Raw genomic sequence first — 57671 nt, forward strand, 5'->3', positions numbered from 1 at the left:
TTCTAATGTCATATCACGCTATGGCAAACACTTCTCTAATCATAACGTACTCTGATCCTTTCCTTCAGGGCACTACCAGTAAATGGAACTGCTATTTTTATGTGACAGATGGCTGGAAAGTTTACCCAATTTTTGTTCCGGAGGGAGACCAAATTATTAGCAAAACTTATATGACAAGAGTTGAGGGTGAAAATACAAGACTCAGACATTACTTGGCTCGGCTAAAAAGAAAAACTCTTTGTTATTCTAAGTCGTCACAAATGCTAGGACATTCAATTAAATTACTAATTCATTATCTGAAATTTGGAGATATTCCAATTCCCCATCAAAATCCCAGAAATCATTTTCGGCTCCAATCTCGCATTTTTTCTCGTCTCATACCCTGATTCAGCAACGCCAATATAAAATATAAAATCTAAAATCTAAAATTAACTGACGAATACTGCATCAAGCAGTCTCGGACTTACTCTATCGACGAGAAACCCGGTTTCTTCCTAGACTTTTGGTTGCCCTGCTGCTTGTTTGGGGTAGAAAGCGGCTTGATGAGCGCAAGTCGGAGATTTGATCGAGCCGCATACTTTTGATAACTTTTCCAGCGGTAGCAGATCGCAAATTGCCAGCAAAAACTGCACCCCGTTTGGAGCCAGGGCAAGCGGATCTAAACTAAGCAGTCCGCGCAGGCGATCGCTTTTAGTGACGTTGTTGGATGTAATTTTGCGACAGCGGAGTCCGTACCGCCGGCAGTAACTCTTCCGGTTTCGTGCTTCGGTGGTGCGAGTAGCGCCATCCAAAAAAGCCAGCACTCAAAGCAACGGGCAACAAGCAAAGCATCAGGGCCACAGATTTTTTCAATCCCGGTTTTTTTAACGGTTTCTGAGTCCCTGCTGCGGTGCGATTTGCTTGGATCGCCGAACACTCAGGATTCGGTGAGTTCGATGAATTAGCACCGTCGGGTCGATCGTTCTGATGAACCCAATCCCTGCGATCTTTGAATTGGTCGGGAAAGTATTCCCAGACTTGGCCGTCAGAACTGTCTGACTTGTGAGATCGATTGGCGGGCATTGGCGGGTATTGGGCGATCGCCGAAAGCGAAGACGGTGCCTTCCATTCTGTACCCGCGACCGCCGGCTGCGTTCCCGACCCGATTATTTGCACCATAGAACCGGATGCCGCGCTGTGGGCTGGCGCGCCGGTCAGATAGCCGTCAAAGTCCGGGTGCTGGTAAAGAATAGGCAAAGCCCAGTATAACTGGTGAGAACCGTAGGCAGAAATTAGTCCGGCTCTGGCCCGGCTCAGGCTGAGATCGACTGGATAGCCTTGATTGAGGTTGCGGTAAAACAGCCGCGTCAGAGTCAGGGCTACATCGTCGGGGATGCTTTCTGCCATTGCTAGCACTGCCGGAATTCCCCGCTTGACTAAAGCTTCGGTTAAGTTGCGTTCCGGGCTGTCGTCCGCGAGGTCTGAGGGGTCGCCGTAGGCGCCGCGGCAGGAGTTGAACACGGCCATCTGAATACCGTTGTTAACGAGCAATCCAGCTAAGTCGTCGCCACTCAAGGTTTCGGTTAAGCCGGTGCGGCTGCTGACTAGGTAGAGTTCGCCACCTCTGGAACCTAAGTTGCTGTGACCTGCGTAGTGCAGGACTTGGTACTGTCCTTGTTCTAGGGCTTGGGTAAGCTGTTCTCGATCGGGCTGTTCGAGAATAGTCAGTTGAATTTCCGAGTGGGGGCTGTTTTTGAGGGGGTTAGCGGTGCGGTTTTGCAGTTCTTGTTGCAGGTGGAACACTTCTCGCTTGAGCTGCAAGCTGTCTCGATCGCCCGGAGAGGCGATCGCCATTAAAATTTTTAGCGGCCCGCTGCTGGGCAGTATCCGGGTTTGTTTGAACAAACTTGTACCTGGTTGGTAGCGGGAAAACACGACATCCGTGCCGGTTGCCAAAGGGCGATCGCCCGCGTGCAGAACTTCCCAGGGGAGCCGCGGCAAGCGCCGGCCTTTGAGTCCGAGCCGCAGTTGCAACACTTCTCGGCGGTGCTGGGCGATGCCTTGAGCGCAAGTCCAGCTATCGCGCAAGTTTCCTTGAAACAGCCCGCTGTATAATTGTTGCCCGAGGGCTACTAAATTCGGCGCACTGTTGTTTCCCGAACGGGAGAGGCCGCGACCGGCCAAACTGGTTCCCTGTAATACTTTTCCTTGGAGCAAGCCCACCAGCGGGTCGTTCATCAGTTGAGCAGACAGTGCCAGCCATTCGTCGATCGGCCAGCGGACTTGTTCTTCTGCTAGGGGTACACCGGGTGCAACCCTTTCTGTCCGCACTAGATATTCATCGTCCCCAACTGGGGTGACTGAGAGTTGAAATTCCTGGCTCACCGATTTAGCGCCCTCCCGCCTTAATTCTGAACTTGCCTGCGTTTTTGCCGCTAGCAATAGCGACCGGCAAACTAATTTTTACTCTTTCAATCAAAGTTTTTGAATGCGCTTCCCCCGATCGGGCGATTCCTGGGGTCAAATATATTTGTTCAAACACTTTGAGGCTATAAAACTTGTACTTTAATAACAGTTTATTAGTTTTGATTGCCCTGTGGCTCAGTGAAAGCCGAATTTTCTGCAATCTTGCTATCTTTAACATTTTGCACCTCTACCGCAGACCCCTTTAGATTCGTCGCGAACTTGAGTTTCTCATTGCTGAGTAAAGTTAAATTGGAGGCACTTTACCAGGCGGATCTCTAGTTCTTATTAAAATTACTTCGGCTCTCGCCAACCGGTTTCAGGGCAATATCGCAGGGAAAGTTGAGTATTTTATTTTTTTTGGCGATGGGTCGATCGGTCTTAACCGCTTATCCTGTACCACCAACCCCCCATGTGAAATCTTGATTTTGTGTCAATTAATGAATTGGTCAGCCCTGGGTACTCATCCGTAAGGTCTCCGCCCCGATCCGTAAGACCTCAGCGGCGATCGGTAATCGATAGTTGACCAGCGATAATTGCTAATAACTTATTGCTAATTTCCCGCTTTTATGATATGGAAAACTTTTAATTTAACTCTCTTAATCTAGTTAAAGTTAAGCAGCAAAAATAAACGTAAGCAGCCAAGAACTCTCAACAATACAACGGGAATCAAATTATTCCGGTACTCTCGAGCAACCATCATTTTTGGCATCTAGAGGATTACGCCTCATCAGGCCGGTTTCTCGGAGAATTATTGGATTTGGTAGCGAAGCTTCTACAAAGCAACTGGGTTTCGCAGCCTCGCCGTGGGCCATTCCGGCTCAAAATGCCGATCGAGCTTGCAACTGTTACCACAAACAACTCCTGCTTTTATTCCTGTTCGTTGCGAAATTTTACCATCTGTCTTGAGATAGGTGTTTGCATACTGTTTTTTTACTCTAAAAACATAATTTTCTCGGTTCGATCGGCTCGGTCGAAGCGAGAGAAAATTGTGCCACTGAAAATTAAAACAAATATTTGCCCGGGCGAACTATCTAAATTTCTAATTAATCATCAGGAACTAAAATTAGGAGGGTGCAGTCGTTTAGTAAAGAAATTCAAATCCTAAGTCAGGGAAGGATTTGTCAGACCTGGGAGTGTTACAAAAATTCAATGCACCCAGGCTCGCTCGCAAAAAAAGCAAGGGTAAAATTTTGGGGATAAAGGTTTTGGGGAGTTATTTGGGAGTTGTCAGTTGCGAGTTTAAATTCAGCTAATTCACTGTAGAAATTACGTATAACATCTACAAATCGGCGCAAATCGGCGCAGCTTACTGTAGAAATTACGGAGAACATCTCAAAAGATATGCGCTTGGGCGCAGCACTTACAGTGTATGTGGCGGAGCAATTAATTTGAGAGTGGAATTGCCGAAAATAAAACTCGCAACCGAGCGAAAAAAAACCTTGCAGTTTAAGTGGCATCTATAATAGTAAAGATCGGGACACCAGCTCCTAAAACAGGCGAAAGTATGAAGTTAGATTTTTTTTGTTCTGCTGTCTCCTGTTTGCTGATAAATTGATTGTAAGAAGCTTACCATTTTTTGGGAAATATCAACGATGGGCGAAGAAATGTTGGTAGAAAAAAATGTATCGGGAACACTTTTTTCCGATCGAGATGAAACAGAAAATTCTGACATGACTTTCAGCAACAACATCCCTGAAAATTCCGATGACGAGTTAAAGGAATTAATTAAGGTAGCGATCTCCGAAAACACAGGTAACGGGAAAGTTCCGGATCTGTCAAACGGCGCATCCGAAACAGGTGCTGCCGATAACAGCACAATTGCTGAATTTAAAGGCGTACCCGAAGAAGGTGCGGGCGACAAAGATGACGGTGACTTAGACAATGATGATGGCAACGGCCTCGACGATCGCCGCCGAACCGTCGTCGGTACCGATGACGATGACTTAATTGTCGCCACCGGCGAGCAGGATGATATATTCGGCAAGAAAGGCAAGGACAAAATCAAAGGAAACCGCGGCAAAAAAAATAAAATCTACGGCGGTAAAGATGACGATGATTGCGAGGGCGGCGATGACGACGACGAAATAAGAGGCGATCGTGGCAACGATACCGTCATGGGCGGCAAAGGCAAGGACACCCTTAACGGCGGTAAAGACAACGATACCGTGATGGGCGGCAGCGACGACGACATCTGCGAAGGCGATGACGGCGATGACTGGGTGCACGGCAACGAAGGAGATGATGAGGTTGACGGCGGCGCCGGCAGCGATAGCGTCTACGGCGGCAAAGGCGACGACGATTGCGAGGGCGGCGAAGGCAACGATACCGTCAGGGGCGACACAGGCAACGACAACGTTAGCGGTGGCGACGGCGACGACCAAGTTAACGGCGGCAAAGATAACGATACCGTGATCGGCGGTGCCGGCAGCGACAACTGTGCCGGGGACGACGGTGACGATACCGTCAGCGGCGGCGACGGCGACGATACCGTCAGCGGCGGTGCAGGCAGCGACAACTGTGTCGGCGACGACGGCGACGACAGCGTTAGCGGCGGCATTGGCGACGATACCGTCAGCGGCGGTGCAGGCAGCGACAACGTGACCGGCGACGACGGCGACGACAGCGTTAGCGGCGGCGACGACGACGATACGGTGATCGGCGGTGCTGGCAATGACAACTGTGCTGGCGACGACGGCGACGACAGCGTTAGCGGCGGCGACGGTGACGATACGGTGATGGGCGGTGGAGGCACCGATACCCTCGTTACTGGCAACGGCAATGACATGGCAGACGGTGGCGACGGCGACGACAGCGTGATGGGCGGTGGCGACGGCGACGATACGCTGATGGGCGGCGACGGCAACGATACGCTGATGGGCGGTACTGGCAACCATACCTGTGTCGGCGGTGCTGGAAATGACGTTTATGTCGTGAGTAACAGTACCTCTGGGGCAAGTGCAGTCATCACTGACTACACCGACGACAGCGACAAGTTTCTGCTGTTTGGCGACTTGAACTTTAGCAGCTTGACCTTTATACAAGTCGGTGTCAATACCGAAATTCGGGTCAATAACTTTGCGCTGGCGCTATTGTTGAATGTCAACGCAAGCATTCTCAATGCTGGCGACTTTTTGGGAGTTAATGTTTCGGGCAACAACAATGTTTCCACTCCAACTCCAACTCCAGGTTCGAGGGTGATTATTCCTCCGCCATTCAATCAAACTGTCTTTAATTTTTCTGGCAATACAGTTGCTCAAGTTATTGTCGGTTCCGCGACGCTGGCTAACGACATTACAGGCGGCGATGCGGGCGATGACATTACAGGCGGTAATGCCGCAGACACAATTAAAGGTGCCAAAGGCAAGGACACAATTAAAGGCGGCGAAGGCGATGACGATATCGACGGCGGCGATGACGATGACGAGATCGAAGGCGGTAAAGGCAAAAACAAAATAAAAGGAGGTTTAGGCAAGGACAAAATTAAAGGCGACGATGATGATGACGATATCGACGGTGGCGATGACGATGACGAGATCGACGCTGGTAAAGGTAAAAACAAAATAATTGGAGGCAAAGGCAAGGACAAAATTAAAGCCGGCGATGATGATGACGATATCGACGGCGGCGATGACGATGACGAGATCGAAGGCGGTAAAGGCAAAAACAAAATAAAAGGAGGCTTGGGCAAGGACAAAATTAAAGGCGGCGATGATGATGACGATATCGACGGCGGCGATGACGATGACGAGATCGACGGCGGTAAAGGCAAAAACAACATCATCGGCGGCAAAGGCAATGACAAATTAACCGGAAATGAGGGCGAGGACTCGCTCGAAGGTGGCGAAGGAACCAATACTCTAATTGGGGGTGCTGGAAGGGATCGCTTTATTTACCGCACTTCCCGCCAAGAGATTAAAACAGTTGCACAAGCTGACTTAATTACTGACTTTAATGTCGATGACGATCTTTTAGAGTTTTCAGCGGCAGCTTTTGCGAATCTCAGCGTTTCTAGCTTGACCCGACTGGTGATTACTGCTACTTCTGCTGTTGGGTCGATCGGCAGCGCTAATTTGCTCGACTTCACCGACGATATCAGCGTTACTAGCATCGCCACTTTGCAAGCGCGGTTTGCAGCTTTGGGCGGCAACCCAGACGCGCCTACTTTCTGTCAGTTTACAGATGCCGAGACAGGCCGTTCCGTCCTGGTATTTGGTTTTGGGACGCGCTTTGAAGTTGTGGCTAGTTTCTCGTTGAAAATTCGCCTGCAAGTCACTAACTTTGTCTTTACCGGCCCGCCACTAACTGTTCCTGTGGGTACTGCCGGCCCTGACAATGTGAATTTCAGCAATTCTCCGACCGCAGTCAATTTCGATGGTTTAGCAGGCGATGACAACATTGTCGGCAGCAATTTTAACGATACCCTCAAGGGCGGCGACGGCAACGATACCATCACCGGCAACCTCGGTGCCGATGTCCTAAGCGGTGGCACTGGTGCTGATCTCTTTGTTTACAGGACAACTAAAGAAGGCGGCGATCAAATTACCGACTTTAAGGCGGGAACTGATAAATTCCAGTTTGTAGCCAGCGAATTCGGCAATTTGACTACGACTAACTTTGACGGTGTTACCGGTTCAACTCCTGACATTACTGGCAAAGAGTTAGTGATTTTCACAGGCGGCAGTTATGCCTCTTTGGAAGCTGCACAAGCTAAGGCCCTGGGCAATTCTACAACTGCTGGTTTCTTCGCCTTTACGAATGCGTCGAACGAAACAGTGTTGTATTTTGACTCCAACGGTACCTCCATCGGTGGTTCTACCTTGATTGCGAACTTGGGTACGGCTGCTAGCAATCTGGGAACGGCGGACTTTGTATTTACAGATGCGATCGCATCTTCTCCCACTACCACTAACTTAGGCAGCATTGTCGATTTAACTGCTGCTGGCAACACTTTCCCGATCGCATCTAACAATTTCGGTTCAGGTGCTGGCGGTTACAACTTCACCACTCCTGTGTTGTTTACCGGCAATGACAGTGCTAACAGCGTCACCGGTACTGAATTTGCAGACATCATCAACGGTGGTGGCGGTGCAGACATTATCAACGGCGGCAGCGGTGCAGACATTATCAACGGCGGCAGCGGTGCAGATATTCTGACTGGCGGTGCTGGTGCGGATATCTTTGTTTACAAAGCAGCAGGCGAAGGCCCGGATACGATTACTGACTTTGCCTTTGGGGTTGACAAATTGCAGTTTAGCGCGAGCGCTTTTGGCAATTTGACTACGACCAACTTTGACGGTGTAAGCGGGGTTTCTCCTGACATTACTGGCAAAGAGTTAGTGATTTTCACAGGCGGAACCTATGCCACTGTGGAAGCTGCACAAGCTAAGGCCCTGGGCAATTCTACAACTGCTGGTTTCTTCGCCTTTACGAATGCGTCGAACGAAACAGTGCTGTATTTTGACTCGAACGGTACCGTAGCCGATGGTTCTACCTTGATTGCTAATTTGGGTACTGCTGCTGGAACTTTGGGAACGGCGGACTTTGTATTCACAGGTTCGGTCGCAACTTCTCCCGCAGGTACTTCTACTAATTCTGGTAGCGTTGCCGATTTAACTGCTGCTGGCAACACTTTCCCGATCGGATCTAACAATTTCGGTTCAGGTGCTGGCGGTTACAACTTCACCACTCCTGTGTTGTTTACTGGCAATGACAGTGCTAACAGCGTCACTGGTACTCAGTTTGCTGACATCCTCACTGGCGGTAGCGGTGCAGATATTCTCACAGGCGGTGCTGGTGCGGATATCTTTGTTTACAAAGCAGCAGGCGAAGGCCCGGATACGATTACTGACTTTGCCTTTGGGGTTGACAAATTGCAGTTTAGCGCGAGCGCTTTTGGCAATTTGACTACGACCAACTTTGACGGTGTAAGCGGGGTTTCTCCTGACATTACTGGCAAAGAGTTAGTGATTTTCACAGGCGGAACCTATGCCTCTTTGGAAGCTGCACAAGCTAAGGCCCTGGGCAATTCTACAACTGCTGGTTTCTTCGCCTTTACGAATGCGTCGAACGAAACAGTGCTGTATTTTGACTCGAACGGTACGACAGCGGGCGGTTCTACCTTGATTGCTAATTTGGGTACTGCTGCTGGAACTTTGGGAACGGCGGACTTTGTATTCACAGGTTCGATCGCATCTTCTGGGTCTGGTACTTCTACCAACTCAGGCAGCGTGGCCGATTTAACTGCTGCTGGGAACACTTTCCCGATCGCATTTAACAATTTCGGTTCAGGTGCTGGCGGTTACAACTTCACCACTCCTGTGTTGTTTACCGGAGATGCTGCTGCTAACAGCGTCACTGGTACTCAGTTTGCTGACATCCTCACTGGCGGTAGCGGTGCAGATATTCTGACTGGCGGTGCTGGTGCGGATGTCTTTGTTTACAAAGCAGCAGGCGAAGGCCCGGATACGATTACTGACTTTGCCTTTGGGGTTGACAAATTGCAGTTTAGCGCGAGCGCTTTTGGCAATTTGACTACGACCAACTTTGACGGTGTAAGCGGGGTTTCTCCTGACATTACTGGCAAAGAGTTAGTGATTTTCACAGGCGGAACCTATGCCACTGTGGAAGCTGCACAAGCTAAAGCCCTGGGCAATTCTACAACTGCTGGTTTCTTCGCCTTTACGAATGCGTCGAACGAAACTGTGTTGTATTTTGACTCGAACGGTACGACAGCGGGCGGTTCTACCTTGATTGCTAATTTGGGTAATGCTGCTAGCAATCTGGGAACGGCGGACTTTGTATTCACAGGTACGATCGCAGCTTCTGCGGCTGGTACTTCTACTAATACTGGTAGCGTTGCCGATTTAACGGCTGCTGGGAACACTTTCCCCGTAGCCTTTAACAATTTCGGTTCAGGTGCCGGCGGTTACAACTTCACCACTCCTGTCTTGTTTATCGGAGATGCGGCTGATAACAACGTCACTGGTACTGAGTTTGCTGACATCTTCAGCGGCGGATTGGGTGTTGATCTTTTCAACGGCGGTGCAGGTAACGACAGCATCTCCGGTGGCGCTGGTAACGACAGTCTCTTCGGCAACGCGGGTAGCGATACTCTCAACGGTGACGAGGGGAATGACACTTTAATCGGTGGTTTGGGAACCAATGTTCTCAACGGTGGTGCTGGTGCGGATCAGTTTACGTTCCTCGGAACTACTGCTGGCGGCGGGGATGTAATTACCGATTACAGCATTGCTGACGATCAAATTAGCATCTCCAACACTGGCTTTAAAATCGGAACCGGAGCTGCATTTGTGACTGCGAGTTTCTACGCTTACAGCAGCACAGTGTCTGATGTAACTGTGTTTGAAGCAACTTTAACCCAGCCGTCGTTCATTGCTCTCTACGACGGTTTGTCTACTAAACTGTATTACGATAGCAACGGTTCTACGGTTGGCGGTAACAGTTTGTTTGCAACTGTCAATAATGTCGATTTAGGAATTTCCGGTAGTTCTGAATTGTTCTTGTTCTAAACGGCAAGAATCCTAATCGGGATATCGGCGGTACGGGGGACAGGGCATAGCCCTGTCCCTACAAAACAAAACAAGGACAGGGCTATACCCTGTCCTTGTTTTGTTTCTAAACCTGTCCTTATTTTGTTTCTAGCCGCTGCCGCCATTTGCTGCTAATAACATCTATCACTGTGACTACAACTAACAGCACTAACATCATGGTTGTTGCCTTATTGTATTCAAAAGACCTGATATAATTGACCAATTCAAAGCCAATTCCACCTGCGCCGACCACTCCCAACACCGAAGCCGCCCGAATGTTATACTCAAACATCCACAGCGTATAACCCAATGCTAGCGGCAATACTTGCGGGAAAATGCCGTATTGGGCAACTTGCAGCCAAGATGCACCTACGACTTTTAAAGATTCGACCGATCGCGCTTCTACTGATTCGATCGCCTCCTGATAAAATTTAGCCAGATAGCCGATCGTATAAATTGCCAGGGCTAAAGTACCCGCCGGCGCGCCCAAACCCGTCGCCGATACAAACAGCAACCCCAGCACAATTGAAGGAACAGAACGCACCGCATTTTGCACCAAATTTGCCAGCCATTGCAGCCACCTTGGTGCTATGTTGTGGGCGCTGCAAATAGCAACTGGCACGGAAATAACTGCCCCGATTGTCGTTCCCCAAAGCGACATTTGAACTGTCTCGATCAAAGCTTTAATTGCTACGTCAATAATTTCGAGATTCGGCGGCCACAAGCGCGAGATAAAATCGGTCATGTAAGGCCAACTGCCGGCCAGGGTTGCTGCATCAATTTCTAGTCCTCGCAGGGCCCAACCGTAAATTACAATTAAGCCTGCTGCTATACCCAGATTTTTGATCCAGCCGTAGTTTTTTGAGAAATTATCTAATTTTTTTTCGGTCATCTGCGTTTATTTTGAGATTTAGGTACAGCGATTTTTTTTGTTTGGTGAAGGGGCTTTTTTTAATGAACCGCAGAGGGCGCAGAGGGCACAGAGGAAGAGTGGAGAAGAGAGGAGTTCACACTTCTACTTTGGGAGGTGTTAATTTGCTAAATTTGTCGGAGAGGTTGTGGCATTTGCCATCATAAACTATCTGACCGGCATCGAGGACGATCGCCCTTTCTGGATAAGTGCTGGCCATTCCTAAATCGTGCAATACTACAACTACTGTCATTCCTTGTTCTCGGTGCAGTTGAGCGAGGATTTCGATTACTTGCTGGGCTGCGATTACGTCTAATCCGGCAGTGGGTTCGTCAGCTAATAAAATTTGAGGAGATTGGATTAAAGCGCGGGCGATGGCGACTTTTTGCTGCTGTCCGCCGCTGAGCTGTCCGGTTTTTTGATAGGCTAGGTCTTTGAGTCCGAAATTTGCCAGCAATTCAAAAGCTCGATCGCGCTGTTTCTTCGGAAAACCCCACAGCGTCTCCCAAGTATTCAAACCTCCCAAGCAACCGCACAGCACGTTGTCGATCGCGGGTAGCTGTTTTACCAACCCGCCGCCTTGAAAAATTAAGCCGATATCGCGCCGAATTCGCCTCAACGTGCGCGGAGTGATGAGTGTATCGTTAATCCGAATTTCTCCGGTTTTGACGGGAATTAACCCGACAAAAGAACGCAAAAGCGTGGATTTTCCCGCACCGTTCAAACCCAGCAGCGCCACAAATTCGCCTTGTTTAATTTTGCAATCAATTCCATTCAAAATCGGGCGATTTAGCGATGGTGAATAAGCTGTTTCTAATTGGTTGCATTCGATAGTCATGGCGAATATTTATGAACAAATTTGGTTGGTAATTAATTTAATGAACCAGATGGCTGGTTGGAGATTTATATTGCGGTAGGGACACGGCACTGCCGTGTCCCTACGAATTTTAGGTGCAATCTATACGTAACTGTAATTTGCAGAATTGCTATCAGATTACGGTTCGAGTTTGGCGCGCTGCAAAGCTTGGCGCAATGTTGCTAAATGGCTGGTGTGATCGACTTTCACCAAGCGCTGGGAATTGTACAAACTGCGGAACAATTGATTGTTTGCAGGTTCGTTCAGTTTCATGAAAGCATTAACCAGCTTTTCCCGCATGGGTGCAGGAACGCTATCGTCAATCACAATTCCGTGGGCTGGAACTCCGGAGACTTTTTGCAGCACTCGCAACTGCTTGCCTTCTGCTGCTGTAATCCAAGGCGGCAGCAAAGCGTATTCCGAGACGGTTGCGACTTCTGCTTGACCTTTTAAAACTGCTTGCAAAGCGCTGCTGTAACCGTCGCCGTAGGTGACATTTCCGAAGAACGTTTCCAGTCTATCCGGCCCTGAAACTAATCCTTGACCGACCAATTCTCCAACTGGGAAAATAAATCCCGAACCGGAAGTTCGAGATGTAAAAGCCATTTTTTTGCCTTTTAATTGTTCGAGAGTTTGCTTTGCCGAACCTTTCGGGCGTAGGGGACTGTCTTGGCGCACTACAAACACTGAATCGTAGGTATTTCCGCCGGAATAATCGCTGCGAACTTCGGCTAAATACATCCGCGCTTTGGCTAATTGTTCTGCTTTTAATGCCGCGCGGCCTGCTACAAATGCCACATCTGCTCTGTCCGCTCTCAAAGCTTCTACAGCGGCGGTTTCGTCGCCGATGACTGCTTCTACGGGCATTCCGATTTGTTTGGAAAGTATTTGCGCTACTTGATTGGCTTTATTTTGCAAATCTGTAGCATCTCTGCGGTTGGCAAATACGATTCTAATGCGATTTATAGGAGCTTGTGCTCTCAAATCTCGATCGCCCTTCGGGGTTGTCTCGGCGATCTGCCGTTGTCCCAGTCCGATTGCATTCGCCGTCAAACCCGCTAGCAGCAGGAATCCCGCGCTAGCACCTGCTACCACTTTTAACTTTAAATTCATTAATCGCTCTCCTATGGAAGTACAAACGCAACTTTACTTTTTGATAGTAAGTTGCAATAAGTTTGATTTTAGTCTAAAGCTTTTTGAACAATTAAGCGCCACAGCTAATGATAAGAATTTTTAATAGTAATATAATAAAAACTTATAATCTAAGGGTAGGAGTGAAGCGGGCAATGCCCACCCTACAAATAGAGTCCTCGATCGTCCCCATCTATCTAAAATCTATGAGTGCCCACTTCTGTGCCCAAAATCCCTTGCAAGTCTGTTTCGCCGATGTGGAGGCGGCGGCAAAGCGCTTGCATGGCAAAGCTTTCAAGACGCCGGTGCTGACTTCGGAAACTTTCAACAAACAGACGAATTCTCAGGTATTTTTCAAGTGCGAAAACTTTCAGCGGACGGGTTCGTTTAAATTTCGGGGTGCTTGCAATGCTTTGATGCAGCTATCTGAAGCCGAAAAACACCGGGGAGTGCTGACTTTTTCTTCGGGAAATCACGCGCAGGCGATCGCCCTGGCGGGACAGTTGTTGGGAATTTCTACTACTGTGGTGATGCCGGCAGATGCGCCAAAAGTCAAGCAAGAGGCGACTCGCGGCTACGGTGCAGAGATTATTTTGTACGATCGCACTCAAGTTTCCCGGGAAGAGCTCACCGCCAAAATTGCCGAGGAACGACACTTGACAATAATTCCTCCTTATGAAGATGCGTGGGTGATTGCGGGACAAGGTACGGCGGCGCTGGAATTAATCGCAGAAGTTGGGAAGTTGGATTTGCTGTTAGTTTGTTGCGGTGGCGGGGGTTTGCTGTCGGGATGCGCGATCGCGGCAAAAACTTTGTCTCCGCAGTGTAAAGTAATAGGAGTAGAACCGGAACAAGCAGACGATGCGGCGCGATCGTTCCGCACAAAAACGCTGCAAACTGTTACTAACCCGGATACGATTGCTGACGGTGCGCGCACGCCATCTTTGGGGAAATTAACCTTTCCTTTGGTGCTGCATTATGTGGACGATATGGCAACTGTTTCTGAAGACGCAATTCGCCAGACAATGTTTTTTATGTGGGAACGCATGAAGATAGTTGTGGAACCGACGGGAGTGCTGGGGGCGGCGGCTTTGCTTTCAGGTGTTGTGAAAGCGGAAAATGCGAGAGTTGGGGTAATTGTCAGCGGGGGAAATGTCGATTTTAGTCATTAGTTATTGGATATCGGAATGATTTAACCGCAGAGAACGCAGAGAACACAGAGGGAGATAAGAGAGAGATGAATAATTCCGATGAAGTGCGGAATTGATATTATTAGTTAAGGAGCTTTGAGATGCTGCCATTAATCTTTGATACCTGCGTGCCCAGAGATGAGATTTTATCGGGAGATTTGTCTCTAGATTTATTTGCAGCAAAATTGCGGCTGGTAGTCGAAGGAAATGCACCTCAAGTTTATCAAGATGCTAATAAATTCTTTGCCAATACCTTCGCAACTGATGGCCTCAAAACCCTAATCCGGGAAGTTTTCAGCCGCTTGATGAAGCAAAGCGCCGGGGCTGGGGTGGTTCGTTTGGAAACGAGTTTTGGGGGCGGCAAAACTCACGATGAAATTGCACTCTGGCATATCTGCAAGCAAGGGCGACAAATTCACGGGTTGGAACGCTTTACAGATATTAGCGTGATTCCCGATCGCCCTTTACAAGTTGCAGCGATCGACGGTCGAGATTTAGACCCAGAACAAGGAGTTTATCACTCGGACAGCGGCTTGACAACCTACACTCTGTGGGGCGAAATTGCTTACCAAATTGGCGGGATTTCAGGCTATCAGTTACTGCAAGGCAGCGATAAAAGCGGTGTCAGCCCCGGTACTTCGGTGTTAGAACGGTTGACGGGGGGACAGCCGACTGTGATTATTTTAGATGAAATTGCGCGGTATTTGCGATCGGCAAAAGCGAAACAAATTGGCAGAAGCGATTTAGCCAAACAAGTGGTAGCTTTTCTATTTTCCCTGATGGATTTGGCGGCAGCGTGCGATAATTTAGTATTGGTTTATTCCCTCGCCTCGACAGCAGATTCTTTTGCGGAAGAAACGGCAGAATTGCAAGAAACGATGCGCGCTTCTGCAAGACAAGAACGGGTTTTGAGCCCTTCTACAGATATCGAAATTTACAACATCGTCAAACAGCGCGTGTTTGCCAAAGTTAGCGAGGAAGCGGCGCAAAAAGCGGCATCGGAATATTTGGCGGCTTATCGGAATTGCCGGGTTAATTTGCCCGATGGGTGCAAAGATGCGTCATACTCAGAAGCGATCGCCCAAAGTTATCCGTTTCACCCGGAATTGTTCAATATTCTTACTAAAAAAATTGCTTCTATTCCCGAATTCCAGAAGACGCGGGGGGCTTTGCGATTGTTCGCGCAAGTGGTGCGGCATTTGTGGGAAAATCGCGATGGTTGGGTGCCGATGATTCACACGCATCATATTCCGGTGGGGATGGATGCCGAAATTACTAACGATCTGACTTCTCGGTTGCAGCGATCGCCCCTGCGGAATGCGATCGGCGCTGATATCTACAATCCCGATGGTAGGCCGGCTTACGCACAATTGCAAGATGGGGAATGGATAGCAGCCGGAAAACCGCCGTTTTCTACTTGGGTAGCCCGATCGATCTTTCTGCATTCTTTGACTCAGGGAAATTCTTCGGGAATTCGGCTGGCTGAGTTGAATTTGTCGCTGCTGACTCCGGGGGTTGACAGCGGTTTTGTCGATCGCGTTTTGGAAAGACTAACTAAGGTAGCCTGGTATTTAGACTTCGATCCGATCGCATCTTTAGCCCGGTTTAAAGAAGAACCTTCGATTAATAAAATCATTACCGAAGAGAAAGAACAAGTCGCTATATTGGCGGCGAAAGAAGATTTGCGGATTCGCCGGGATAGTATTTTTGCCAAAAAATTCTTTACCTTAGTTTCTAATATCGACAGTCCCGGAAATGTAGACGACAACCCGGATGATGTGGCGCTGTGCGCGATCGACTTTGACGATGCCGCGGTGAATGCTTCTACTGACGCAGCGCCGGAATTAATCGAGAGAATTTTCAACAATAGCGGCGAATCGGGGAAGTTTCGTACCTACCGCAATCGGTTGTTATTTTTGGTGGCAAATCGGCGAGAATTAGAAAGGGCGATCGACAATACCAGAGAATACAAAGCAATTCAAAATATTCTCAAGAGTCAGAACCGGATGGAAGATTTATCGGGAAGCCAGCAAAAGGAATTGAAGGAACGGGAAGGCAGGAAAGATATGGATGTGAGAGTATCTTTGACTAATGCTTACCGCCATTTATTTTATCCGTCAAATGACCAAGTAAAAGCACCGAAAGGATTGATGCACTACACTCTTTCCGCGCAGGATGCGAGTATGGTGAAAGGCAAAAATAACCAGCAAGATGTGATTCTCAAAGCCCTCAAAGATTGCGGCAAGATTCGCGCTGAAGAAGCTAAACCTTTCGCCCCGGCTTTTATCTTGCAAAAAGTTTGGCCTGCGGGGTTGGATAGTTGGACGACGAAGGCGCTGCGCGATGCTTTTGCTAAGGATTTGAGTTTGAATATTCTCCTCGATGCGGAAGTTTCGATGCTGCGGGACACGGTTCGCGAAGGTTTGAAAATGGGCAATTGGGATATGAAAGTCGGGGAGAGACTGTTTATCAAAACTGATGATAGCGTGTTGGCGCTGCCGGAGACGATCGAATTTAGCGATCGCGCCTCCCTCTACAGACGCGGCATTCTCGAACCTCCAGCGCCCAAAGAAGTGGAACTCAGCGCCCAATTGATGCCCAGTACAGAAGCGGCAAAACCCGTGCGTGTCAGGTGGAAAGCCAAAGGAGCACTGACGGTTAGTTTGTATCAAGATAATATTTTAGTGCCGGGAAATTTCCGCCCTTCCGATGAGTGTGAAATCACCGTTGTTAATAACACTATTTTTCGTGTGGTGGCCGATTATGGTAACGGGGAAACAGCAGAAAAAGCAGCCAATGTCAATCTAAATCTTCAAGTTTCTAGCGCGCGAGATGGTAGCAATTCTGCTTATGTTGTGGAAGGGCTACAGGGGACTTTGTGGGAGGCGAAACCGCAGATTATCGAAAGTGACGGCACGATTAATAAGGTGTTTGCGGAATTGGGCGATCGCATTAGCGACTACAAAGTGCAAGGCATCGAAGTGCTAGAATTGTCTGTGAATCAAGTCATGGATTATCGCAAATTAGGAACAGCAATTGCCCTATTGCAGCGGTGGCAACCGCAAATCGACCAAACCGCAACCATTCAAACCAGCGACCAATTTGTGCGGCTGGAATATCAAGGGGCATTTCGGGGATTTCAGAGCTTTTTCTCGACTATCAACAGTTTGTTGAACAGCCCCGACGCGCAAGGAGATGTTAGTTTGAAAATCAGCTTAGAATTCAAGCCAGCTTTGTCAGCAAGTGCCTCGGATATTAGCAGTATAAAACAAACGCTAGAACGCAATCCAGTCGAGCGTTTAAATTTAATGGCAAGGGTAGTATATTGAAATCTAGGGGCGGGTTCACCTACAATAATTGCCCCAAATTCACAATCTCAAAAACCCGCCCCCGCCCCACGGTAAATCGCAATCTACCTCTTTTAACATACCAGCACAATACAATTGTCGGGGCGGGTTTTTGAGATGGTTGGTTGATTCCGATTATCGTTGGTGAGGGGAGCCCCTACAGGAATCGCGATCGGACATGATAGGATGTGTAGATAAATAATTGTATAATAATTGAAATGTAGGGGCGGGTTCGCGACAATAATTGGCAAAAATTAACAATCTCAAAAACCCGCCCCCTCCCCACGCTAAATCCTTATGCAAGAATTTCAATTACGAGTTTTACCTTTAGAAAATAACAACTTCGCATTAGAACTCTACCAATGCGCTTACAAAAAAGCGGGTGAAAAAAAGCGTCCAGCAGCCAAAAAATTGGGGCGACTTAAAGGCAATGCGCTGGTTTTGGCGAGACAAAAAATTTATGCCACTCTCAAAGCGAATAATTACGATCCGAAAACTTTATCTCAGCAGCGACAAACGCCTTATATTTTATCAGAAGAATCTGGCGTAAGTTTGGCGATTTTATTTCAATCGCTGCAACCGCTATCGAAAACCGAACGAATTGCTAATATTGCAGAAGGGATTATGGCTATGAGTAATGAAGAAGCACATTATTGGTTTGGTAAAATTGCCAATGGCAATCGTTCAAATGCTTTGAAAGCTTTGCGAATTTTATTGGGAGATTAATTTGATGAAAGTAGCTGATTTGTCAAACGAAACTTTAGCCAAGATTAAAACTGTGCGGTGGGATCGAATTATTGAGAAGCATGAAGGGCCGTTTAGATGGGAGTCTGAGTTTAGATACCGCGAACCGGAATTTATCGAAATTGAGGGGCGGTGGGTGTTATTGCCCGTTGAAGCATCCCGTCACCAAAATATCACGATTTTGCGGACGATTTGGAGTGCGGATGGCAATTCGCTGACTCTGTTTCTTAAGGATACAACTTTTGACGATGATATGTTTGTATCGGGATATATGGCTGTGTGCGATCGCCCAAAAGGACAAGAGTTTTTCTTAGCAGTATTGTACCACGAATGGTTTATTATTGAAAAGACCGAGGTATTTGAAGATTAAAGCAGACTTCAGGATTGAGAATACATGAATTATAATTCATAATCAATATTCTGACTCCTGACAACAAATCTTCTATTGTCCGACAGTTCGATTGTTCGTCATTCCGACAGTCCGTCAGGGGTTGAAACCCCTGCCTCATAGCTAAAGTCGTCTAAAGACGACTAATATTAAATCCCGCTTTAATACAGGATCTATTTTTTATAAAAGCTATCGTAACTCCTGCCATTACGAAGTATAACAACAATGACATACTTATATAAACGCACCCAAATTTGATATAATTAGTTCTTCAGTCGTCTTCAGACGACTTCCGCTATGAGACAGGGGTTTCAACCCCTGGCGGACTGTCTAGCGAAAAATCCGACTATCGAATCATCCGACTGTCGGACTGCGGGAATCTCGAACAGTCTCATTAAATTAACACCAAAAAATCATGCGCCCTCACCTCTTCATCGAGAAAATCATGCCGGTGAATCTGCTAAACCAGCAGGTTTATTACGAACACGGCGGCAATCCATTTAAAGGATTGCATCGCTGGTATTCGCGCAAACCATTATCGTTTTCTCGCGCTTCGGTGTTGGGGTCGATTTTACCCGCTGAGATTTCTTTAGAAGAGTTTGAATATTTGCTGGGGTTGGAACCGGGGAAGGAAATTAAACTCTACAAAACTCCCCCGTCTTCGGTGCGAATTAAAAAGGTTCACGACTATTGCGAGAAAGTGTGGGGGAATCGCACGCCGACGATTTTAGATGCGTTTGCGGGTGGGGGAAGCATTCCGTTTGAGGCGGCGCGGTACGGGTTGAATGTGTTGGCGTCGGATCTCAATCCGGTGGCGGTGGTGACGATGAAGGCGGCGATGGAATATCCGCTGAAATTTGGCCCGGATTTGCAGGAGGATATTGATAAATGGGTGCAATGGGTGGGGGATGAAGCTGAGAAAAGATTGACTGAATTTTTCCCTTCTTTACCGGGGGAAACTGTGCAGAATTATTTGTGGGCTCATACGGTGGTTTGTCCGAGTTGTCAGTCGGTTGTGCCTTTGAGTCCGAATTGGTGGTTGAGTAAGACGAGTAATTATGCAGGTAAGGGAGAAATCCGAAAAGTTACGAGTGATTGGTATGCGGTGAAACCAATTCCTAACTTGGCACAGAAGCGGGTTGATTTTGAGTTGGTGAAGGGGAAGAAAGGTAAGGAATCGACGATTAAAACGGATGCGGCTGAGTACGATCCGAGTGTTTATAACACGATTAGCAGAGGTGTCGGGAAATGCCCGAATTGCGATACTATAATTGAAACTGAATTCATTTATGAAGCAGCCAGACAAAATAATATAGGTCATCAACTTTATGCGGTAGCTTTTCGCCAAGGACAGAGTAGCTTAGGGTTTAGAATTCCTGAAGGCAAAGATTTACAAGGAATTGAAATAGCCGAAGACAGAATCAATTCAAAACTAGGAGACTTAAAAAATATCGCTTTAATTCCTCTAGAAGAAATCCCCCCTGGCTTAAAAACCGAACAAAATTATATTCGGACTTATGCAAAAACATGGGCAGGAATGTTTAACCCACGTCAGTTGCTAACCCTTGTCACTTATGTAGAAATTATCAACGAAGCTAAGGCGCTGCTACAGGCTGAATACGAACCGGAGAAAGTAGAGGCGATCGTAACTTATCTAGCTTTAGTATTAGATAGATGTGTTGATCTGAATAGTCGCTTGACAAGATGGCAAGATGGTGCTTTAGCTGTTAGGGGTGCACAATCTACTCATGCACTTAATTTAATGTGGAATTATCCAGAAGTATCAGGAGATAACAAATTATGGTGCTTATGTTCTGAAGCTGTAGCTATTGATTATGAAAAACTTTGTGCATTATTCGGCACAAAACCCCACTCAACAGGCTTACCCGGTATCGAAAACTACGACCCGAAAACTATCCAAATCAATGCAGCATCAGCCGATAGCCTCTACCACATTCCCGACAATTATGTAGATGCAATTATCACTGATCCGCCTTACTATGGCACCATCCAATATGCCGAACTTTCCGACTTTTTCTACGTCTGGATGAAGCGCACATTAGGCGATATATTCCCCGATTTATTCTACTCAGAACTCACCGACAAAGATAGAGAAGCCGTCGCCAATCCGTCGCGCTTCCGCAACATGGGCACATCCCCCGACGAACTCGCCAAACAAGACTACGAAGCAAAAATGGCGCTAGCTTTTAGCGAATATTACCGAGTTTTGCGCGATGACGGGGTGATGACAGTCCAATTCAACCACAAAGAATCCGGCGCGTGGGACGTACTCACAAAATCCCTCATCGATGCCGGTTTCGAGATTACCGCATCCTGGGCCGTCAGTACCGAAAACCCGCAAAACTTGCACCAAGCGCAGAAAAACTCCGTTTCCAGTACAGTTCTCCTCGTCTGTCGCAAACGCGACACCAACGCAGCCCAAGCTTGGTGGGACGATTTGCGCCCGGAAGTTGCCAATCTCGTCGAACTTCGCGCCCCGGAATTTGAAGCCAACAAAATCACAGGAATCGACCTTTATTTAAGCGCCTTTGGCCCGGCTTTAAATGTGTTCAGCCGTTCCTATCCCATCCTCGACAGCAGCGGCGAAGAAGTGCGCCCGGAAGTTGCATTTGCTGAAGCCAGAAAAGCGATTGCAAACTACCGATTCCGCAAACTCGTACAAACCGATACCGCCGGATTTGACGCCCTGACTCAATGGTATTTCCTCGCGTGGGATGCCTTTGGCGCTGTCGAGTTCCCCTTCGATGAAGCGCGACAACTCGCCCTCGCCGTCGGCGGTTTCGATGTCGTTGATTTAGCAAAAAAATACAAACTAATTGACTCGGTTAGCGGCACTTGCAAACTTTTGACCCCGAAACAGCGGCTGAAAAAATCAGCTTTTTCGGTGAATCCGCAAGATTTTTCCATGACGTATTTAGTGGATGGATTGCACGCGATTATCGCTTTGTATCAAGAGGATGGAGATATTCAAATCGTGCGCGAGTTTATGAAAAAAACCGCTTTGACTGATAACGATAATTTCATGCGGGCGATAGAGGTGGCGCTGAAAGTTATTCCCCGGATTGGGGATGAGAAGAAGCGGATACCGGAGGAGAAGGCTTTGTTGGATTTGTGGTTGGCGATGGATGAGATTAAGGCGAAGGTTGTTTATGAACAGATGGAACTTCAGTTTGAGGGGCAGTTGAGTTTGTTTTAGGTTAGGTCAATTTAAGCTGAAACCCGCAGTCCGGCTTCGGGCAAAACCCGCACTCCGGCAGTCCGGCAGGGAATGAATTCCCTGCCTCAAAGCGAAAGTCCTCTGAAGAGGACTGAAGAATCTCTAGGATTTAATAATTAATATTTAATATATTAATTATTAATTATGTTGTCGGTCGCAAGTGACAAAAGAGGGATAATAGGAATAACTAATCAGTCCTCTTTAGAGGACTTTCGCTATTAGCCAGGGAATTCATTCCCTGGCGGACTGTGGGAAAGCGCATTGTTTATGGATGGGAAATCTGGAACCAAATTACTGGAGGTATCTATGAATCCTGAACAACCCGCCCTCTCACCTCTACATCAAAAAATCGATGCTGGTGTTAAAATGGCGATCGCGCAGGCGATCGAGAAACACCGCAAACTCGGACAATCTATTAGTATTTGGAAAGATGGAAAAGTGGTGACACTTTCGGCTGATGAGATTCCACCTTTGCGTAAGTCTTGATTAAAATAAGTTTGTAGTTGCCCGCGCTACGATCCGGGCGGCGCTGAAGCGCAACTACGAACCTTAAAGAATAACTAATAATATGAATTTAACAGATTATGCTTGGCGGATTAGCTATTCTAGCAACGAAAATAACCCGATCGCCGATTTCTACATTCCTGCATTAGAATGTGCTCTGCAGTACGATCGCAAATCCGGCTTTTTCAACAGCGCTATCCTCAGTAAAGTCGCGCAGGGATTGGGCGCGATGCTGCACAATCAAGGGCGGATGCGGTTAATCATGGGCTGTCAATTCAGCCCGCAAGATTTGCAAGCCATCCAGCAAGGTTACGCCCTCCGAGATGCAGTTACCATCCGCCTCGATACCGATTTACAGCCGCCCAAAACTTTCGCGCAACTCAAACATTTTGAAATCCTCAGTTGGCTGATTCAAAACAGTTATCTGGATATTAAAATTGCCATTCCCCTCAAATCTAACGGCTTACCCGTAGATACTGAAAGTTTACTCGATCGCCAGCATATTTTTCACGAAAAAGTCGGCATTTTTACCGACAGCAAGGGCGCACAATTAGCTTTTAGCGGTTCCAATAACGAATCTCTCAGCGGTTGGGAAAGCAACGTTGAATCTTTCCACGTTTATTGTGCTTGGGAAGGCGGCCGAGATGCTGAACGAGTTTCTGAAGAGATTTTTCGGTTTGAACAGTTGTGGAACAATTTATCGCCGAATGTGCGCGTTTTTGAAGTGCCGGAAGCGGTGAAAAATAAGCTGCTTAGCTATGCGCCTAGCAGTAAACCTGTGTGGAGTCGGGAGTCAGAATTCAGGAGTCAGGAGGGAAGGAGTCAGGAGGGAAGGAGTCAGGAGTCACGAGTCAGAATTCAGGAGTCAGAATTCAGGAGTCAGGAGAGAAGGAGTCACGAGTCAGAAGTCAGGAGGGAAGGAGTCAGAATTCAGGAGTCAGAAGTCAGGAGTCGGGATTTAGGAGGAGTTGGGGATTTTGAATTATCTCAAGATTATGCTAAATTTGAACCGCTTCTCAACTTGTACGCTTCGCCAAGTTGTCTCGATTATTGTTTGAAATCTATTCCGATCGCACCTTGGCCGCATCAGATTAAGATATTGCGTAGGGTGGCGGCAAATTTCCCGAAAAGTTTCTTAATTGCGGATGAGGTTGGATTGGGGAAAACTATCGAAACTGGGTTGATTCTCCGTTACTTGCTTGTCAGCAAAAAAGTCAAGCGCGTGTTAATTTTAGCACCGGCCAGCATTCAGCCGCAATGGCATGAAGAGTTGCGCGAAAAATTTAATTTGCACTTTTGGAGTTACAGCAAAGGTGAGTTAAAAAATCCGTATGGGGAGAAAAGTCAGTCAGGGGAAGAAAATATTTGGAATTCCCAAAATCTGATTTTAGCATCATCTCATTTAGTCCGTCGGAGCGATCGCACACAACAGCTTTTAGACGCGCAACCGTGGGATTTGGTGATTCTGGATGAAGCGCATCACGCCCGCCGCCAAAGCCCGCAAAACCGCAAGGAAACTCCGAATCGGTTGTTACAGTTAATGCAGCAGTTGCGAGAAAAAAGTCGATCGCTCTTATTATTATCCGCCACGCCGATGCAGATTGATGCGATCGAAGTTTTCGATTTATTGCAACTTCTCGGACTCCAAGGGCATTGGTCTTATGGTGAGAATTTCTGCAATTATTTTAGCACGCTGTCGGAAAAGCCCGATCGCCAAACCTTGAATTTTTGGCAGCAGATGTCTGTGGATTACTTCCACCAAGGAGGTTCGCCCTGTTTGCGGTTGCAGGAATATTTACAGAAGGGCGATCGGCTACTATATTATAAGTTGCGCGATGTCTGGGAAAAAAACCAGCGACTCAACCCAAAACAAGTTGCTGAAGACACGGATTTTATCGCCGCTTCCCGCCAATATTTGACAGTGAATACTCCCCTCAAAGATTTGATGTTTCGCCACACCCGCGACACTTTGCGCCAATACTATCAGCGGGGATTGTTGGATCGCGATATTCCCCACCGCGCAGTCAGAGACAATGCGATTACTTTAGAAAATAACCGCGAAGTGCCACTTTATCTCGCTGTCAGCAATTACGTGCGCCACTTTTACAATCTAGCGCAAAAAGACAACCGCAAAGCGTTAGGATTTTTGATGACTCTTTACCGCAAACGCCTGACAAGTTCGTTTTATGCCATCCGCGAATCTTTACAGCGCCGCCTCGAAGGAATTAGCATTACGGAGGATGATTTTCAGGATTTAGATGATGCGGATGATGCGATTTTGGAAGGGATGGAATCTTATTTTGAACCAGCCGATCCTGAAGAAATTAAATATTTAGAAGATTTACTTTATCAGTTCGAGAATACTGGCGAAGATAGCAAGCTGTCGCATTTTATCACAATTTTGCGTCAAGAACTAATCCAGCGCGAAAGTGCGATCGTCTTCACGCAGTACACCGACACAATGGACTATCTCAGAACTGCTTTACAACAATTATATGGTGCTCAGATTGGTTGCTATTCCGGGCGCGGCGGAGAATTGTATCAAAATGGAGAATGGCGAATTTTTCCGAAAGAACAAATCAAAACCCAATTCCGATCAGGAATCATCAAAATTTTACTGTGTACCGAATCCGCATCGGAAGGGCTAAATTTGCAAACTTGCGGTGTTTTAATCAACTACGATATGCCTTGGAATCCCATGCGAGTCGAACAACGCATCGGCAGACTCGATCGCATCGGGCAGATTTATGATACCGTAAGAATACACAATTTTTACTATGACGGAACGGTAGAGGCGAAGGTTTACAAGAAATTGCGCGATCGCATCGATGCTTTTCAAACCGTGGTCGGAAATTTGCAACCGATTCTGGCAACAGTTCCCACTTTCATCGAACAGGCTGTGATGAGTGCAGATCCCGAAGAAGAGGGCGTTTTGTTGGGAGAGTTCGATCGCATTTTAGACGCGCCGCCTCCGGGCCCGGCCCTCGATGAAATGGTAGCGATGGATGTAGAATCAGACTTGCAAGAAATTCGTCAACCTCTGCAGCCGACTTCTCTGTTTCCTGAAACCATCGAAGATTTGTTTGTCAATTCTTTGAGTTTAAAGCAGATTGGCGCTATCTTCGATCGCTCGGAAAATCGCACTTGGCAGCTTAACTATAAAAGTCGCGATTATTATATCACATTTTACCCGGATATCTTTGAGGAAAATGCTTCACTGCAATTGATGAGTTTTGGCAATCCGTTGTTTGAAGAAATGCTAAGTGCGATCGCCCTTGTGGCAAACTGTGCTTAATCGAAGACTGTGGGGCGGAGTGTTTAGGTTGTTTTGAGATGTGCTATAGCAATCCTTGCAGGAGTCGTAAATTTTTGACCCCACCCCAACCCTCCCCTTATCAAGGTCCGGGAGTAAGAAATTCACAAATGATTTAGGATGGCTATAGAGTTTGGTGTTCAACTTTTGCCGTTTTAGGACTAAACTACTTTTAATGACGATCGTCCTTTTTATTTAATTTGCACAATGTCTTCAGAAACAAACTCAGCGGCTCAATCTACAACTGGTGCAGATGCGATCGATGTGGCGATCGCCTCTGGAATCGACTTTGACGGTACTCCGATTCCGCAGGCAAAATTAGACCTCTACCAGCAAGTGATGGGATTAGAAGCCGGCAGACAGCGCAGTGGCGTGTCAAATACAATGCGATCGCGCATTGTCCGAATCGGTGTCAAACACATCGGACAAGAGGAACTCGATAAAATGCTGGTTGCGGCCAACTTTGCACCGCTGAAAGATAAAGAAGTTGCCTTTTATTACGGCGGTAAATAGATCGTATTTATCGCGCTTATATCATGTCCGGTTGCATCCTTCATGTAGGGCGGGGCGGGTTTATGAGATCCTTAGTTTTCAACAATTGTGGTTGGTGAAACCCGCCCCTGATGATCGGGAACAGTCTTAGATGGTAGGGTAACTGTAGAAGGCGGTATTACCCAATGCACGAAAAATACGGCTGGCGACTGCTGCGAAATTTCTCCCAGAGGTGCAGGATTTTTCTCAAAAACCGGTTTTTTTGCGTAAGTCCTACTTTTGTCATCCCAAATATCGATCGACCTCCCAATCCCTGCCGATTTTGCCTAAAATAGACATAACCCACGCTCATAACATCTGTCATGCAAAGTTACACCCTCGCAGAAGTATGTAATCCACAGGGGACAGTCTTTAACCGCGCTGCTGTGGAGCCAGTTTTACTCACAGATAAATCGCAGCCCAGCCACGTAATTATGTCCGCTGATGCCTATCAGCGCTTGATAGAACGACTGATGGAATTAGAAGATATGCTTTTAGGAAAAGCAGCAAAATCTGCCCTGAGTCAGTCTCAAATGGTTGGTACTAAAACCTTTGTAGAAACACTACAACAACTGGCAAATGGCGAAACTTGATGGTTTACAAACAGTTCTAGACTTTCTCAAGGGTTTGCAACCTAAAATAGCGGCTCAAATTGCTAAAAAAGTGTTAGCGCTGAATGTCGATCCTTTACCTAATGATAGCAAGCAATTAATCGGATATCCGGGTTATTATCGGGTAGATAGTGGCGAGTATCGGATTATTTACAGCTTTAATTCCGAAGAAGATTTGGTAGAAATTATTCTAGTTGGTAAGCGTAACGATGATGAAGTGTACAAAAAATTAGAGCGCCTTTTTTAATAAACTCATTCTCAGTGATGCTGCTCTAAATATCTGTAATTTTTTTGATATTACTCCGGTTTCAAAGCGCGTTCCATCAGCGATAAAACGGCTTGTTCGGCAGTAATTTCACTATTTAATAAGCGATAAACTTGACGAGAAACAGGCACTTCAATGCCGCGTTGATTAGCCAAATCAATCAACACATTAGTAGTATTAACACCCTCCGCCGTGCTCTGCAATTCCTGCAAAATTTGCTCCAAAGATTTGCCTTCAGCCAATCCGAAACCAACCCGATAATTACGCGATAAAGGACTGTTGCAAGTAGCGAGCAAATCTCCTAAACCAGACAAACCGTAAAAAGTTTCTGCGCGAGCTCCCAAACGAACTCCCACCCGAATCATTTCCGGCAAAGCGCGAGTGAGCAAAGCAGATTTAGCATTAGTTCCTAATTGTAAACCGTCGCAAACACCAGCGGCGATCGCAAATACATTTTTCAAAGTTCCACCTAACTCAGTCCCCAGCGGGTCTTCATTCACATAAACCCGAAAAATATCAGAACTGTAAATATTTTGCACTTGCTTGGCCGCTGCTAAATCCGAACTCGCCGCTACCGTTGCAGCCGGCAATCCCTGCTGAACTTCTTCCGAAAGATTAGGGCCAGAAAGTACCACAATTGAATTGTTAGGAAAGGCATTTTGCCAAATTTGAGACGGAGTGCGGGTAGTCGCTGGGTCTAAACCTTTGGTGACGGTAACTATAATTGTACTGGGACTTAACTGTAACGCCAAAAGCCGATCGACCGTTGCTCCAACTCCCTTCATAGAAACTGCCGAAACAACAACATCCGCACCTGTTATAACTGATTCTAGATTAACAGAACTGCTGCGCGACCACAAATTAACCCGAGATCCTTTTTTGCCTCCCAGATTGGCCAGTGCCGAACCCCAAGCACCTCCGCCTAATATTGTTAAACTTGCCATAAAATTTAGTTGTTATGAATGAAACCGCAGATGCACGCAAATCAACGCAGATAAATCATAGCAATTAATCCGCGTTAATCCGCGTGCATCTGCGGTTAAAAACTCTTCTCCTACAAACGCGGCCGCAATCCATAATGACGGTAACGCCAATAATCTCGTAAAATGCGATCGTGATCGAAACATAATCGATCGGGAATCTGCCAACATTCAAAAAATTGTAAATTTTTAGCATCGTCGGCGGCTTGAGGTTCGCCCGTTGCAGAAGCCAAGAATACAATACTGATCGTGTGTTGGCGGGCGTCGCGATTTGGGTCAGAATAAACGTAAAATTGCTCGATTAATTCTACATTCAAGCTCGTTTCTTCTAAAGCTTCGCGTTTTGCCGCCGTTTCTACCGATTCCCCGTAATCTACAAAACCGCCGGGAATCGCCCAGCCGTAGGGAATATTGCGGCGTTCGATGAGTACGATCGGGCGGTGCGGGCGATCGACCAATTCGATGATAATATCAACTGTAGGAGTAGGATTTTTGTATGTCACGAGTTTGGTTACAATAAGTCTGACTTTAGCATACTAGGAATTGGGCATTGAGCATTGAGCTTTGAGAATTAATGATTTTATATGTAACAGATAATCAATCACAAATAACCAACAACTTTCAACAGCCAACAGTCAACTAACAACTAACAAACAATATGCCTAAGTGGTTGGGAAAAGTTTTACGTATCGGTGCGGGTACAATCCTCCTATTAGGTGCGACTGGATACTGGTACGTTTTTATTGCCGGAGCACCTCAGTTAGACCCTCCGAAAATCATAGCCGATGCCGACTTAAAATTTGAACTCAAAACATATAAAAGTGCGGCTATGAATTCAGAGCGCACTTACGGCTTAATTTTGCCGCCTGGTTACGCAAAAAATCCCAAACAGCGCTATCCTGTGATTTTTTTGCTGCACGGCGGACACGGAGACGCGCGTGCTTATCAGGACAAAGCTGCTGTTACTTCTGTGCTTCACGATTTATATAAAAGCAAAAGATTGGCGCCATCAATTGTAATTACTCCTGACGGGAACGACAAGCGGGGTACGAGCCCTTTGTGGGACCCGCAGTATTTTGACGGGCCGAACGGTAAGGTGGGAAGTGCGATCGGCTCCGAGTTAGTGTCGATCGTAAAATCGCGCTACAGAACGCTGGAAGACCCCAAATTTTGGGCAATGGGAGGACAATCTTCGGGGGGTTGGGGAGCTTTTAATATCGGTTTGCGCTACTTGAATAATTTTAATATTCTGTTCAGCCACAGCGGTTATTTTACCGATCGAACCGGCAATGCTAACAGTCCTCAATATTTAGTGGAAAAACTTAGTGTTAAAGATAAACAGCAGTTGCGCGCTTATTTGGATGCTGGGGAAGCAGAGGCAGACTTTCTGAATTCTACTCAGCAGTTTCACGAGCAATTAAACAGCTTGGGTATTGCTAACGAGTTTCACAAATTTCCGGGAGGACACGGGATTATCGGCCCCGATGTCGGTTGGAATTATTGGCACAAGCATTTAGCCGATTCTTTGAGTTATGTTGGAAAACAGTTTAAAATATCCCTGGCCGCACAGAAAAATTAGAAAGGTGAACTGTGTTATCCCAAAAAACTAGGATTGGACTCTGGACTGCATCATTTTTAACCGGATTGGTAGGAGTTATTAACTTGCTGTCTGCTGTAACTCCTAGTTTACCCGATCGCCGAAATTGCCTAGAACCGTTTTTCCCTTTTCCCGTGCGTGCGGGCGGGCATTTTTTTGCAGCAGTTATAGGATTTATGCTGCTAACTCTGGCAACTAATTTGTTGCGGCGAAAGCGGATTGCTTGGTTGCTGACGGTGGGATTGTTAATCGTTTCTATTGTAATTCATTTAGTCAAGGGATTGGATGTTGAAGAAAGCTTGCTTTCTGGGGTGCTGCTGTTTCACTTGTTGGTGATGCGAAAGACGTTTACTGCTAAATCCGATCGCCCTTCAATTGCTCGAGGAATCCGGGTTTTGCTGGGGGCTTTGCTGTTTACGCTGGCTTACGGGACGGCGGGTTTTTACATTCTGGATGGAGGTTTTCAAGTTAACGGACAAGCGGTTAATTTTGATTTAGACACAGCTTTGTTCCAGACTTTGGCAATGTTTTTTACGGCGGACAATGCGGGGTTGGTTCCGCAAACTCGGTTTGCTAACTTTTTTGCGGATTCGATTTATGCTGTAGGTACGGTAACGCTTGGTTACGCACTTTTAATGCTGCTGCGGCCGGTCCTGCTGCGAGATTCGGCAAGTATTTCGGAACGGAATAAAGCTAAAGAAGTTGTAGCAAAATACGGGCGGACAACGCTAGCGAGACTGGCGTTGCTTCAGGATAAATCTTATTATTTTAGTCCGTCGGGAAAAAGTACGATCGCCTATGTGCCGAAAGGTAGAGGCGCGATCGCTTTGGGAGATCCTATCGGGCCCGCAGAAGACCGCAAAGAGGCAATTCTGGGGTTTCAAGAATTTTGCGATCGCAACGATTGGTATCCAGCATTTTATCAAACTTTGCCCGACGATCTAGAAATGTATTGTAATCTCGGTTTTCGAGTCGTGCAAATTGGCGAAGAAGCTATTGTCAATCTCAAAACTTTTACTCTCAAAGGCAAGGCCAATCAAAACTTGAGAACTGCTATCAACAGACTGACAAAGGCCGGCTATCAAGTCGAATTTTACGAACCTCCCTTAAGTTCGGAATTGATGCGGCAAATGAAACTGGTCAGCGACGAGTGGCTGCAAATGGTTCAGGGTGCGGAAAAAAAGTTTTCGGTGGGTTGGTTTGACGAGGCGTATTTGCGGGAAACTCGCGCCGCAGCCATCCACACTCCAGACGGTAGAATTAGTGCTTTTGCTAATATGATCTCGGCGGGAGATGGGGTAGTTGGAGTTGATTTAATGCGGCGCCGCACTGAGGTGGAAAATGGCACGATGGAGTGTTTGTTTGCTTCGATGTTGCAGTATTGTCAAGAATTGGGATATGAAGAATTTGATTTGGGTTTGTCGGCTTTGGCGGGAGTCGGAGAAGCTGAGAAATCCGGGCGGTTGGAAAAGGTTTTAATTTATCTTTCGGAGCACTTGAGCAAGTTTTATAATTTTAAGGGATTGCACAGTTTTAAAGATAAGTTTGGGCCGCAGTGGGAACCGCGTTATTTTGTTTATCCGAGTTTGGGGAGTTTGCCGGATGTTGTGGTTGCTTTGATTCGGGCCGATTCGGGCGATCGGCTTTTGGATTATTTGCGCCCGGGAAGTTAGGCGATTTTAGATTGAAGATTGAAGGTTTTAACGCAGCAATTACCAACAAATAGGAGCAGTTTATGAATTTGACGCTGAATATATCACCTGAATTGGAGCAATATCTCTTACAGTCTGCTGAGCGGCGAGGTCTTTCTGTGGAGGAAGTAACCTTGCAAATGCTGATGGGATGTATGCAGAGTCAGGAACAGGATTTGATCGCATCTGGTGCGGTGTGTGAAGTTTGGTCTCCCTATGATGCGTTTGATGCTGCACAGACGATGCTGGAAGTTTTAAAGCAATCGAAAGCTCAAGAGGATGAGTAATGTGGAACGATTTTCTTTTGTATCTGTTAATAATGCTTTAGGGGAAATTGGATTTCGTCCTATTTTGCCAATTACTTTAGTTTATCAGAATGCTTCTGTGGTGGCTTCTGGGCTACTGGATACGGGGGCAAGCGTTAATGTTTTACCCTATAATGCAGGTGTCCAACTTGGTTGTGAATGGGAGCGGCAGACTACTGTTCTTAGTTTGACGGGAAATTTGGCACAGTATGAGGCGCGCGTTGTGGTTATGCAGGGACAGGTTGGGCAGTTTGAACCCGTGCAGCTTGTGTTTGCTTGGACTCGGGCTGAAAATGTACCGTTGATTTTGGGTCAGGTGAATTTCTTTATGGAGTTCGATGTTTGTTTTTATCGATCGCAATTGGCGTTTAATGTTAGTCCTCGTTGACTGGTTTAACTAATTCCGAGGCTCTGCCGTGAACCCATATCACTCTTGCTCTGCCTCGGCTGGAGAATGGAGGCAGAGCCTCCGGATCTGTGTTACCAGGCCGAGCCTGGTAACGAGTAACGATATCGTTGTCAATCGAACGGATACGACTAATGACTAATGACTAATGACTAATGACTAAGTTATGCCAACCCCCGCAGCGGCACGCGCTGCTTTTGCAAAACCTCTGCATAAAGCTTTTCCAACTCCGTTATATTCTGACTGAGAGTGTATCGCTCCATCGCCCGTTGGCGTGCTTTTTGACCGAGCAGCATTGCTAACTCAGGATGGTCGCAAAACAGCGGCAGCAAGGTTTGCAACTGACTCCGCACCCGCTGAGTGTTCAAAACTATCCCCGCACCTTCCTCCAATGCCTCGCCGTCAGCACCGGCATCCGTTGCCAAACAAGCTAAACCGCAGGCCATCGCTTCCAGAAGCGACAGCGACAGTCCCTCCACCAAAGAAGGCAAAATAAATACGTCTGCACCGCGCAGAATTTCGATCCGGCGTTCCTCCTCGGCAACAAATCCGAGCCACACAATGCCATCATCTTCGCCGTAAAACAGTTGCAGCGAGGCTGCTAGGGGCCCGTCGCCCACGATCGCCAATACGTTCCCAGGGCCAAAATTGCACTGTTTCCATGCCTTTAGCAAAGCCTCGACATTTTTCTCCTGGGCAATGCGGCCTTGGTAAACAAAAATTCGATCGGCTTTTAATTGCGACTTCAACCCCGAAGGCCCGGGCGAATACTTCACCGCGTCTACTCCGTTGGGAATCACTGCCACCCGTTCTTCCGGCACTCCCAAGCGCACCAAAATATCTCGCTGAATGTAAGAAAATACGATCGTCGAGTCGTAGTTCGCCAAAAACGGGGCATACAGTTGATACATCAGGTGTTGGGTTCCCGATGTCAAATTCCGCAATTTGCGATCGAACGGCGGGTGAAAAGTCGCTACCAAAGGCAAATTCAATTCTTGACAAATTTCCGGCAGCAGAAAGTCTAGAGGCGAAAGCGTCAGGGAAGCGTGAACCACATCGGGTTTCAGCCGCCGCAGAGATTTCATCAGCACTGTGCGGGATTTGAGAGTGGGAATCGTATAAATTTGCGATTTGTAGTGACAGGGTAAAGAGACTTCGTTGCAACTGGCAGACGAAAGCGAATTGGTATATGAGGTTTGAGCAATTCCCTTCCCCCATAAACCATTTGCCATGTTCCACCCCGTATTGTTCCTGTCCAGCGGGCCCGCTTCTTGGGCAAAGTGCAGGAAACTGACTTGGTATCCCCGGTCTAATAGTGCGTTGGTGACTTCCCTGGAGTAAGTGACGTTACCGCAAAAAGGTGATTTTTTTCCTAGCCAAGCGATGTGCATTCCAGTAAATCAGAGTTTGTTATTTTTTAGATTCGATCGACTTTGCTATTACTGCTACGGAAAATATACCAGGTTAAGACACCCCCAGCCATCGCTAATCCTGCTAAGGCCAAAAATACTGTCGGCAAACCCAGAAATGTTTCCGCTACCCCGGCCAAACCCAACGGTAAACTCAAAGCGATATTAGTAGCATTGTTTTGCAGCCCGAAGACTTTTCCCCGCATTTCTTCTGGGGTTTCTGCTTGAATTGTAGTCTGCATCGGCACTCCCACCAATGAGGCAAATAAACCCAACAGGGTAATGAACAGCACTGATATCCACAAATGCTGTGTAAATGCAGACAGGCCCATCAGAGCAAGTGCCATGCCGATAGATCCGATTAAACTCAGTTGGGAGTGAGAAAATTTGTGACCGAGATAGCCGACTGTCGTCGCCCCACCAGCCATACCGACGCCCACCGCAGCCAGCAAAAAGCCAAATTGCGACGCTTTCATACCGGGGAGAATTTCTGCCAGCCGCACCGCTAGAACTGCCAAGGCTGCAAAAATGGAAAAGAGAATAATTAGTTGAATTAAAGCATTGCGGACTTTCGGTTGAGCCTTGATGTAACGCAGGCCGTCTTGCAAATCTGCTAGGGGGTGTGGCGGTTCGTGTTCGGCTTCGTTTTTTTCGCCTGTTTTCATCGACAGCAATAGCACTCCGGCGAAAACGTAACTTCCGCCCACTACTAATTCTTTGCCGATTCCCAGTCCGCCGCCGAGGTTGCTAAATAGGGTGTCGGCTAAAGCTAGTAAGGGTTCTCCGACTGCAAAGCCAATAATCACCGAACCCATCATGGTTGTGGTGTAGAGCGAGTTTGCCGATAGCAGGTGGCGGCGTTCCACAATTAGGGGAATCACTGACTGTTCTGCTGGGGCGAAAAATTGAGTTAGAGTCGAGACTAGGAATGTCACTAGCAGCAGCAAGCAGAATCCGAGTGGCAGTTGACCGAGTTCCCACCCGTCTGAGAGCCACAGCAGCACGGGCAATGTTAAAACGAAGGCTCCCCGCAGCAGGTTTGTGGCGACCAGCACTGCTTTTTTCGACCACCTATCGACATACACGCCTGCGGCGGCCCCGAACAGCACTGCGGGAATGGTAAAGGCGATCATGATTGCTGATACCCACCTGCTGATGGTTTGATCTGGCGCTTGAAAGCGGCTGGCCACGAGGGCGATCGTCAGTACGAGATAAACTTTATCTGCTAGTTGGGAAAAAACTTGCCCGCTCCACAATACTAGAAAATTTCGGTTTTTCAGAACTGGCAGAAATGCTGTTTCTTTTTCGGGAGTTTCGGCTACTGCTTCCGAGTTCCCGGCTGCTGGGTCTGCTGTTGCCACCGGGGGGATTGCTTCGGGTTGTTGGCTTTTGCCGTTGCTTGACTCTGTTTCTGGCGTTGTGGGATATTTATCCATTTCTAAGTCTTGGACGTTGCTCCATTGTCGATCTGCCAAGGCGGGTTCCGAGCGAAAATCGGGAAAATTTTCTCGTTCTTCCATTTTGTGGTGGGTCACAGCTAAAACAGATATTGTCAAATCAGAATCGGACAGTCGCATCATAGGATTTGGGTTGGCTCGCCTGGGAGGGTGGAGGTTGGGGGGATGTGAATTTCAAATTGAGGTGTTAACCCCTAAGTTTATTAATAATCTCGTAACTTTATCTCTCTCTATTATCTGATGTCGCAACAATCTTGAAAATTTACCTCAAATTGCAGGCTTGTTCGGCTATCCCCCAGGCTGGGGGTGCGATGTACGATCGTTCCTTCACCTATTTAAGTCAACACTCAAAATTTAAAACTCAAAACTCTCTAAGTAGGTATCGATCGAGCTTCCCGATCTAATCGTGCAACCTAAATGATACTGGGCATATTGTCGCAAAATATTTTCTACTGATACCCAAGTTGTTCGATCGGCAATCCCCTCTCCTAGTTCTGGACTAGCCAACTGTTGCAGCGCTGCTAATTCCTTAGCATTTATCTCGAAATTTGTCAAGTGTTTGCTGCCATTTGTTTGCCGGGAACGGGAGGCGGATTTGTACAAGCTACCGATTTCTGAAGAGAGTTCTGCCTCTAAATTAGCTAGTTCGGGCAAGCTGAAGGTTCCCCCAGAGGGTATACTAAACCCGGTTTGCCAGTTCGGATCGGTGAAATTTGGGATGAGCGGGTGTCTGGTGGCGCAGCAGACTTGGACTTGGGGCGCGAGGCCGGCTAAGGCTAGCAGGTGAAAAATGCCGTGGGTGAGGTGGGCGACAAGCACGGCGGCGGATTGGATTTCTGTGCGATCGGACAAACGCTCCAAACGGCTCAAATGTTCGCCCAGCAACCAAAAGAGTTCTTCTTGGGGTTCGTCGGAAAAGGCACTGGCGATCGCCAATTCGGCCAGATATTGCGCCGCTGCGAGTTTCCCGAGGTTGCGGCTCAAACCCGGATGGGATTGTACCGTGTCGGCTTGGGTAATTTTGTCGAGCGATCGACCTTTGGCAATTAACAATTCATTGACCACAAATAATTCGCTTCTACCGCCAATGGTCGATCGGTGTTTGCGAACACCCGGTGCTACGGCTCGAATTAAGCCGAATTCCCGCGTCAAAATTGTCAGCACGCGATCGGATTCACCGATGGGCGCACTCTTGAGATTAATGCCAGTTGCTTTATAAGTTCGAGTCACTCGATTTTAGATTTTAGATTTTAGATTTACTGCAATACTTCGGACAGTTTCATTGTCCTGGTTGGTCGATCGGCCTGGAACAGTCATTCTACAGTTGGCCCTCAAAAACTGTCCGAAATATTGTTATTAGACAGTAGCAAAAACAGTCCAGGACGCAGAACTTTTATTGGTAGGGTGCGTAAGGGCGAACCAATTCCCAATTAGCCATTACCAATTAGCCCTTGCTAATGACTAATGACTAATGACTTTTATCTAAATTATCTCGCTGGCGGATTAATTCCGGGCCGCGGGAAGTCCCCAAACGAGTTGCACCCGCGACTATCAAATCTAAAGCTTGTTCGTGAGTGCGAATTCCGCCGGCCGCTTTAATCCCAATGCGTCCCTTCGTAACTTCCTTCAGCAGTCGCACATCGTCAACTTTCGCCGGGCCAAAAAAGCCAGTGTTGGTTTTGATGTAAGCCGCACCAGCTTCCATGCAAATCTGGGCCGCTAATTGTTTTTCGGCATCCGAAAGAAGAGAACTTTCGATAATTGCTTTGATGGTGAGATTAGTTTCTTCGCAAATTTGGGCTAATTCCCGGTGGAATTCGTCGATTCTTCCAGCTTTCAACAATCCTAAGTTAACGGAAACATCTAACTCTACGGCTCCATTATCTGCGGCTTCTAGAGCTTCGTAAAGTTTCACAGTTGAAGTCGAAGCACCGGTCGGAAAACCTATAACTGTACAGACTTTGGGACGTTTGCCGTGCAGCAGCTCAACTGCTTGTCTGACGTAGGCGGGATACACGCAAACTGTGACAAAGCCAAATCTCTCTGCTTGTTGGCAACAGTTTTCTACTTGCTCTGGCGTAGCGGTGGGGTCGATCAGGCCGTAGTCGATCGAGGGCGCAATATCGATGTCTGCCTGGTTTGCAGCCATTGCTGTTTTTTCTCCGAAGTAACTACTTACTTATTATGTAGCGAATTTACCAATCTTCGATCGAAAGCAGCCCGGGTACAATTCCCCGGATTCATCCGTGAGGTCGCTTTCTCCAATTCTTCAATCTAAAATCTAAAATCTAAAATCTAAAATCGATTGACTTTACTCGGGGCCTGAGCGAGCACAAATACTCAATTCGCTGCTCGTAAAAACGCTTGTGGGAATTGGTTCACCTATTTATGCCAAAAAAAATATATTTTGATATCTGCCTTTAGATACATTTTGGATCTTTCTTTAGGTATACTTTGTTAAAAGGAGTTGCGGTAGAGCCTGCGTCAGCTACGCTAGGGCAGAGCCTGGTAGCGTCTACTGTTTTTACTCTTAGTAGTGCTTTAAAAACATCAAAGCCAGTGCCAAGCATGAATCATTTAGAACTCGAACAAGAAATTGGAAAGATGGCTAGAGCGATGATGACTCGCAATAGCTTAATTGGTAAAGATTTGATTGCCGATCTCAGAGGGCGGCTGTCTGTTGACAGTGTAGCTGCTTTGATGATTGTCAGTATTGAGCGTTTGATTTGGTCTGACTGCGAGTCGGTAATCTGGAGTTTGAGTTATTTGATTCCTGCTGACGTGATGGAAGAAATTCGCCGGATTACTGCGCTGGTTGTTTGCCAGCGGTTGATGGGCAAGGGTTTTGTGCTGGGGAAGGATTTTAGTATTGATGCTGCTGGCAGATTGCTGTTGAGCGAGAATGCTAAAACAGCGGTTGTGGTTGCTTGAATTGGGCAAGCAGAAGTAGGAGCTATAAGCGCTATGAGATTTGCAGTTGGACTTTGGGTGCTCGATCACTTTTTGTGTGACTGCAAACTTAATTCGGGATGCGGTAATAGTTGCCTGATGCAGGCAGATTTAAGATTAGCAGCAGCTCTCAAAAACGATGAGTGCGGTTAGCTGAAAGAGCATTTTACGAGAGGAAAATAGTTATTTGGGATTGCCAATTGTTGAGGTTGTTACTAGCAGTGTGTACGGGCGATCGCCCTGTATCAAAATTTTCAGATTTTTAGTGGAATTACCGTTTAAATCCCGGTATTGTTTCATATAAAATCAGTCTTAAGATAGATGCGAAGTATTATGAACTTAATTCAAAACTTGGAAGCCGCTTGGTATTACCATCTGGGTTCGCGCCACCTCGAAGCTAACGATAATGATGGTGCTCTGGCCAACTTTAACAGAGCTGTGAAGTTGCAATCGGATCATTATAAGGCTTGGTTCGGGCGAGGTATGGCTTTGGGGAACTTAGAACGGCACTTAGAGGCCTTGAAAAGTTTTGATGAGGCCTTGGTAGTGGAGCCGAATGCGAGCTTTGGCTGGCACAACCGGGCTATTGCTTTAGGAAAGTTGGGCCGCTGGTTGGAGGCTCTCAACAGTTTTGACAGGGCTCTGGAGTTCAACCCCTGCGCCGCTAGTATTTGGCACAACCGGGGACTGACGCTGATTGATATGGGGCTTTACGATAAGGCTGTTCTGAGTTTCGATCGCTCTTTAAAATTATACCCGGAGGCTGCTGGGGCGTGGTACAACCGAGGTAATGCTCTGTTGGAACTCAAGCTTTACTATCAGGCGCTCAACAGTTTTGACAGGGCGATCGAGTTTAACCCTGACGATGCGAAGGCTTGGTACAATCGCGGTTTAGCTGCGAACTCAATGGGACTTTACAAACAAGCAGTAGCCAGTTTTAGCCGATCGCTCGCTCTGAAACCCGGCAGAGCCGAAGCTGTGGGCGAACGGAGAGTTGCTTTGGGAAAATTAGTAGGTTTAAATCAGACAAATGGCCAGTTCACTCCCACATCAGAGTCTCCCTTTGAAGATTATTTAATTTGGTATAACCGGGGTGTGGAATTGGCGCGAAAAGGCTGCTACTCGGAGGCGATTGCTTGCTACGAAATTACTTTAGAAATAAATCCTGATTTTGCTAATGCTTTTTACAATAAAGCTTGTTGTTATGCACTACTGGGATTTGCTGATTTGGCCCTTGACAATTTGCAGCGGGCTGTGGAGTTTATGCCTAATTTATACCGAGAGCTAGCTTTAGCTGACTCGGATTTAAGCTGCATTTGGAAACAAGAACGTTTTGAAGCGCTGATCCAAGGTTGATTTTAGGCAAAAAAACAGCTCGCCGATCGGGCGAGCTTTTCTGCTTGGGGGGCGCAAATTCGATCGCCTGAAAGTATTTGTGCGATCTTTGCTATTGCACAGAAACTCTGATGGAGGGCTTGACCGGCCTCTTGGCAACTACAATCACCCGGTAAGTGCCGGATTCCGGGAGTTGAGCAAAAGTTTGACCTTCGCCTTGATCCAGGAGTTGTCCCGACGGAGATTCGATCGCCAGATCTAGATTTTTGTTGCTAGCTGTCACCATAATTGTCTGTCCCTGCTTGCCTTGAACCGTGATAGGCTGGATTTGGTAGCCGGACATTTTGAGTTTAATTGTGGCTTGTTTTTCCTTGAATGCTAGGGGAATTGCGCGATCGGGTCTATAAGTCCACTTGGCGTTAAAGTCGCGTCCGAGTACAAAGCTGCTGGTTTCACCTTTCGGGATAACTCGCACGCGGTAGATGCCGGACTCTGGCAACTGGCCGATCCACTGATTGTCTGCTTTTTCAATAACCCCCATATTTTCACCATTGGGACTGTAAAGTTCGGCTTTCAGTTGTCCCGCCCACAGGGAGAGAGTAAGTTCTCGCCCTTTGATGCCTTCAAAAATATAGGTGGTGGGTTGGTTGATGGTTTCTCTAATTTCCGAAGTTGACATTCGCTCGATGGGTTCGAGCTTTGGAACTGTGGCAGATATAGCGGGTTTGTTAACGGTTTCTGTAATTTCCGAGGCAGCCATCAGCTCGCTCGGTTCAAATTTTGGGGCTACTGGGCTGGCAAATACTGATTTTGCCGTCATCATCAGTAGCATTCCAGTCAGTAAAATTAGTTTTTTCATGTCGCACTTCCGAGGGGGGTAAGGAGTTGTATATGGTTACTTGTGTTTGCCTGTTTTCACCGGATCTAATCTGGCGATCGCACAGAGGCTACAGCAGCATAGAGGATACACGTAAATATCTCGTACTTGCACAAAAACTGATGGTAGCAGGTTGGCAGTTCGGGAGCTAAGTAGTAGCCTCAGTTTTTCGGGACATTTCAATGATACTCCCTACACATAATATCATTAGAGAATATTAGTAATTTGGTCTAGGAAAATTCAAGCTGTTTCGGAGGATCTTGCTTAAAAAATTCCCCCACCCAAAAAACGCGGTGTTTTGGATTGTGGCTTTGCCTTACTACTAGAAAACGGCTAGCACCCCCACGGGGTAAAAGCCCTAGTCTTATTTAGTTTTTGACGATCGACTAATTATCAGTCCTGGACGCACACACTCTCTGTAAGGTGCACAGTACACACCTTACCGCTTGTAATGGCGGGTGCCGGTTAGTACCTCTGATACAAACGAGTTTACCGGTGCACTCACCCGCCCTCCCACACGAGGTTAATTTGTACTACGAACCTGCGAGGATTTTCAGGTAAGCTTGTACTGTGTTGAACAACCCCATTTCTAGCGCTTCAGCAATTAAAGCATGACCGATAGATACTTCGAGTATATCAGGAATAGAGCAAAATTTAGCTAAGTTTTGCAAATTTAAATCATGTCCGGCATTCACTCCCAAACCTGCTGATTGAGCGGCTTGAGCTGCTAAGACATATTGTTGAAAAACAGATTCTACTTTACCTTCGCGAAAAGCAGTTGCGTAGGGTTCCGTGTACAATTCTACTCTGTCTGCTCCCACTTCTTTTGCTAGCGGCATGATAGCAGGATCTGCGTCCATAAACAGGCTGACTCTGATGCCGTTGTTTTTGAGTTTTTCAATAATTGGTAAGAGCCGATCGCGATTTTCGGGAATATTCCAACCGCTATCCGATGTTAGCACGTCGGGAGCATCCGGCACCAAGGTACACTGAGCCGGTTTTACGTCGCAAACTATATCCATAAATGGCGGCTGAAACGGATTTCCTTCGATGTTGAACTCGACAGTTAGCATTTTGGCTAATTCGTAAACATCGGTAGCTTTGATGTGCCTTTCGTCGGGGCGGGGATGGACTGTAACGCCGTGGGCTCCGGCGGCAATTACTGTTTTTGCGGCTTCGGTAACGCTGGGGATGCCGATGTTTCGAGAGTTTCTGAGGAGGGCAATTCTGTTGATGTTGACGCTGAGTTTTGTCACGGGAGGTTAATCTTGAAGGTTGATGCTACTATATTAATCGCTTTCGGTACGAAACCTTGAGCCTATTGCGGTAGTCTTAGGGCATTCTCAGAGTAAAAATTAGCTTCTGCAAGCGGCAAGGTTTCTGCAAAAAAAGCCTCAGCTATTTGCTGTTTTGCGGCCAAATCTTCAAGGTTTGCAATGCAGGAAAGCGGTGCGACGCGATCGACTATTTCGGGCGGAAAGTCTCGGCTAAAATATTTTAGTTCAAAGTCGTATCTGTGCGGACGGTAAATCATGCCCAGCAGTTCGACTAAGGGTAGAAGCGTCCAGTTGTGATAGTTGCCGATCGCATCTACTAAATGTCCGCGATAAATCTCTTTTTTAACCAGAGGTTGCAGCAAATCGAAACGGATTTTAATTTCGTTAAATCTCGACTGCATTGTAGATAAATGTTTGCTTCGATCCAAAAGAGGGGGTACAATTAGATTAGCTTTGTCAAAGGCGATCGGCACTTTCCCGTGTCTCTCTATTTCCAGGAAATCGTTGCGGCTGCTGCGCCGGAAAACGGCGAAATCAATTAGCAAAAAAGGCGGGGTTTTTTTCAGCCGCCAGAAGCACTGCGACTGACCGTGCCAAGCGGGTTCGGGAACTCGATATTTGAGTTCGATTTCGCCAATTTCTGCGAGGGCTTTTTCCACAATCTCAAATGTTTCTTCCACGCAGTTATCTTCAACCACAACTGCAATATCGAGGTCTGACCACTCGTCGGTGTATCCGTGTGCTGCTGAACCTCCTTGCCACAAAGCGAGAACAAAATCTAAAGGTTGTAAGGTAGAAACAATCTTTTCGAGAATGATTTGTCTCATGGAATCAAGCTATCTGTTTGTTTTGATTGTAGCGCCAATTCTGTAAAGGCAGTTGCCGACAAAGCGCCAAGAAAATCGGCAGCACAAGCGGCTATTAACTCAGTCCTGGAGGCACGGGCAGTCAGAAACCGGGTTTTTTACCGAATCTGTGGACTACAACTCGTCTTTTCGTAAAAAACCCGGTTTCTCGGCTCCAATGCGTCCAGGACTATAACTATTAAAAGTGCTATCCGATGTTGCTGAGAGTTGTGTCTTGAGGCCCGGCCATGAAGATTGAGCTTCTGATGTTGATTGTTGAGGGGTCTGTACTCATGATAAGACCCACAATGTCACCGCAGGAACAGAGGATAGCAGTATCCCCAATGCCGTCTTTGTTGACATCAACGGAAGCGAAACTGATATCATCCATGCCTTGGGTGCCTTTGTAGTAGGCAATTTTGATGATGTCGCCTTGGCTGGGGTTGAAGTCGAGAATGCGATCGGCAAAAGCAGCACCAGCGGTAAATGTATCGCCGCGCAAAATAAATTGATCTGCTCCTTCTGAGCCGATTAAGAAGTCAGCACCACTATCGCCGATCAAGATATCATTGCCCGCATTTCCAATCAGTACATCAATGCCCGCTCCACCTCGGATTACGTCATTTCCCGCTCCGCCTAATAGGTAGTCGTCTCCTTGATTGCCCATAATTATATCGTCGCCCTCACCCCCGTCGAGCAAATCGTTGCCTTGTGCGCCCTTCAACATATCGTCGCCGCGAGCGCCAACCACTGTATCGTTACCTGCATTGCCGTTAGCGGTATCGTTGCCCTGAGTGCCGATAATTTGATCGTTGCCGCCCCAAGCACGGAGCCCTCCTAATTGCCGTGCATCTTCTGGTGTAATTTCTATGAGGTTATCAGCATCATCTGCATCAAAAAAGCGACTTTCTTTAGCTCCTAAAGAAGCGCGACTAATTATGTCAGACAAGCTTAAAAGCTTGCTGTCATCGCTAATAACATTCGCCTCGCCCAAGTCGTTGACTTTAAGAGTAATGGGGATATTGTTAATACTCTCAAAACTGAAATAATCGGTGAATCCTGATTTTGCAGAATTGCCCAGCAAAACATCTGGCATTTCAATGATGTCTGGGGCTAATTCGGACTTGGCCGTACTGTCAACGTGCTTGGCAATCTTGTTTAGATCGATATCTGCGCCTACAGCCTGACCGCTGGGTGTCACTACCTTTGGTTCCGGGGTAAGGGTGAGGTAATTCGCACCTGTGATGTTGCTTTCCCCGGCTTGGCTGTCCATGATTTTCCGCAGATCGTTAGGAATCATATTCCCGATATGCGAAGCTCTGATTATTCCGGAATTGGATTCTATTTTACTTGCCATTTGGCTTGCCTATCTTTGAAATTAACTTTGCTTATTTCAAACTACATCAAAAATCTTTTGTATTTACTTTGGTTCCGTAATTTAGATAAGTTATGGCTGTTTTAATAAGTTTTACGTTTAGTCTATTGACAAACGTGGTATAAGCTTAAATATGTGAGTTTTACAATGCGTCTTTTGACAAAAACAAAAAAATAATATAATGAAAAATATTGTATTTTGCAATTAAGTTTAAATTTATGAATGTCAGCTTTTATTGAGATTATATCAAGATTATTTTTAACCGCAGAGGTCGGCAGATGAACGCGGATGAACGCAGATTGTGTGAGTCGGTACAGTAAAAAATATGGAGATGTTAAATAGAAGTTGATCTCTGTTTTATAGCAGAGCAATCTAAATGATGAGGATAGGGGAGAGTTGATGCCTTTTTATAGCATTTGCTTGAAAATTTGGTGGTGCTGCGGTCGATCGGGAAACAGGGTGCAGCGGCACAGGCATTGAAAATCAGTTTTCAATCATCATTATGAGAAACTTGCCCGCCGTCCGGTAACATGAGAAAGGATTAAATTTTAACAGCGCGGCATGGCTACTATTTGGGAACTCGACTTTTACAGCCGTCCAATCCTAGACGAGCGAGAGAAAAAAAAATGGGAAGTGTTGATCTGCGAAAGCCCGCTGAATGTAGGCGACAAGGCCGAATCTCTGTTTCGCTACTCGCAATTTTGCTCCAGTTCTACCGTGAATTCCCTGTGGCTGGCAGGTGCAATTAAAGATGCGATCGCCGCAGCACCGAAACGACCCGAAAAAATCCGCTTTTTCCGCCGCCAAATGGCGAACATGATTACTAAAGCCTGCGAGGAGTTGGACATTCCCGCCGCCTGCAGCCGCCGCACCCTCGCCCTCAGCCTGTGGCTGGAAGAACGGATGCAAAACGTTTATCCCGCCGAACCGGGCTATCAACCGGTTGTGAACCCGAGCGTTCAATTTGTACCCGAAACGCCAGTTGCGCTGCCGGATGCTTTAATCGGCGAAAAATGGGCGTTTGTGAGTTTGCCGATCGCCGCTTTTGACGAAATGTCCGAGTGGGATATCGGATTTGGCGAAGCTTTCGGGCTGCCGATGACAGGCCTGGACCCGGAAACGCAAATTCCGGGACTGATTATCTACTCGTCGAGAGCAACCGCCCTGGCAGGTTGGATGTCGGGTTTGGAGTTGGCTTTTCTGAAATTTGAGAGCGGCCCGCCCGCTAGGCTGGTATTAGATACGGGAGCTAACGATCGCTGGATTTTAGCTAATCTCAGAGACGCAGCAACTGAGAGAGAAGCGAAAGGATTTGAAGCCGCTAAAAACCAAGCAAAAAAAGTACATTTCTTAGCAATTCAGTCGAATCCAGAATCGGAATCCTTTGCAGGATTTTGGCTGCTGCACGAACTAACTATTTAGTCGCTCGCTTGGCAATAACTGATATCTGGCAGCATTCTCAATCAGATTTAAGCAACCTGGTTTTTTCAGGAGAAATCTCGGCTTTCAGATCTGACCCGCAGCAAGAAAGCCGGTTTCTGACCGCACCCAAAAACGGATACCGTGCCACGTATTTCTGTCGTGGAAAGATCGAAATTTTAGATTATAGTTCAAGTTCCCACATTCATCTGTGGAGTAAATCTAAAACCTAAAATCTAAAATCTAAAATCGACTGATGGGATTGGCAAGATGCAAACAATCACAAATGCGTAGAATCTTGTTATGGCGCATTGCACCAGTTTCTCAAAAGAATCTAAATGTAAACCCGTGCACCCAACCCATATCCAGTAAGTTATTGCCAATTCTTTAATCGAAAATCGAAAATCGAAAATCGAAAATCGACTGACGCCCATTACCAACCACCGACAACAATGACCAATGACCAATCAGCAGAACAACTGCTAGAATTAGCCACCAAAGCAGGTGCAGAAGCTGCTGAGGTATTGGAATCGCAATCGCTTTCGCGGCCGGTCTTTTTTGAAGCAAACCGCCTCAAACAGCTAGAAACCGCCCAAGCAGAAGGCATTGCCCTGCGGCTGTGGCGGGATGGGCGGCCGGGTTTGGCGGTGGCCTACGGGCCCGTGGAACCGCAAATTTTGGTGGACAGGGCGATCGCGCTTTCGCAACTCAACGAACCGGAAACCATCGAACTCGGCACCGGTGAGAAAGTTGTTTATCCCGATCGCGGAGTGTCGGTGCCGGCCCAACAGCTAGTAAACTGGGGAAAAGAGGCGATCGCGATCGTCCGCGAAGCCTATCCCGAAAGCCTCTGCACCGCCGAACTCGACTGCGAAATCGAAAGCACCCGCTTGCTGAATACCAGAGGCTTGGATTCGAGTCACACCGACACCACCCTCAGCGGTTACTTGTCAGCAGAATTAGTGCGGGGCGAAGATTTCCTCAACATTTGGGAAGGCGAAACCCAACGCGGTACCCTCGACTTAAACACCAGCGCCAAGCGGGTTTTGCAGCGTTTGGAATGGGCGAAAGATAATGTTGCTCCCGCCACGGGCCGCGTGCCGGTGTTATTTACAGCCAAAGCAGCCGACTTGCTGTGGGGGACTGTCTGTGCGGCGCTGAACGGCAAACAGGTACTCGAAGGCGCTTCGCCTTGGAACGATCGATTGGGCCAACAAGTGACATCGCCGCTTGTCACCCTCTCGCAGCAGCCGGATATCGGGCCCTATAGCTGTCCCTTTGACGACGAAGGTACTCCGACTCGGGCGATCGTCTTTATCAACAGCGGAGTGTTGCAGCTATTTTATACCGATCGCACCACCGGTCGAGCCTTGGGCAGCGGCACCACCGGCAACGGATTTCGCCCGGGTTTGGGCAGCTATCCCACGCCGAGTTTGTTCAATGTTTTGATTAAACCAGGTTCGCTTTCGCTAATCGATTTAATCGCTCAATTAGACGACGGAATTCTAGTCGATCAAATGCTCGGTGGCAGTGCCGGAATTTCCGGCGATTTTTCAATAAACGTCGATCTCGGCTACCGAGTCAAAAAAGGTCAAATAGTCGGCAGAATCAAAGACACAATGGTAGCAGGCAACGTCTACAATGTCCTCAAACAATTAGTAGAATTGGGAGGAGACTCTGAGTGGAACGGTTCTTGCCACACACCGTCTTTAATTGTAGAGGGATTGTCCGTCATCGGCAAAAATTAAAGTCAGTTGGCAGTTGTCAGTTGGCAGTTGTCAGTTGTCATCAATCATCAATCATCAGTTAACAGTCAACAGTCATCAGTTAACAGTCAACAGCCAACAGTCAAAAATTCCCTATTCCCTATTCCCTATTCCCTATTCCCCATTCCCCATTCCCCATCCCCACACATACTATGCGTATTTGTTTTATCGGCGATTCTTTTGTAAACGGTACTGGCGATCCAAAATGTCTCGGTTGGACAGGACGAATTTGCGCGGCCGCTTGCGGACAAGGACACGATATTACCTACTACAATTTAGGAATAAGGGGAGAAACCAGTACCGATATAGAAACTCGCTGGTTCAGCGAAGTTTATTGCCGCTTACCTCACTACTGCGACGGCAGAATAGTATTTTCCTTTGGCGTCAACGACACTTACCTAGAAAACGAAAAAATTCGCATAGAAGTTGAGAAATCAATTGAAAATGCCCGCTCTATTCTCACCTCAGCCCAAAAAACATTTCCAGTCTTAATGGTAGGGCCACCGCCAGTTAGCGATGCCGATCGCACAAGCCGGACTGCCAACTTATCCGAACTGTTTTCCCAAGTTTGCAGCGAATTAGAAGTGCCTTATCTAGATGTTTGCACGCCGCTGCAAAAATCCGAAATTTGGCAAAAAGAACTTACCGAAAACGATGGCGCCCATCCCCGCGCTGCCGGTTACGCTGAATTGGCTAAAATAGTTCACAATTGGAGCAGTTGGAAAGCGTGGTTTAAAAATATCAATATATCAGACCAAGAAACAGTAACCCTGTTCCGAGCCGTCGGAAAAAAAGAAATGGAACTGATTAAAGAAAGCGATTTTATGGAATTTCCCCCGCGCTTATCTTTTCAGCCTACTTTTTATCCCGTGCTTCAAAAAACCTATGCCATACAAATCGCGCGAGATTGGAATACAAAAGATGCAGCATCGGGATATTTCGGCTATGTTACCTGCTTTCGGGTGGCGGCAGAATTCTTGAAAAAATATCCCGTACAAACTGCGGGCAGTTCGAGTCACCAAGAATATTGGATTCCCGCAGAAGAATTGGCTCAATTCAATCAAAACATTGTCGGAAAAATTGAAATTTTTGCTGAATATCAACCCTAAACTAGGAGCGAAGTATGCTTGAATTCAATCAATTTGAAGTTGTGAGCTTTGACTGCTACGGTACTCTGATAGATTGGGAAAGGGGGATATTGTCCGCCTTGAAACAATTGCTGTCAAATCGGGAAATTGATTTCAGCGATGAGGGCATTTTAGAGCTTTTTGCTGAATTTGAATCCGAACTAGAAAACCCAAACGATCGTTATATAAGATATCGGGAGATTTTGCAACAAATAGTGAAAAATTTCGGTCAAAGATTTGATTTTGCACCGACAGAAACAGAAATAAACTGTTTGGTTGATTCGCTCAAAAATTGGCAGCCATTTCCCGATACCGTTGCAGCCTTGTCAGCACTCAAGCAGAAATACAAACTGGCAGTAATTTCTAATATAGACGATGACTTGTTTGCTGGTACAGCGAAACACTTAAAAGTTGAACTCGACTGGTTGATTACTGCCGAAAAAGTGCGATCGTACAAACCGTCAACTCGCAACTTTGAAATAGCCCTAGAAACAATGGGAATTTCTGCTGACAAACTCCTGCACGTTGCTCAGAGCATCTATCACGACATTGTACCGGCCGCATCAATGGGAATCTCAACAGTTTGGGTAAATCGGCGACACGACAAAACAGGATCTGGGGCAACAATGCCGGCTAGCGGCAAGCCAGATTTAGAAGTCCCCGATTTAAAAACATTGGTGGAAATGATAGGGTAAACAACCGCAGATTAACGCAGATTAATTCTCTAAATCTGCGTTAATCTGCGTGGATCTGCGGTTAAAAAGTCCCTCCAAATTTATGCCGTACATTACTATCCCTAAACAACTTAGGGAACCTTCCAGGGTCATCAAATCTCAACTGTTTTTACGACCAAAACGCCTCGCTATTTTTGAAGCTTGTCTGATCGGCTTAGTGGCCGGACTGGCAGGCGTTTTGCTAAAGTCAGGAGTCGGATGGCTCGGCAGTTGGCGAGTTGCTACCTCGACAATAATTCCAGCTTGGATATTACTGCCCAGCGTCGGTTTATTAGGTGGGTTCCTGACAGGTTTTTTGGTAGAACGTTTTGCTCCAGAAACTGCCGGCAGCGGCATTCCTCACGTCAAAGCTGCTCTCGGCGGAGTCAATCTTTCCTTAGATTTGCGAGTAGCCGTCGCCAAACTTCTGACCACTATTTTAGCAGTTGGTTCCGGTTTAACTTTAGGAAGGCAAGGCCCGACTGTGCAAATAGGAGCATCTTTAGCCGGCTGGATCGGTCACTTGATGCCAACTTCTCCAGACTACCGCCGACAGTTGATTGCTTGCGGTGCTGCTGCGGGATTGGCTGCTGGTTTCAATGCTCCCATTGCAGGAGTTTTGTTTGTAGTTGAAGAACTGCTGCACGACGTTTCGGGATTGACTTTAGGGCCTGCAATTATTGCTTCATTTATCGGTGCAGTTGTCTCGCAGCTTTTGGGCGGCGATAGTTTAAGTTTGAACCTTCGCGAGTACCAAACCAGTTTTGATGCTCAGGAAATCCCATTTTACATACTGTTAGGAGTTTTAGCAGGATGGCTGGGAGCTTTGTTCACCAAAGGGATTATGGCTAGCTTGCAATTTAACAGGCGATCGCTCAAATTAGCTTTGCCAGTGCGAGTGGCTGTAGCTGGCATAATCTGCGGTTCAGTAATAGCTTTTCTTCCAGAAACTTTCCGCAACAATACGGGTTTGCGGGAGTTTCTGCTGACGGGTGAAGCAAGCGGGATAACGAGTTTAATTGCTTTTGTAGCTCACTTTTTCCTGACAATTATTTCCGCTGCTTCTGGAGCTCCGGGAGGATTGTTCTCCCCTTCTCTAGTTATGGGTTCTGCACTCGGTCACATGGTGGGCATTGTGCAGGCAGATTTATTGGGTGTCGGTTTGCCCGTAACTTACGCTTTGGCGGGAATGGGAGCGTTTTTTTGCGCGGTTACTAGAGCGCCGATTACTGCGGTAGTAATTGTCTTTGAAATTACGGCGGATTTCAAATTAGTGCTGCCTTTGATGATCTGTTCTGTAGTTGCTTATTTAGTCGCGGAAAAAGTAGACAGTGGCTCGCTGTACACTCACCTTTTGGAGTTTAACGGCATTCAACTGACGCAGGCAAAAGCTGCGAGCAATACTTTGAGCGACTTGCACGCAGATGACGTGATGCAGAGCCGAGTTGAAACTCTTTCGAGTTTGCTGACTTTCGATGAAGTGATGCAGGCATTTTCGCGATCGCACCACCGAGGATTTCCAGTAGTTGAAGATGGCAAATTAGTCGGAATTGTCAGTCAAACCGATTTGGCAAATGCCAGCGATTGCAATTTGTCCGGCAACTCGCTGCTCAAAGAATTTATGACTCCACAGCCGATCGCAGTCAAAGCAAGCGATACTTTAAGCGAGGTATTGTACAGGCTCAACAACTACAATATCAGCCGCTTGCCGGTCGTAGAAGGCCGCCGTTTGGTGGGAATTATTACCCGCAGCGACATTATCCGAGTTGAATCCGATCGCCTCAGCGGAGAAACAACCCAGGGCCCGCATCCAGAACCTTCCTATGTAGTCTATCAAACCAGGGCTCCGCAAGTCGGAAACGGCCGCTTATTAGTGCCGCTTTCCAACCCCCAAACAGCACCCGCTTTGCTGCGGCTGGCCGCGGCGATCGCGCGCGATCGCAATTACGAATTAGAATGCCTGCAAATCATCTTAGTACCGCGCAACAGTTCCCCCTCAGAAACCGCAGTGCGGACAACCAAAAGCCGCCGCCTGCTGCAACAAGCCGAACGAATTATTCGCAATTTGAACTTGCCGGTACACACCCAAATAAGGGTAGCTCATGACGTGCCTAACGCGATTTTGGAGACAATTAAGGAGCGACATATCGATTTAATTTTAATGGGATGGCAAGGCGAAACATCCACCACAGGACGCATTTTTGGTGATGTGGTCGATACTGTAATTCGCCAAGCCGGCTGCGAGGTTATTTTAGTTAAATGGAGCGAAAAAATATTAGCAACCCGCAAGAAAAATGAGTTTTCGGCTACTTTTAGCGGGCGGAAATATGCGTCTGTAGAATGGCAGTTAAATGCCGAAGGAGTTGACGGCGCAGACAATTCGACATTGGCGAGATCCTCAGGTTCCTCAGCGACTCCTGAGACTGAATTTTCCCCGCCGAATGCAGACATTCCACCCCCAGAATTGGGACTGCACACGCTGATGGGTTTGCACCGCTGGTTGGTGCCAATTCGCGGCGGTTACAAGCAAGCTGCGGCTTTGCGGCTGCTACCTGCTTTGGTGGCTGCGAGTGCTGTACCGGAGATTAAATTGTGTCAGGTTCACCAGCCTTCTGGTGCAGAACCAGATCGCCGCGAATTAAAGCAAGCAGCGGAGTTTATCAAGCGCAGGGTTAGCTGTTCGATAATAGCGACTTCGGTTTGCGCTAAATCGGTTTCTGATGCTTTAATTGATTTGGCTCAGAACGATCGGTGCGATGCGATCGTCCTGGGAGCGAGCCGCGAAGGGCTGCTGAAGCAGGTGATTCAGGGGAACATTCCGGAAGCTGTGGCGCGCGGGTGCGACTGTACAGTCATTTTAGTGCGATCGGCAAATTAGTCATTAATTAGTTGTTATTGGTTACTTGTTACTTGTTATTGGTTACTTGTTACTTGTTATTTGTTGGTATTTTAGTCTTCTAGTCTTGTTCCCAGGCTCTGCCTGGGAATACATACCCGGAGGATCTGCCTCCAATAACCAATAACCAATCACTAATAACTCATAAGTAATAACCAATAACTCATAAGTAATAACCAATAACTCATAAATATGGTTCATTTTAACGTAGGATTTCAACACTTCAACTCTTTTGCTGACATTACCCTGTCCCTGGCAAAAACTTTAGACCAAATGGGAATTCCTATTTCTGTCGAACCCTCACAAATTGCCTCTCACCTCACCCGCAATTCCACCGCAGAAGAAAACCACCTGCTAGAGAAGTGGATGAACACCGCACCATCAGAATTATTTCATATCAAATGGTCTCATTACTGGAAACCTTATTTTTTAAAAGAACTCAACGGTCATCTCAACTTAGAACTTTTTGCTATCAATTACGAATTCGTCAAAAACACTGATGATTATGATTACTGGATTTACGATGCTGTCAATAACTTATCTCACAAACTAGCCGTCAGCCAATATTCTAAAAACGTTTTAATAAAAGCTGGATGTCCGGCGGCAAAAGTATCAGTCATGCCTCTAGGTTTCAATCCTTTAATCTCGCAACTCTATTTTCCCCGACGCCCAAAAAACCAAAAAGATGTAAAACATATTCTGCACATGACCAATTCTTTTGATTTGTATAGATTTGGCACGGATCTCGCCATTCAAGCTTTTTTTGAAGAGTTTAAAGATGATTCCAACGTAGAGTTAATCATCAAAGATGGCGGCAAAAATCCTCAATTCATAGTCGAACATATCGTAAATATAGAAAACAAATTCGGCAAGTTAAAGTCAAAAATTCTGATCGTCCCTAAATTTTGCAATAAAGCAGAACTGGCCGATTTATACTTGTCAGCCGATGCTTTTTTAGCTCCCTTTCGCGGCGAGGGTTTTGCGATTAAAATTTTGGATGCTTTTGCTGCGGGTTTACCCGTCGCTATGACTATGTACGGCGGCCCGACTGAGTACGCCAATGCTGATAACTGCTATCCCATTGCTTACGATCTAATTCCCGTAGGAAAGTGTTACGATACTCAGTATCTAAAAATCAGAAATGCTCCTCACTGGGCAGAACCAAATGTTCAGTCTGTTCGCGAACAGTTGCGAAAAATTGTTGAAGACCCGATGCGTTTTCAGGTAGCTCAAAAAGCTAGAGAAACGGCGGATTTATTTAATTGGGAAGCTGCGGCTCAAAAATTGCTAAGATTAATGCGAGAGTTGTTTTAGGAGCGGAAATTATGGGACTCGAACGCAAAATGTTTAGGGGAATGTTTTCCCCCGGGGAAGTGGTACAATTGAAACAGCCTTGTTTTACTCCCGGGCGATTGTTTGAGCCAGGAAAATATAACGCTGATGAGTTGCCAGATGTCGCTTTTGATATGGGTTTGGTAGACCATTTGCCACCAGTCAAAGGCAAGAGTTCAGAAACTCTCAACGCCCAGAACCCCCCATCTCAAAACCTTAAGGACTAAACTCCCATTTGTACTAAGGACTTAAGTCTTAAAAATCCCAGTTTGCACGAAGGACTGGGAGCATCTCATATTTGTAAAAAGACTTCTTTTGGCTCCTTCCTTCTTCCTCTTTCCTTCTTCCTCATGCCTCCTGCCCCGCAGCCTCGGGCCTCAAAACTCCAATTTCTAGCTTGGCTGCAAAACTGAGATGCTCCCGAAGGACTTCAGTCCTGAAAATTCAAATAATCAAAGACTCAAGTCCTGACTGCAAAAAAAATTAAGCCAATTTAACCATTTTGCTCTATCTGGGCAATTAACTCTGTCAAAACTTTACTAGCTCGATCGTTCTCAATCTGACAAGTTCCGGCATTTTGGTGCCCGCCGCCGCCATATCTTAACATTAACTCCCCAATATTAGTTTTAGAAGTTTTGTTGAAAATTGACTTGCCAACTGCGAAAACAGTATTTTGTTGTTTCAGTCCCCAAAGTGCGTGAATCGATATATTGCACTCGGGGAACAAAGCGTAAATTACAAAACGATTCCCCGCATAAATAACCTCTTCGTTGCGCAAATCCAAAACAACTAAATTATTATAAACTTGGGAGCAGCGCTGTATTTGGTCTTTAAATTTTTCTTCTTGCTCGAAGTAGAGGTCTACTCTTTCTTTCACATCGGGAAGCTGCAAGATTTGATCGATGGTATGATTTTTACAGTAATCGATTAACTGCATCATTAACTGATAATTGGAAACCGTAAATTCTTTAAACCTTCCCAAGCCAGTTCTGGCGTCCATTATGAAGTTTAACAGCACCCATTCTTCTGGATGCAGAACTTCTTCTTTGGTAAATTGAGCGGAATCAGATTTGTCAACTGCATCCATCATCGCGTCGGAAATATCAGGAAACTTTGCTTTGCCTCCATAATATTTGTACAGCACCCTAGCTGCGGAAGCTGCATAGGGGTCGATGATGTGGTTGATTTTAATTTTCTCGTGTCTGAGAGTTTCGCTGAAATGGTGATCGAAAGCTAGATGAATTCCCTCAACATAGGGTAAATTGGTACTAATATCGTTATTTGTTATTTCGATTTTTCCATCCTGCATATCTTTAGGATGCACGAATTTTATCTCATCGATCATATCGAGTTCTTTGAGCAAAACCGCACAGACCAGACCGTCAAAATCGCTGCGGGTGACTAATCGGTACTTTTTAGTGAGTGGCATATGCTTCTGTGATAGGGAGGAACTGACCACCAGCTAATATAACTTATTACTCGATCGCTTTCCAATATGAACACAAACCCTTACGCTTGGATAGACAAGGCCCTGCACACAGTTCGCCGCGCCCATTGGTATCGATCGCCACAATCCATCGAAAGTTGCCCCGGGCCTGTGGTAAAGTTAGCAGGCCAGAGGCTGATTAACTTTGCCAGCAACGATTATCTGGGACTTGCCGGCGATGACAGGTTAATTCAAGCGGCTATGGCTGCAACTAAGGAATTTGGTACGGGTGCGACGGGTTCGAGGTTACTAAGCGGACACCGCGATTTGCACCGACAGCTAGAATTGGCTATTGCTAATTTAAAACAAACTGAAGATGCTTTAGTATTCAGTTCGGGATATTTAGCTAATTTAGGGGCGATCGCATCCGTTGTCGGCAAGCGCGATTTGATATTATCTGACAAGTACAACCATTCGAGCCTGAAAAACGGAGCCGCACTCAGCGGTGCAACTGCCCTAGAATACAGTCATTGCAATCTTGAAGATTTAAAGGCCAAGCTAGAGCAAAATCGGGCGAGATACCGCAAGTGTTTAATTATTACCGATAGCGTCTTTAGCATGGATGGAGACTTGTGTCCGCTGCCGCAGTTGTTAGCTTTGGCCGGACAATTTAACTGTATGGTATTAGCAGATGAAGCTCACGCTACAGGAGTTTTCGGCGCTAGCGGTGCCGGTTGTGCGGAACATTTCAGGTGTACGGGATTGCCGCTAATTCAAGTGGGGACACTCAGCAAAGCTTTGGGAAGTTTGGGCGGCTACGTTGCGGGCTCTGCTGCTTTAATTGATTTTCTCCGCAATCGAGCTGCGAGTTGGATTTATACTACAGCATTGACGCCTGCTGACGCGGCGGCTGCTTTGGAAGCTGTGAGAATTGTCCAGCAAGAACCAGAACGCCGACTTCGGTTGCGACAAAATATCGAAACTTTCAAATATTGCGCGATTACCAATCACCAATTACCAATTAGCAATTCCCTCTCCCCAATTTTCACTCTTCCGTTAAAAGATGCAGCCTCCGCTTTAACAGCGGGCAGCAAACTCAAGGAGAGAGGTATTTTTGCTGCGGCGATTCGGCCTCCGACTGTCAGCGCGAGTCGGATTCGGATTTCGCTGATGGCAACTCACGAGCTCGCACACCTTCAGCATTTGGTAGAGGCGCTGGAGGAAGTTTTGAGTTTTGACTAAATGTTGAGTGCGCAGTGCCTGCCTTACCCTTTGAGTAAATTTTGGCAGATAGGGAGAATTTCTACTTCAGGCTTCAGGCTTCAGCAGCTCTAGCCTTCAGTTTTTTTTTGTCAAGATATCGCTATTGACTTATGGCCAATACTGTACAGTAGTTTGGTCGATCGGTCAATAACTGTAAATTTTTTGTAAATTTAGATACTTTTTGAAATTTAGCGCTATATTAGAGAAGTAGCAGGTACACCAAATTTAATATAAGGAACGTCCACCATGAACACAAATCGTCAAAACGTAAAAAAAGTCGCAGAAACCCACCGCGCTAACATTCACAAGCAACTGATGCACCGCATAGAAGTAGCGAGATCCAGTGGCAACCAAGATTTGGTTCGGGTGCTTGAAGAGGAAATGAGACAGCTTTAAACAAGCTGCAACGAGAATTTGCCCGTAGTTTGGTTTAGAGGGTTGTGCGAGAAATGCAGAATTCCGGCAACCGCTACCTGTTAAGTTTTGACTCCTCTCTTAGTTGGTAGGAAAAACCTCGGTTTCTTCAAGAAACCGGGGTTTTTTATTGACAAGGAAGAAAAAAGAAGCAAGAGGGAACATTCCTGGACGCCCAAACTCGATCTGTAGGGTGCGCCTCGGTCTACAGAGACTCTACAAATAGCGCAGCGAACCATTTTTTGCGTAAGTTATTAAGTCAGAAGGAAGAGGGAAGAAGGGAGAACAGGAATTATACTGCATTCCTTCTATTTTTATCTGTAGTAAACTGCGCCGAGGCGCGCCCTACTAATAACTACAGGACTTACGCCACTGGCACATGGTGAGGGCGCGCCCTCACCCATCACTTTAACCAGTCCTGGGCACTGACAAGTGGACTGTCACGACTAACGACAAAACTCAATAAGCGCCCGAAAGACTTACACTCATGTGTGTGCTATTCGTTGGAAAATTGAGGAATTACAAGCGGGAACTCAAGCAATTAACCGGGAGGCAATATTGGCGGTGCCATCTATCTATAATTCAAACAAATCATATTGCTTGCCATGAACTTGTGTGGGGTAGGCGCTCAAAAGTTGAGCCGAGAAAAATGGTCAAATAATATATCAAATTAAACATGGGTTGCTATTAAGTTATTTAATTCAGCAACTCAAACTTCCCGTTCGATGTTTATTGTCTAATTTTTTGGTGCTGGTAAGTAGGTAGGCGCTGTAAAACGCAACTATGTAAACGATTGTAAAGTAAGCAAATGCTCTAAGCGTGGTTGACTGAGCAATGTTTGCAGACTGTTACATTGTTTAGTTTAATCCCACCTACCGACTTACACCGAGCTGTGAGAGTTGCGTAAGTCCTGGTAATATTGAAGACGGATTGAGATAGATTTTCATGGTTGACTGGGGAAGGTAGCTTTCCCAAAATTTTAAGACTAGCAAAAATGCTTAACGGAAAAAGTTAAAAGCTATAAAGCTGAAAATCAGGGTGGCGATAGCAAAATCCCCAAAATAATAGGTAAAACTGATGGCGACAGGCATCCGACACCAGCCGGAAAACGGCTACCAATCAGAACCAGCTCAGCCTTCCCCACGAGAAAATCTCAAGAGGCGAGAGCTCATGCGCTTGCCCCGAAGCCTGAGTGCCGTCGAAACATCGGGCTTTGGCCTCACAGGTCACGCCAATTGGTTTACCATCGCCACAGCGATCCAAGCAGCAATTGGGCCTAGCGCCATCTTCGTCTGGTTGCCCGGTATCCTCATGGGCATAATGCTCAATCTACAGGTAAAACGCATCGGTGAGTATTTCCCAGACATGGCTGGGGGAACGCCCAACTATACCGCCCGAATGCTGAAAAATTATCCGGGTCTGGGAAGCTATGCAGCGATCGGCTACTTTTTAAGCTGGGTATCAACACTGCCAATTTCTGCGATCGTACTGACGCAGCTCATCAAAGTCAACCTCAATAGTTTAGGTTTTAGCTGTCCTGAAACTTTACTAAATATTACCTTCACGCTCCTACCCTTCATTTTGACATTCAGCGGCACTCGCGCCTTAAGTATTCTGCACGCCTTTTTCGTGTTACCGACAGTCGGCGTACTATCAGTTTTTTCGATTCACGGTCTATTCTGGTTAGCTTTTTCGTCAAATAGTCCCGGCTTTTTCCCCACCATTTGGCCGGAATTCACCTTTATTGACTGGGCTAAATGGTTTTACTTTGCTACCTACATCTTCTACT

Annotated in this window: 43 protein-coding genes (1 of these 43 running past the window's edge); 28 read left to right on the forward strand and 15 right to left on the reverse strand. The window is 46.7% G+C overall.

Annotation, left to right across the window (positions count from 1 at the left end; genetic code table 11):
- Positions 1–386, forward strand: a 386-nt coding sequence (locus QUA99_RS13680; protein ID WP_445251009.1) for an IS1 family transposase, incomplete at its 5' end; no start/stop codon positions are given.
- A 304-nt stretch (positions 387–690) separates the two neighbouring features.
- Here QUA99_RS13680 and QUA99_RS13685 read toward each other — a convergent pair.
- Positions 691–2364 (reverse strand): CHAT domain-containing protein, encoded by a 1674-nt coding sequence (locus tag QUA99_RS13685; RefSeq protein WP_333237576.1) that lies wholly within the window; start codon positions 2362–2364, stop codon positions 691–693.
- A gap of 1673 nt (positions 2365–4037) precedes the next feature.
- Here QUA99_RS13685 and QUA99_RS13690 point away from each other — a divergent pair.
- Positions 4038–9974: a calcium-binding protein gene (locus QUA99_RS13690; RefSeq protein WP_333460361.1), complete on the forward strand. Its 5937-nt coding sequence runs from the start codon at positions 4038–4040 to the stop codon at positions 9972–9974.
- Between the two features lie 118 nt (positions 9975–10092).
- Here QUA99_RS13690 and phnE read toward each other — a convergent pair whose 3' ends face one another.
- The 3 genes from phnE to QUA99_RS13705 form a co-directional block, all read right to left on the reverse strand.
- Complete coding sequence (gene phnE, locus QUA99_RS13695) at positions 10093–10887, reverse strand: phosphonate ABC transporter, permease protein PhnE (RefSeq protein ID WP_333237582.1); 795 nt, start codon at positions 10885–10887, stop codon at positions 10093–10095.
- A gap of 115 nt (positions 10888–11002) precedes the next feature.
- On the reverse strand, positions 11003–11743 hold the full coding sequence (locus tag QUA99_RS13700; protein WP_333237585.1) for a phosphonate ABC transporter ATP-binding protein: 741 nt from the start codon (positions 11741–11743) through the stop codon (positions 11003–11005).
- Between the two features lie 156 nt (positions 11744–11899).
- Positions 11900–12874: a phosphate/phosphite/phosphonate ABC transporter substrate-binding protein gene (locus QUA99_RS13705; protein ID WP_333237587.1), complete on the reverse strand. Its 975-nt coding sequence runs from the start codon at positions 12872–12874 to the stop codon at positions 11900–11902.
- A 224-nt stretch (positions 12875–13098) separates the two neighbouring features.
- Between QUA99_RS13705 and QUA99_RS13710 the strand changes: the two genes are divergently transcribed.
- The 10 genes from QUA99_RS13710 to QUA99_RS13755 all read left to right on the forward strand — a co-directional run bounded on the left by QUA99_RS13710 (position 13099) and on the right by QUA99_RS13755 (position 27005).
- On the forward strand, positions 13099–14064 hold the full coding sequence (locus tag QUA99_RS13710) for a threo-3-hydroxy-L-aspartate ammonia-lyase (RefSeq protein WP_333237677.1): 966 nt from the start codon (positions 13099–13101) through the stop codon (positions 14062–14064).
- Positions 14065–14183: 119 nt separating this feature from the next.
- Complete coding sequence (locus QUA99_RS13715; RefSeq protein WP_333237589.1) at positions 14184–17411, forward strand: DUF499 domain-containing protein; 3228 nt, start codon at positions 14184–14186, stop codon at positions 17409–17411.
- Positions 17412–17726: 315 nt separating this feature from the next.
- Positions 17727–18155 (forward strand): DUF7680 family protein, encoded by a 429-nt coding sequence (locus QUA99_RS13720; protein WP_333237591.1) that lies wholly within the window; start codon positions 17727–17729, stop codon positions 18153–18155.
- A gap of 4 nt (positions 18156–18159) precedes the next feature.
- Positions 18160–18543 (forward strand): hypothetical protein, encoded by a 384-nt coding sequence (locus QUA99_RS13725; protein ID WP_333237593.1) that lies wholly within the window; start codon positions 18160–18162, stop codon positions 18541–18543.
- Positions 18544–18976: 433 nt separating this feature from the next.
- Positions 18977–21778 carry a DUF1156 domain-containing protein gene (locus QUA99_RS13730; protein WP_333237594.1) on the forward strand — a complete coding sequence of 934 codons (2802 nt, stop codon included), beginning with the start codon at positions 18977–18979 and terminating at the stop codon, positions 21776–21778.
- A 327-nt stretch (positions 21779–22105) separates the two neighbouring features.
- Complete coding sequence (locus QUA99_RS13735) at positions 22106–22285, forward strand: hypothetical protein (RefSeq protein ID WP_333237596.1); 180 nt, start codon at positions 22106–22108, stop codon at positions 22283–22285.
- A gap of 82 nt (positions 22286–22367) precedes the next feature.
- Positions 22368–25598, forward strand: coding sequence for an SNF2-related protein (locus QUA99_RS13740; RefSeq protein ID WP_333237598.1), 3231 nt, complete (start codon positions 22368–22370; stop codon positions 25596–25598).
- Between the two features lie 225 nt (positions 25599–25823).
- Entirely contained in the window at positions 25824–26129 is a 306-nt protein-coding gene (locus tag QUA99_RS13745; protein ID WP_333237600.1) for a small RNA NsiR4-regulated ssr1528 family protein, read from the forward strand.
- Between the two features lie 341 nt (positions 26130–26470).
- A complete protein-coding gene (locus tag QUA99_RS13750) occupies positions 26471–26740 on the forward strand; it encodes a type II toxin-antitoxin system Phd/YefM family antitoxin (RefSeq protein WP_190735612.1) in 270 nt (89 codons plus the stop codon).
- Positions 26727–27005 carry a type II toxin-antitoxin system RelE/ParE family toxin gene (locus QUA99_RS13755; protein ID WP_333237602.1) on the forward strand — a complete coding sequence of 93 codons (279 nt, stop codon included), beginning with the start codon at positions 26727–26729 and terminating at the stop codon, positions 27003–27005. The genes QUA99_RS13750 and QUA99_RS13755 overlap by 14 nt, the downstream gene beginning before the upstream one ends.
- A gap of 50 nt (positions 27006–27055) precedes the next feature.
- Here the strand turns inward: QUA99_RS13755 and QUA99_RS13760 are convergent, their stop codons facing one another.
- Entirely contained in the window at positions 27056–27967 is a 912-nt protein-coding gene (locus QUA99_RS13760; RefSeq protein ID WP_333237605.1) for an NAD(P)H-dependent glycerol-3-phosphate dehydrogenase, read from the reverse strand.
- A 110-nt stretch (positions 27968–28077) separates the two neighbouring features.
- On the reverse strand, positions 28078–28506 hold the full coding sequence (locus QUA99_RS13765) for an NUDIX hydrolase (protein ID WP_333237606.1): 429 nt from the start codon (positions 28504–28506) through the stop codon (positions 28078–28080).
- A gap of 326 nt (positions 28507–28832) precedes the next feature.
- On the opposite strand from QUA99_RS13765, the gene QUA99_RS13770 reads away from it, so the two are divergent.
- The 4 genes from QUA99_RS13770 (at position 28833) to QUA99_RS13785 (ending at position 31984) form a co-directional block, all read left to right on the forward strand.
- The gene (locus tag QUA99_RS13770) at positions 28833–29582 is read left to right on the forward strand and encodes an alpha/beta hydrolase (protein ID WP_445251010.1); all 750 of its coding nucleotides are present in this window, start codon (positions 28833–28835) and stop codon (positions 29580–29582) included.
- An 11-nt stretch (positions 29583–29593) separates the two neighbouring features.
- A complete protein-coding gene (locus QUA99_RS13775; protein WP_333237610.1) occupies positions 29594–31273 on the forward strand; it encodes a phosphatidylglycerol lysyltransferase domain-containing protein in 1680 nt (559 codons plus the stop codon).
- Between the two features lie 62 nt (positions 31274–31335).
- The gene (locus QUA99_RS13780) at positions 31336–31578 is read left to right on the forward strand and encodes a hypothetical protein (RefSeq protein ID WP_333237613.1); all 243 of its coding nucleotides are present in this window, start codon (positions 31336–31338) and stop codon (positions 31576–31578) included.
- Complete coding sequence (locus QUA99_RS13785) at positions 31571–31984, forward strand: aspartyl protease family protein (protein WP_333237614.1); 414 nt, start codon at positions 31571–31573, stop codon at positions 31982–31984. The genes QUA99_RS13780 and QUA99_RS13785 overlap by 8 nt, the downstream gene beginning before the upstream one ends.
- Positions 31985–32166: 182 nt before the next feature.
- Here the strand turns inward: QUA99_RS13785 and QUA99_RS13790 are convergent, their stop codons facing one another.
- From QUA99_RS13790 to deoC, 4 genes are all read right to left on the reverse strand, one after another.
- A complete protein-coding gene (locus QUA99_RS13790; RefSeq protein WP_333237616.1) occupies positions 32167–33393 on the reverse strand; it encodes a glycosyltransferase family 4 protein in 1227 nt (408 codons plus the stop codon).
- Positions 33394–33419: 26 nt separating this feature from the next.
- On the reverse strand, positions 33420–34991 hold the full coding sequence (locus tag QUA99_RS13795) for an MFS transporter (protein ID WP_333237618.1): 1572 nt from the start codon (positions 34989–34991) through the stop codon (positions 33420–33422).
- A gap of 231 nt (positions 34992–35222) precedes the next feature.
- Entirely contained in the window at positions 35223–36098 is an 876-nt protein-coding gene (gene recO, locus QUA99_RS13800) for a DNA repair protein RecO (protein WP_333237620.1), read from the reverse strand.
- A gap of 238 nt (positions 36099–36336) precedes the next feature.
- Positions 36337–37017, reverse strand: a complete 681-nt coding sequence (deoC, locus tag QUA99_RS13805; protein WP_333237622.1) for a deoxyribose-phosphate aldolase — start codon at positions 37015–37017, stop codon at positions 36337–36339.
- A gap of 419 nt (positions 37018–37436) precedes the next feature.
- Between deoC and QUA99_RS13810 the strand changes: the two genes are divergently transcribed.
- Together QUA99_RS13810 and QUA99_RS13815 are read left to right on the forward strand one after the other, a co-directional pair.
- Positions 37437–37799, forward strand: a complete 363-nt coding sequence (locus QUA99_RS13810; protein WP_333237624.1) for a hypothetical protein — start codon at positions 37437–37439, stop codon at positions 37797–37799.
- A gap of 351 nt (positions 37800–38150) precedes the next feature.
- Positions 38151–39173 (forward strand): tetratricopeptide repeat protein, encoded by a 1023-nt coding sequence (locus tag QUA99_RS13815; protein ID WP_333237626.1) that lies wholly within the window; start codon positions 38151–38153, stop codon positions 39171–39173.
- 91 nt (positions 39174–39264) lie between these two features.
- Here QUA99_RS13815 and QUA99_RS13820 read toward each other — a convergent pair whose 3' ends face one another.
- From QUA99_RS13820 to QUA99_RS13835, 4 genes are all read right to left on the reverse strand, one after another.
- Positions 39265–40011, reverse strand: coding sequence for a hypothetical protein (locus QUA99_RS13820; RefSeq protein ID WP_333237628.1), 747 nt, complete (start codon positions 40009–40011; stop codon positions 39265–39267).
- Positions 40012–40562: 551 nt separating this feature from the next.
- On the reverse strand, positions 40563–41285 hold the full coding sequence (locus QUA99_RS13825) for a pyridoxine 5'-phosphate synthase (protein WP_333237630.1): 723 nt from the start codon (positions 41283–41285) through the stop codon (positions 40563–40565).
- 62 nt (positions 41286–41347) lie between these two features.
- Positions 41348–42133, reverse strand: a complete 786-nt coding sequence (locus tag QUA99_RS13830) for a nucleotidyltransferase domain-containing protein (RefSeq protein ID WP_333237633.1) — start codon at positions 42131–42133, stop codon at positions 41348–41350.
- A gap of 226 nt (positions 42134–42359) precedes the next feature.
- Positions 42360–43451, reverse strand: coding sequence for a calcium-binding protein (locus QUA99_RS13835; protein ID WP_333237635.1), 1092 nt, complete (start codon positions 43449–43451; stop codon positions 42360–42362).
- 636 nt (positions 43452–44087) lie between these two features.
- Between QUA99_RS13835 and QUA99_RS13840 the strand changes: the two genes are divergently transcribed.
- From QUA99_RS13840 to QUA99_RS13870, 7 genes are all read left to right on the forward strand, one after another.
- Entirely contained in the window at positions 44088–44948 is an 861-nt protein-coding gene (locus tag QUA99_RS13840) for a Tab2/Atab2 family RNA-binding protein (protein ID WP_333237637.1), read from the forward strand.
- A 449-nt stretch (positions 44949–45397) separates the two neighbouring features.
- Complete coding sequence (locus QUA99_RS13845) at positions 45398–46693, forward strand: TldD/PmbA family protein (RefSeq protein WP_333237638.1); 1296 nt, start codon at positions 45398–45400, stop codon at positions 46691–46693.
- Between the two features lie 170 nt (positions 46694–46863).
- Positions 46864–47820 (forward strand): GDSL-type esterase/lipase family protein, encoded by a 957-nt coding sequence (locus tag QUA99_RS13850; RefSeq protein WP_333237640.1) that lies wholly within the window; start codon positions 46864–46866, stop codon positions 47818–47820.
- 14 nt (positions 47821–47834) lie between these two features.
- Positions 47835–48533 (forward strand): haloacid dehalogenase type II, encoded by a 699-nt coding sequence (locus QUA99_RS13855; protein ID WP_333237643.1) that lies wholly within the window; start codon positions 47835–47837, stop codon positions 48531–48533.
- Positions 48534–48615: 82 nt separating this feature from the next.
- Positions 48616–51429 carry a chloride channel protein gene (locus QUA99_RS13860; RefSeq protein WP_333237646.1) on the forward strand — a complete coding sequence of 938 codons (2814 nt, stop codon included), beginning with the start codon at positions 48616–48618 and terminating at the stop codon, positions 51427–51429.
- Between the two features lie 210 nt (positions 51430–51639).
- Positions 51640–52761 carry a glycosyltransferase family 4 protein gene (locus QUA99_RS13865; protein WP_333237648.1) on the forward strand — a complete coding sequence of 374 codons (1122 nt, stop codon included), beginning with the start codon at positions 51640–51642 and terminating at the stop codon, positions 52759–52761.
- Between the two features lie 11 nt (positions 52762–52772).
- A complete protein-coding gene (locus tag QUA99_RS13870) occupies positions 52773–53006 on the forward strand; it encodes a hypothetical protein (protein ID WP_333237650.1) in 234 nt (77 codons plus the stop codon).
- Between the two features lie 266 nt (positions 53007–53272).
- On the opposite strand, the gene QUA99_RS13875 is transcribed toward QUA99_RS13870, so the two are convergent.
- On the reverse strand, positions 53273–54208 hold the full coding sequence (locus tag QUA99_RS13875) for an exopolyphosphatase (protein WP_333237652.1): 936 nt from the start codon (positions 54206–54208) through the stop codon (positions 53273–53275).
- Between the two features lie 66 nt (positions 54209–54274).
- Here QUA99_RS13875 and bioF point away from each other — a divergent pair, with 66 nt between their 5' ends.
- From bioF to QUA99_RS13890, 3 genes are all read left to right on the forward strand, one after another.
- Positions 54275–55447 carry an 8-amino-7-oxononanoate synthase gene (bioF, locus tag QUA99_RS13880; RefSeq protein WP_333237653.1) on the forward strand — a complete coding sequence of 391 codons (1173 nt, stop codon included), beginning with the start codon at positions 54275–54277 and terminating at the stop codon, positions 55445–55447.
- A 267-nt stretch (positions 55448–55714) separates the two neighbouring features.
- On the forward strand, positions 55715–55864 hold the full coding sequence (gene pirA, locus QUA99_RS13885) for an arginine synthesis PII-interacting regulator PirA (RefSeq protein WP_172185012.1): 150 nt from the start codon (positions 55715–55717) through the stop codon (positions 55862–55864).
- A 1095-nt stretch (positions 55865–56959) separates the two neighbouring features.
- A protein-coding gene (locus QUA99_RS13890) for an ATP-binding protein (protein WP_333237654.1) crosses the window boundary here: on the forward strand, positions 56960–57671 show its start. Its footprint extends 2207 nt past the window's final position; 712 of the gene's 2919 nt are visible here — the first part of the coding sequence; its start codon is at positions 56960–56962; its stop codon lies off the right edge, out of view.

This window comes from Microcoleus sp. F10-B2, from assembly GCF_036704965.1.
Taxonomy (GTDB): domain Bacteria; phylum Cyanobacteriota; class Cyanobacteriia; order Cyanobacteriales; family Microcoleaceae; genus Microcoleus.

Bases quoted from the DNA above. Each gene is read 5' to 3' on its own strand.
- QUA99_RS13875 (WP_333237652.1), bottom strand. From the start codon at position 54,208: ATGCCACTCACTAAAAAGTACCGATTAGTCACCCGCAGCGATTTTGAC.
- QUA99_RS13770 (WP_445251010.1), top strand. From the start codon at position 28,833: ATGAATTCAGAGCGCACTTACGGCTTAATTTTGCCGCCTGGTTACGCA.
- QUA99_RS13790 (WP_333237616.1), bottom strand. From the start codon at position 33,393: ATGCACATCGCTTGGCTAGGAAAAAAATCACCTTTTTGCGGTAACGTC.
- QUA99_RS13870 (WP_333237650.1), top strand. From the start codon at position 52,773: ATGGGACTCGAACGCAAAATGTTTAGGGGAATGTTTTCCCCCGGGGAA.
- QUA99_RS13845 (WP_333237638.1), top strand. From the start codon at position 45,398: ATGACCAATGACCAATCAGCAGAACAACTGCTAGAATTAGCCACCAAA.
- phnE (WP_333237582.1), bottom strand. From the start codon at position 10,887: ATGACCGAAAAAAAATTAGATAATTTCTCAAAAAACTACGGCTGGATC.
- QUA99_RS13850 (WP_333237640.1), top strand. From the start codon at position 46,864: ATGCGTATTTGTTTTATCGGCGATTCTTTTGTAAACGGTACTGGCGAT.
- QUA99_RS13740 (WP_333237598.1), top strand. From the start codon at position 22,368: ATGAATTTAACAGATTATGCTTGGCGGATTAGCTATTCTAGCAACGAA.
- QUA99_RS13690 (WP_333460361.1), top strand. From the start codon at position 4,038: ATGGGCGAAGAAATGTTGGTAGAAAAAAATGTATCGGGAACACTTTTT.
- QUA99_RS13835 (WP_333237635.1), bottom strand. From the start codon at position 43,451: ATGATTCCTAACGATCTGCGGAAAATCATGGACAGCCAAGCCGGGGAA.
- deoC (WP_333237622.1), bottom strand. From the start codon at position 37,017: ATGGCTGCAAACCAGGCAGACATCGATATTGCGCCCTCGATCGACTAC.
- bioF (WP_333237653.1), top strand. From the start codon at position 54,275: ATGAACACAAACCCTTACGCTTGGATAGACAAGGCCCTGCACACAGTT.
- QUA99_RS13860 (WP_333237646.1), top strand. From the start codon at position 48,616: ATGCCGTACATTACTATCCCTAAACAACTTAGGGAACCTTCCAGGGTC.
- pirA (WP_172185012.1), top strand. From the start codon at position 55,715: ATGAACACAAATCGTCAAAACGTAAAAAAAGTCGCAGAAACCCACCGC.
- QUA99_RS13840 (WP_333237637.1), top strand. From the start codon at position 44,088: ATGGCTACTATTTGGGAACTCGACTTTTACAGCCGTCCAATCCTAGAC.
- QUA99_RS13780 (WP_333237613.1), top strand. From the start codon at position 31,336: ATGAATTTGACGCTGAATATATCACCTGAATTGGAGCAATATCTCTTA.
- QUA99_RS13705 (WP_333237587.1), bottom strand. From the start codon at position 12,874: ATGAATTTAAAGTTAAAAGTGGTAGCAGGTGCTAGCGCGGGATTCCTG.
- QUA99_RS13755 (WP_333237602.1), top strand. From the start codon at position 26,727: ATGGCGAAACTTGATGGTTTACAAACAGTTCTAGACTTTCTCAAGGGT.
- QUA99_RS13700 (WP_333237585.1), bottom strand. From the start codon at position 11,743: ATGACTATCGAATGCAACCAATTAGAAACAGCTTATTCACCATCGCTA.
- QUA99_RS13720 (WP_333237591.1), top strand. From the start codon at position 17,727: ATGCAAGAATTTCAATTACGAGTTTTACCTTTAGAAAATAACAACTTC.
- QUA99_RS13785 (WP_333237614.1), top strand. From the start codon at position 31,571: ATGAGTAATGTGGAACGATTTTCTTTTGTATCTGTTAATAATGCTTTA.
- QUA99_RS13820 (WP_333237628.1), bottom strand. From the start codon at position 40,011: ATGAAAAAACTAATTTTACTGACTGGAATGCTACTGATGATGACGGCA.
- QUA99_RS13735 (WP_333237596.1), top strand. From the start codon at position 22,106: ATGAATCCTGAACAACCCGCCCTCTCACCTCTACATCAAAAAATCGAT.
- QUA99_RS13745 (WP_333237600.1), top strand. From the start codon at position 25,824: ATGTCTTCAGAAACAAACTCAGCGGCTCAATCTACAACTGGTGCAGAT.
- QUA99_RS13750 (WP_190735612.1), top strand. From the start codon at position 26,471: ATGCAAAGTTACACCCTCGCAGAAGTATGTAATCCACAGGGGACAGTC.
- QUA99_RS13730 (WP_333237594.1), top strand. From the start codon at position 18,977: ATGCGCCCTCACCTCTTCATCGAGAAAATCATGCCGGTGAATCTGCTA.
- QUA99_RS13855 (WP_333237643.1), top strand. From the start codon at position 47,835: ATGCTTGAATTCAATCAATTTGAAGTTGTGAGCTTTGACTGCTACGGT.
- QUA99_RS13795 (WP_333237618.1), bottom strand. From the start codon at position 34,991: ATGATGCGACTGTCCGATTCTGATTTGACAATATCTGTTTTAGCTGTG.
- QUA99_RS13760 (WP_333237605.1), bottom strand. From the start codon at position 27,967: ATGGCAAGTTTAACAATATTAGGCGGAGGTGCTTGGGGTTCGGCACTG.
- QUA99_RS13830 (WP_333237633.1), bottom strand. From the start codon at position 42,133: ATGAGACAAATCATTCTCGAAAAGATTGTTTCTACCTTACAACCTTTA.
- QUA99_RS13815 (WP_333237626.1), top strand. From the start codon at position 38,151: ATGAACTTAATTCAAAACTTGGAAGCCGCTTGGTATTACCATCTGGGT.
- QUA99_RS13710 (WP_333237677.1), top strand. From the start codon at position 13,099: ATGAGTGCCCACTTCTGTGCCCAAAATCCCTTGCAAGTCTGTTTCGCC.
- QUA99_RS13865 (WP_333237648.1), top strand. From the start codon at position 51,640: ATGGTTCATTTTAACGTAGGATTTCAACACTTCAACTCTTTTGCTGAC.
- QUA99_RS13725 (WP_333237593.1), top strand. From the start codon at position 18,160: ATGAAAGTAGCTGATTTGTCAAACGAAACTTTAGCCAAGATTAAAACT.
- QUA99_RS13810 (WP_333237624.1), top strand. From the start codon at position 37,437: ATGAATCATTTAGAACTCGAACAAGAAATTGGAAAGATGGCTAGAGCG.
- QUA99_RS13715 (WP_333237589.1), top strand. From the start codon at position 14,184: ATGCTGCCATTAATCTTTGATACCTGCGTGCCCAGAGATGAGATTTTA.